The 56828-nt window shown below is 71.1% G+C and carries 50 protein-coding genes and 1 riboswitch (2 of these 51 cut by a window edge); of the genes, 30 read left to right on the top strand and 20 right to left on the bottom strand.

What is annotated here, in order from left to right:
- The 13 genes from ACZ41I_RS20125 to recQ form a co-directional block, all read left to right on the top strand.
- Nucleotides 1–650, top strand: partial view of an NADH-quinone oxidoreductase subunit C gene (locus ACZ41I_RS20125; protein WP_399774792.1) — the 3' portion only. Its footprint begins 142 nt before the window's first position; 650 of the gene's 792 nt are visible here — the last part of the coding sequence; its start codon lies off the left edge, out of view; the stop codon is at nucleotides 648–650.
- A complete protein-coding gene (locus ACZ41I_RS20120; RefSeq protein WP_399774794.1) occupies nucleotides 647–1972 on the top strand; it encodes an NADH-quinone oxidoreductase subunit D in 1326 nt (441 codons plus the stop codon). Before ACZ41I_RS20125 ends, ACZ41I_RS20120 begins: the two co-directional genes overlap by 4 nt.
- Nucleotides 1969–2835 carry an NADH-quinone oxidoreductase subunit NuoE gene (nuoE, locus tag ACZ41I_RS20115; protein ID WP_363214216.1) on the top strand — a complete coding sequence of 289 codons (867 nt, stop codon included), beginning with the start codon at nucleotides 1969–1971 and terminating at the stop codon, nucleotides 2833–2835. Before ACZ41I_RS20120 ends, nuoE begins: the two co-directional genes overlap by 4 nt.
- Entirely contained in the window at nucleotides 2832–4181 is a 1350-nt protein-coding gene (gene nuoF, locus ACZ41I_RS20110; protein WP_399774797.1) for an NADH-quinone oxidoreductase subunit NuoF, read from the top strand. The genes nuoE and nuoF overlap by 4 nt, the downstream gene beginning before the upstream one ends.
- Entirely contained in the window at nucleotides 4178–6682 is a 2505-nt protein-coding gene (locus ACZ41I_RS20105) for an NADH-quinone oxidoreductase subunit G (RefSeq protein WP_399774799.1), read from the top strand. Before nuoF ends, ACZ41I_RS20105 begins: the two co-directional genes overlap by 4 nt.
- Nucleotides 6679–8043, top strand: coding sequence for an NADH-quinone oxidoreductase subunit NuoH (gene nuoH, locus ACZ41I_RS20100; RefSeq protein ID WP_399774802.1), 1365 nt, complete (start codon nucleotides 6679–6681; stop codon nucleotides 8041–8043). Before ACZ41I_RS20105 ends, nuoH begins: the two co-directional genes overlap by 4 nt.
- Nucleotides 8036–8677: an NADH-quinone oxidoreductase subunit NuoI gene (gene nuoI, locus ACZ41I_RS20095; RefSeq protein WP_468514700.1), complete on the top strand. Its 642-nt coding sequence runs from the start codon at nucleotides 8036–8038 to the stop codon at nucleotides 8675–8677. The genes nuoH and nuoI overlap by 8 nt, the downstream gene beginning before the upstream one ends.
- Nucleotides 8674–9516 carry an NADH-quinone oxidoreductase subunit J gene (locus ACZ41I_RS20090; RefSeq protein WP_363214212.1) on the top strand — a complete coding sequence of 281 codons (843 nt, stop codon included), beginning with the start codon at nucleotides 8674–8676 and terminating at the stop codon, nucleotides 9514–9516. The genes nuoI and ACZ41I_RS20090 overlap by 4 nt, the downstream gene beginning before the upstream one ends.
- On the top strand, nucleotides 9513–9812 hold the full coding sequence (nuoK, locus tag ACZ41I_RS20085; RefSeq protein ID WP_023547474.1) for an NADH-quinone oxidoreductase subunit NuoK: 300 nt from the start codon (nucleotides 9513–9515) through the stop codon (nucleotides 9810–9812). Before ACZ41I_RS20090 ends, nuoK (ACZ41I_RS20085) begins: the two co-directional genes overlap by 4 nt.
- Before the next feature lie 15 nt (nucleotides 9813–9827).
- Entirely contained in the window at nucleotides 9828–11774 is a 1947-nt protein-coding gene (gene nuoL / locus ACZ41I_RS20080; RefSeq protein WP_468514699.1) for an NADH-quinone oxidoreductase subunit L, read from the top strand.
- A gap of 5 nt (nucleotides 11775–11779) precedes the next feature.
- A complete protein-coding gene (locus tag ACZ41I_RS20075; RefSeq protein ID WP_468514698.1) occupies nucleotides 11780–13351 on the top strand; it encodes an NADH-quinone oxidoreductase subunit M in 1572 nt (523 codons plus the stop codon).
- Complete coding sequence (gene nuoN, locus ACZ41I_RS20070) at nucleotides 13348–14997, top strand: NADH-quinone oxidoreductase subunit NuoN (RefSeq protein ID WP_363214209.1); 1650 nt, start codon at nucleotides 13348–13350, stop codon at nucleotides 14995–14997. Before ACZ41I_RS20075 ends, nuoN begins: the two co-directional genes overlap by 4 nt.
- 347 nt (nucleotides 14998–15344) lie before the next feature.
- Entirely contained in the window at nucleotides 15345–17327 is a 1983-nt protein-coding gene (gene recQ, locus ACZ41I_RS20065; RefSeq protein WP_468514697.1) for a DNA helicase RecQ, read from the top strand.
- A gap of 60 nt (nucleotides 17328–17387) precedes the next feature.
- Here the strand turns inward: recQ and ACZ41I_RS20060 are convergent, their stop codons facing one another.
- The 10 genes from ACZ41I_RS20060 to fahA form a co-directional block, all read right to left on the bottom strand.
- Nucleotides 17388–20153, bottom strand: a complete 2766-nt coding sequence (locus ACZ41I_RS20060; RefSeq protein ID WP_468514696.1) for a fumarate reductase/succinate dehydrogenase flavoprotein subunit — start codon at nucleotides 20151–20153, stop codon at nucleotides 17388–17390.
- 11 nt (nucleotides 20154–20164) lie between these two features.
- Nucleotides 20165–20953: an ABC transporter ATP-binding protein gene (locus tag ACZ41I_RS20055; protein WP_468514695.1), complete on the bottom strand. Its 789-nt coding sequence runs from the start codon at nucleotides 20951–20953 to the stop codon at nucleotides 20165–20167.
- Nucleotides 20937–21851 (bottom strand): ABC transporter permease, encoded by a 915-nt coding sequence (locus ACZ41I_RS20050; RefSeq protein ID WP_363214205.1) that lies wholly within the window; start codon nucleotides 21849–21851, stop codon nucleotides 20937–20939. The genes ACZ41I_RS20055 and ACZ41I_RS20050 overlap by 17 nt, the downstream gene beginning before the upstream one ends.
- Nucleotides 21848–23191, bottom strand: a complete 1344-nt coding sequence (locus ACZ41I_RS20045) for an ABC transporter substrate-binding protein (protein WP_468514694.1) — start codon at nucleotides 23189–23191, stop codon at nucleotides 21848–21850. The genes ACZ41I_RS20050 and ACZ41I_RS20045 overlap by 4 nt, the downstream gene beginning before the upstream one ends.
- A gap of 14 nt (nucleotides 23192–23205) precedes the next feature.
- On the bottom strand, nucleotides 23206–23433 hold the full coding sequence (locus tag ACZ41I_RS20040) for a 4Fe-4S dicluster domain-containing protein (protein WP_031166915.1): 228 nt from the start codon (nucleotides 23431–23433) through the stop codon (nucleotides 23206–23208).
- A 35-nt stretch (nucleotides 23434–23468) separates the two neighbouring features.
- Nucleotides 23469–24257 carry a GntR family transcriptional regulator gene (locus ACZ41I_RS20035; protein ID WP_468514693.1) on the bottom strand — a complete coding sequence of 263 codons (789 nt, stop codon included), beginning with the start codon at nucleotides 24255–24257 and terminating at the stop codon, nucleotides 23469–23471.
- A 133-nt stretch (nucleotides 24258–24390) separates the two neighbouring features.
- Nucleotides 24391–25329, bottom strand: coding sequence for a M56 family metallopeptidase (locus ACZ41I_RS20030; protein WP_363214202.1), 939 nt, complete (start codon nucleotides 25327–25329; stop codon nucleotides 24391–24393).
- Between the two features lie 278 nt (nucleotides 25330–25607).
- On the bottom strand, nucleotides 25608–25994 hold the full coding sequence (locus ACZ41I_RS20025) for a GntR family transcriptional regulator (RefSeq protein WP_399774826.1): 387 nt from the start codon (nucleotides 25992–25994) through the stop codon (nucleotides 25608–25610).
- A complete protein-coding gene (locus tag ACZ41I_RS20020) occupies nucleotides 25991–26764 on the bottom strand; it encodes a hypothetical protein (protein ID WP_468514692.1) in 774 nt (257 codons plus the stop codon). The genes ACZ41I_RS20025 and ACZ41I_RS20020 overlap by 4 nt, the downstream gene beginning before the upstream one ends.
- Before the next feature lie 108 nt (nucleotides 26765–26872).
- Nucleotides 26873–28090 carry a fumarylacetoacetase gene (fahA, locus tag ACZ41I_RS20015; protein ID WP_468514691.1) on the bottom strand — a complete coding sequence of 406 codons (1218 nt, stop codon included), beginning with the start codon at nucleotides 28088–28090 and terminating at the stop codon, nucleotides 26873–26875.
- A 305-nt stretch (nucleotides 28091–28395) separates the two neighbouring features.
- Here fahA and ACZ41I_RS20010 point away from each other — a divergent pair, with 305 nt between their 5' ends.
- The 3 genes from ACZ41I_RS20010 (at nucleotide 28396) to ACZ41I_RS20000 (ending at nucleotide 31876) form a co-directional block, all read left to right on the top strand.
- Entirely contained in the window at nucleotides 28396–29640 is a 1245-nt protein-coding gene (locus ACZ41I_RS20010; RefSeq protein ID WP_468514750.1) for a carboxylate--amine ligase, read from the top strand.
- Nucleotides 29641–29685: 45 nt separating this feature from the next.
- Complete coding sequence (locus ACZ41I_RS20005) at nucleotides 29686–30888, top strand: FAD-dependent oxidoreductase (protein ID WP_363214198.1); 1203 nt, start codon at nucleotides 29686–29688, stop codon at nucleotides 30886–30888.
- 175 nt (nucleotides 30889–31063) lie between these two features.
- Nucleotides 31064–31876, top strand: coding sequence for an HAD family hydrolase (locus tag ACZ41I_RS20000; RefSeq protein ID WP_468514690.1), 813 nt, complete (start codon nucleotides 31064–31066; stop codon nucleotides 31874–31876).
- A gap of 152 nt (nucleotides 31877–32028) precedes the next feature.
- On the opposite strand, the gene ACZ41I_RS19995 is transcribed toward ACZ41I_RS20000, so the two are convergent.
- Nucleotides 32029–32517, bottom strand: a complete 489-nt coding sequence (locus ACZ41I_RS19995) for a transglycosylase SLT domain-containing protein (RefSeq protein ID WP_363214196.1) — start codon at nucleotides 32515–32517, stop codon at nucleotides 32029–32031.
- Between the two features lie 3 nt (nucleotides 32518–32520).
- Nucleotides 32521–32696: riboswitch (cyclic di-AMP (ydaO/yuaA leader) on the bottom strand.
- A 576-nt stretch (nucleotides 32697–33272) separates the two neighbouring features.
- On the opposite strand from ACZ41I_RS19995, the gene ACZ41I_RS19990 reads away from it, so the two are divergent.
- From ACZ41I_RS19990 to ACZ41I_RS19975, 4 genes are all read left to right on the top strand, one after another.
- Nucleotides 33273–34283, top strand: coding sequence for a polyprenyl synthetase family protein (locus ACZ41I_RS19990; RefSeq protein ID WP_363214195.1), 1011 nt, complete (start codon nucleotides 33273–33275; stop codon nucleotides 34281–34283).
- 422 nt (nucleotides 34284–34705) lie between these two features.
- Nucleotides 34706–35911, top strand: a complete 1206-nt coding sequence (locus tag ACZ41I_RS19985; protein ID WP_468514689.1) for a LolA family protein — start codon at nucleotides 34706–34708, stop codon at nucleotides 35909–35911.
- 108 nt (nucleotides 35912–36019) lie between these two features.
- Nucleotides 36020–37036: an ABC transporter ATP-binding protein gene (locus ACZ41I_RS19980; protein WP_468514688.1), complete on the top strand. Its 1017-nt coding sequence runs from the start codon at nucleotides 36020–36022 to the stop codon at nucleotides 37034–37036.
- Entirely contained in the window at nucleotides 37023–37904 is an 882-nt protein-coding gene (locus ACZ41I_RS19975; RefSeq protein WP_468514687.1) for an ABC transporter permease, read from the top strand. The genes ACZ41I_RS19980 and ACZ41I_RS19975 overlap by 14 nt, the downstream gene beginning before the upstream one ends.
- A 4-nt stretch (nucleotides 37905–37908) precedes the next feature.
- Here ACZ41I_RS19975 and ACZ41I_RS19970 read toward each other — a convergent pair whose 3' ends face one another.
- Entirely contained in the window at nucleotides 37909–38502 is a 594-nt protein-coding gene (locus tag ACZ41I_RS19970; RefSeq protein WP_363214191.1) for a flavodoxin family protein, read from the bottom strand.
- Nucleotides 38503–38698: 196 nt separating this feature from the next.
- On the opposite strand from ACZ41I_RS19970, the gene ACZ41I_RS19965 reads away from it, so the two are divergent.
- Nucleotides 38699–40054 carry a tetratricopeptide repeat protein gene (locus tag ACZ41I_RS19965; RefSeq protein ID WP_468514686.1) on the top strand — a complete coding sequence of 452 codons (1356 nt, stop codon included), beginning with the start codon at nucleotides 38699–38701 and terminating at the stop codon, nucleotides 40052–40054.
- A 36-nt stretch (nucleotides 40055–40090) separates the two neighbouring features.
- On the opposite strand, the gene ACZ41I_RS19960 is transcribed toward ACZ41I_RS19965, so the two are convergent.
- The 3 genes from ACZ41I_RS19960 to ACZ41I_RS19950 form a co-directional block, all read right to left on the bottom strand.
- On the bottom strand, nucleotides 40091–40570 hold the full coding sequence (locus tag ACZ41I_RS19960; protein WP_363214189.1) for a VOC family protein: 480 nt from the start codon (nucleotides 40568–40570) through the stop codon (nucleotides 40091–40093).
- Nucleotides 40571–40663: 93 nt separating this feature from the next.
- Nucleotides 40664–41614 (bottom strand): EamA family transporter RarD, encoded by a 951-nt coding sequence (rarD, locus tag ACZ41I_RS19955; protein ID WP_399774849.1) that lies wholly within the window; start codon nucleotides 41612–41614, stop codon nucleotides 40664–40666.
- 111 nt (nucleotides 41615–41725) lie between these two features.
- Complete coding sequence (locus tag ACZ41I_RS19950; RefSeq protein WP_468514685.1) at nucleotides 41726–42580, bottom strand: SDR family oxidoreductase; 855 nt, start codon at nucleotides 42578–42580, stop codon at nucleotides 41726–41728.
- 100 nt (nucleotides 42581–42680) lie between these two features.
- Here ACZ41I_RS19950 and ACZ41I_RS19945 point away from each other — a divergent pair, with 100 nt between their 5' ends.
- On the top strand, nucleotides 42681–43085 hold the full coding sequence (locus ACZ41I_RS19945) for a winged helix-turn-helix transcriptional regulator (protein ID WP_363214186.1): 405 nt from the start codon (nucleotides 42681–42683) through the stop codon (nucleotides 43083–43085).
- 15 nt (nucleotides 43086–43100) lie between these two features.
- On the opposite strand, the gene ACZ41I_RS19940 is transcribed toward ACZ41I_RS19945, so the two are convergent.
- The 5 genes from ACZ41I_RS19940 to ACZ41I_RS19920 all read right to left on the bottom strand — a co-directional run bounded on the left by ACZ41I_RS19940 (nucleotide 43101) and on the right by ACZ41I_RS19920 (nucleotide 50286).
- The gene (locus tag ACZ41I_RS19940; protein ID WP_363214185.1) at nucleotides 43101–44162 is read right to left on the bottom strand and encodes a 2-oxoacid:ferredoxin oxidoreductase subunit beta; all 1062 of its coding nucleotides are present in this window, start codon (nucleotides 44160–44162) and stop codon (nucleotides 43101–43103) included.
- Entirely contained in the window at nucleotides 44155–46083 is a 1929-nt protein-coding gene (locus tag ACZ41I_RS19935; protein WP_399774858.1) for a 2-oxoacid:acceptor oxidoreductase subunit alpha, read from the bottom strand. The genes ACZ41I_RS19940 and ACZ41I_RS19935 overlap by 8 nt, the downstream gene beginning before the upstream one ends.
- A 285-nt stretch (nucleotides 46084–46368) precedes the next feature.
- Nucleotides 46369–47058: a LuxR C-terminal-related transcriptional regulator gene (locus ACZ41I_RS19930; RefSeq protein ID WP_468514684.1), complete on the bottom strand. Its 690-nt coding sequence runs from the start codon at nucleotides 47056–47058 to the stop codon at nucleotides 46369–46371.
- 375 nt (nucleotides 47059–47433) lie between these two features.
- Complete coding sequence (locus ACZ41I_RS19925) at nucleotides 47434–48771, bottom strand: sensor histidine kinase (protein WP_468324970.1); 1338 nt, start codon at nucleotides 48769–48771, stop codon at nucleotides 47434–47436.
- Between the two features lie 330 nt (nucleotides 48772–49101).
- Nucleotides 49102–50286: a sensor histidine kinase gene (locus ACZ41I_RS19920; RefSeq protein WP_468324967.1), complete on the bottom strand. Its 1185-nt coding sequence runs from the start codon at nucleotides 50284–50286 to the stop codon at nucleotides 49102–49104.
- 229 nt (nucleotides 50287–50515) lie between these two features.
- Between ACZ41I_RS19920 and ACZ41I_RS19915 the strand changes: the two genes are divergently transcribed.
- The 8 genes in view from ACZ41I_RS19915 to ACZ41I_RS19880 are tightly spaced (at most 2 nt apart) and all read left to right on the top strand, a layout consistent with a single transcriptional unit that may run on beyond the window.
- The gene (locus ACZ41I_RS19915; protein ID WP_363214405.1) at nucleotides 50516–50935 is read left to right on the top strand and encodes an NADH-quinone oxidoreductase subunit A; all 420 of its coding nucleotides are present in this window, start codon (nucleotides 50516–50518) and stop codon (nucleotides 50933–50935) included.
- Nucleotides 50926–51531, top strand: coding sequence for an NADH-quinone oxidoreductase subunit B (locus tag ACZ41I_RS19910; RefSeq protein WP_363214404.1), 606 nt, complete (start codon nucleotides 50926–50928; stop codon nucleotides 51529–51531). Before ACZ41I_RS19915 ends, ACZ41I_RS19910 begins: the two co-directional genes overlap by 10 nt.
- Nucleotides 51528–53120 carry an NADH-quinone oxidoreductase subunit C gene (locus tag ACZ41I_RS19905; protein ID WP_468514683.1) on the top strand — a complete coding sequence of 531 codons (1593 nt, stop codon included), beginning with the start codon at nucleotides 51528–51530 and terminating at the stop codon, nucleotides 53118–53120. Before ACZ41I_RS19910 ends, ACZ41I_RS19905 begins: the two co-directional genes overlap by 4 nt.
- Nucleotides 53117–54085, top strand: coding sequence for a complex I subunit 1/NuoH family protein (locus ACZ41I_RS19900; RefSeq protein ID WP_363214402.1), 969 nt, complete (start codon nucleotides 53117–53119; stop codon nucleotides 54083–54085). Before ACZ41I_RS19905 ends, ACZ41I_RS19900 begins: the two co-directional genes overlap by 4 nt.
- A 2-nt stretch (nucleotides 54086–54087) precedes the next feature.
- Nucleotides 54088–54639, top strand: coding sequence for a NuoI/complex I 23 kDa subunit family protein (locus ACZ41I_RS19895; RefSeq protein WP_363214401.1), 552 nt, complete (start codon nucleotides 54088–54090; stop codon nucleotides 54637–54639).
- Nucleotides 54636–55253 carry an NADH-quinone oxidoreductase subunit J family protein gene (locus ACZ41I_RS19890; protein WP_468324959.1) on the top strand — a complete coding sequence of 206 codons (618 nt, stop codon included), beginning with the start codon at nucleotides 54636–54638 and terminating at the stop codon, nucleotides 55251–55253. Before ACZ41I_RS19895 ends, ACZ41I_RS19890 begins: the two co-directional genes overlap by 4 nt.
- Nucleotides 55253–55627 (top strand): NADH-quinone oxidoreductase subunit NuoK, encoded by a 375-nt coding sequence (nuoK, locus tag ACZ41I_RS19885; protein ID WP_360093959.1) that lies wholly within the window; start codon nucleotides 55253–55255, stop codon nucleotides 55625–55627. The genes ACZ41I_RS19890 and nuoK (ACZ41I_RS19885) overlap by 1 nt, the downstream gene beginning before the upstream one ends.
- A protein-coding gene (locus ACZ41I_RS19880) for an NADH-quinone oxidoreductase subunit 5 family protein (RefSeq protein ID WP_468514682.1) crosses the window boundary here: on the top strand, nucleotides 55624–56828 show its 5' portion. It continues 790 nt past the right edge of the window; the window shows 1205 of its 1995 coding nt (coding positions 1–1205); its start codon is at nucleotides 55624–55626; its stop codon lies beyond the right edge, outside the window. The genes nuoK (ACZ41I_RS19885) and ACZ41I_RS19880 overlap by 4 nt, the downstream gene beginning before the upstream one ends.

The following is a 56828-nucleotide window of genomic DNA, read 5'->3' as shown; positions in this document are numbered from 1 at the left end:
TCCGCGTCCAGCGCGGCATGTTCGGCGCCAACAACGGCGGCGACACCTCCGGCTACGGCGGCCTGGTCCGCTCGGTCCGACTCCCGGGACCGGCGACCCGCCCCTACGGCGGCTGGTTCGACGAGGTCGCCGACGAACTGGAGGGCGCCCTGGAGGAACAGGGACTCCTCCCCGACAACGCCATCGAGAAGACGGTCGTCGACCGCGGCGAGCTCACCTTCCACATCGAACGCGAGCACCTGCTGCGCGTCGCCCGCACCCTGCGCGACGACCCGGCCCTGCGCTTCGAACTGTGCACCGGCGTCAGCGGCACCCACTACCCGCACGACAAGGGCCGCGAGCTGCACGCCGTCTACCACCTGCGCTCGATCACCCACAACCGGCTGATCCGCCTCGAAGTGAGCGCCCCCGACGCCGACCCGCACATCCCGTCGCTCGTCTCCGTCTACCCGACCAACGACTGGCACGAGCGCGAGACCTACGACTTCTTCGGGATCGTCTTCGACGGTCACCCGGCCCTGACCCGGATCATGATGCCCGACGACTGGCAGGGCCACCCGCAGCGCAAGGACTACCCCCTCGGCGGCATCCCCGTCGAGTACAAGGGCGCCCAGATCCCGGCTCCGGACCAGCGGAGGTCGTACTCGTGAGCAGCACCCAGTCAGCAGCCGCCCGGGAAACCACCGAGGGCACCGTCTACACGGTCACCGGTGGCGACTGGGACGAGGTCGTCCAGTCCGTGACCCGCGCCGACGACGAACGCATCGTCGTCAACATGGGTCCCCAGCACCCCTCCACCCATGGAGTGCTCCGTCTGATCCTGGAGATCGAGGGCGAGACGGTCACCGAGGCCCGCTGCGGCATCGGCTATCTGCACACCGGCATCGAGAAGAACCTCGAGTACCGCACGTGGACGCAGGGCACCACCTTCGTCACGCGCATGGACTATCTGACGTCGTTCTTCAACGAGACCGCCTACTGCCTCGCCGTGGAGAAGCTCCTCGGCATCGAGGACGACATCACCGAACGCGCCAAGATCATCCGGGTGCTCCTGATGGAGCTGAACCGGATGTCCTCCCACCTGGTGTGCATCGCCACCGGCGGCATGGAGCTCGGCGCCACCACGATCATGATCTACGGCTTCCGTGATCGTGAAATGATTCTCGATCTCTACGAGCTCATCACGGGCCTCCGGATGAACCACGCGTACATCCGGCCCGGCGGACTCGCCCAGGACCTGCCGCCCGGCGCGGTGGACCAGATCCGCGAGTTCGTGAAGAAGATGAAGAAGAACCTCCCGGAGTACGACAAGCTCGCCACCGGGAACCCCATCTTCAAGGCCCGCATGCAGGACATCGGCTACCTCGACCTGGCCGGCTGCATGGCCCTCGGTGCCACCGGCCCGATCCTGCGCTCCACCGGCCTGCCGCACGACCTGCGCAAGGCACAGCCGTACTGCGACTACGAGACGTACGACTTCGAGATCCCGACCGCCGACACCTGCGACGCCTACGGCCGCTTCCTGGTCCGGCTGGAGGAGATGCGCCAGTCGCTCGGCATCGTCGAACAGTGCCTGGACCGGCTCGCGCCCGGCCCGGTCATGGTCGCCGACAAGAAGATCGCCTGGCCCGCCCAGCTCGCCCTGGGACCGGACGGTCTCGGCAACTCCCTCGACCACATCAAGAAGATCATGGGCACCTCCATGGAGGCCCTGATCCACCACTTCAAGCTCGTCACCGAGGGCTTCCGCGTCCCGCCGGGACAGGCGTACGCGGCCGTCGAGTCCCCCAAGGGCGAACTCGGCGTGCACGCCGTCTCCGACGGCGGCACCCGCCCCTACCGGGTCCACTTCCGCGACCCGTCCTTCACCAACCTGCAGGCCATGGCGGCGATGTGCGAAGGCGGCCAGGTCGCCGACGTCATCGTCGCCGTCGCGTCCATCGACCCCGTGATGGGAGGCGTCGACCGGTGACCACCTCTTCTTCGGAGCGGGGCGTCAGCCTGGGCATGCCCGCACTGCCCGCGCCCGCGTACCCGGACGACGTCCGGGCCCGGCTGGAGGCGGACGCGCGCGAGGTCATCGCGCGCTACCCGGACTCCCGGTCCGCCCTGCTCCCGCTGCTCCACCTCGTGCAGTCGGAGGAGGGCCATGTCACGCGCACCGGAATGCAGTTCTGCGCGGACATGCTGGACCTGACCACGGCCGAGGTCACCGCCGTCGCCACCTTCTACACCATGTACCGGCGGCGGCCGTCCGGTGACTACCAGGTCGGCGTGTGCACCAACACGCTGTGCGCGGTGATGGGCGGAGACGCGATCTTCGAGACCCTCCAGGAGCACCTGGGTGTCGGCAACGGCGAGACCACCGACGACGGCAAGGTCACCCTGGAGCACATCGAGTGCAACGCGGCCTGCGACTTCGCCCCGGTCGTGATGGTCAACTGGGAGTTCTTCGACAACCAGACGCCGGGCAGCGCCAAGCGCCTGGTCGACGATCTGCGCGCGGGACGGCCCGTACAGCCCACGCGCGGGGCGCGGCTGTGCACCTTCAAGGAGACCGCGCGGATCCTGGCCGGCTTCCCCGACGAGCGGCCCGGGGCCGTCGAGGAGGGCGGCAGTGCGGGACCGGCGTCGCTGGTGGGCCTTCGCCTGGCAAGGGGAGAGACCGCACCCGCGCGCGTGGTCCATCCGCGCGGAGGTCCGCAGGAGGAACGGCAGGACAGGGTGCACGAGCCGTCGCCGGCCGAGCACCTCAGCTCCCATGACGCGCCGCAGGAGACATCGGCCTCCGACCCGGCTCACCCCGCAGGGCCTACTGCAGAGGAGGGGGAGTGATGACCGTGGCACCCGAACTGAAGGACTCGAGCCCCGAGAAGCTGCTCGCACCCGTGCTGTCGGCCTTCTGGGACGAGGACCGGTCCTGGACTCTGGACGTCTACCGGAGGCACGAGGGGTACGAGGGGCTCCGCAAGGCGCTCGCCATGTCACCGGACGACCTGATCGCGTACGTCAAGGAGTCCGGGCTGCGCGGCCGCGGCGGCGCGGGATTCCCGACCGGAATGAAGTGGCAGTTCATTCCGCAGGGTGATGGAAAACCGCACTATCTAGTTGTCAACGCCGACGAATCGGAGCCCGGGACCTGCAAGGACATCCCGCTCCTCTTCGCGAACCCGCACAGCCTCATCGAGGGCATTGTGATCGCGTGCTATGCCATCAGGTCGTCGCATGCCTTCATCTATCTGCGTGGTGAAGTCGTCCCCGTTCTGCGGCGGTTGCACGAGGCCGTGCGCGAGGCCTACGCGGCGGGCTACCTCGGCGAGAACATCCTGGGCAGCGGGCTCGACCTCCAGCTCACCGTGCACGCGGGCGCCGGCGCGTACATCTGTGGTGAGGAGACCGCACTGCTCGACTCGCTCGAAGGCCGCCGTGGTCAACCGCGGCTCCGTCCCCCTTTCCCTGCTGTCGAAGGGCTCTATGCCTGCCCGACTGTTGTGAACAACGTCGAATCGATCGCGTCGGTTCCCGCGATCCTGCACAACGGGAAAGACTGGTTCAGGTCGATGGGCAGTGAGAAGTCGCCGGGCTTCACGCTGTACTCGCTCAGCGGCCACGTCGCCAGCCCCGGCCAGTACGAGGCCCCGCTCGGCATCACGCTCCGCCAGCTCCTCGACATGAGCGGCGGCATGCGGCCCGGCCACCGGCTGAAGTTCTGGACGCCGGGCGGCTCCTCGACACCGATGTTCACCGACGAGCACCTCGACGTCCCCCTGGACTACGAGGGCGTCGGCGCCGCCGGCTCGATGCTCGGCACCAAGGCGCTGCAGTGCTTCGACGAGACGACCTGCGTGGTACGGGCGGTGACCCGCTGGACCGAGTTCTACGCCCACGAGTCCTGCGGCAAGTGCACACCGTGCCGCGAAGGGACGTACTGGCTGGTGCAGCTGCTGCGGGACATCGAGGCCGGCAAGGGCGTCATGTCCGACCTCGACAAGCTCGCCGACATCGCCGACAACATCAACGGCAAGTCCTTCTGCGCCCTCGGCGACGGCGCCGCTTCCCCGATCTTCTCCTCGCTGAAGTACTTCCGCGGGGAGTACGAGCAGCACATCACGGGCCGGGGCTGCCCCTTCGACCCGGCCAAGTCGACGGCCTGGGCGGACCGCCCGGAGGTGAACGCATGACCGTGACCACCAACGCTCCCGCGGGTGGCGGAGAGGCGGCGGTCCCGCCGGAAGACCTCGTCACGCTGACGATCGACGGCATCGAGATCAGCGTGCCCAAGGGCACCCTGGTCATCCGGGCCGCCGAACAGCTCGGCATCGAGATCCCCCGGTTCTGCGACCACCCCCTGCTCGACCCCGCCGGCGCCTGCCGTCAGTGCATCGTCGAGGTCGAGGGCCAGCGCAAACCCATGGCCTCCTGCACCATCACGTGCACCGACGGCATGGTGGTGAAGACCCAGCTCACCTCGCCGGTCGCCGAGAAGGCGCAGCACGGCGTGATGGAGCTGCTGCTCATCAACCACCCGCTGGACTGCCCGGTCTGCGACAAGGGCGGCGAGTGCCCGCTGCAGAACCAGGCGATGTCGCACGGCAACCCCGAGTCCCGCTTCGACGGCAAGAAGCGGACCTACGAAAAGCCCGTGCCGATCTCCACGCAGGTGCTGCTCGACCGCGAGCGGTGCGTGCTGTGCGCCCGCTGCACCCGGTTCTCCAACCAGATCGCGGGCGACCCGATGATCGAGCTGGTCGAGCGGGGCGCGCTGCAGCAGGTCGGCACCGGCGAGGGCGACCCGTTCGAGTCGTACTTCTCCGGCAACACCATCCAGATCTGCCCGGTCGGTGCCCTCACCTCGGCGGCCTATCGTTTCCGCTCCCGCCCCTTCGACCTCGTCTCCTCTCCGTCGGTCTGCGAGCACTGCTCCGGCGGCTGCGCCACCCGCACCGACCACCGGCGCGGCAAGGTCATGCGGCGGCTCGCCGCCAACGACCCCGAGGTCAACGAGGAGTGGATCTGCGACAAGGGACGCTTCGCGTTCCGGTACGCGCAGCTCAGGGACCGCCTCGACACGCCCCTGGTGCGCAACGCGGACGGCGTCCTGGAGCCGGCCTCCTGGCCGGAGGCGCTGGAGGCGGCCGCGCGCGGACTGAGTGCGGCACGTTCCCGTGCCGGTGTCCTCATCGGCGGCCGCCTGACCGTCGAGGACGCCTACGCCTACAGCAAGTTCGCGCGCGTGGCGCTCGACACGAACGACATCGACTTCCGCGCGCGCGTGCACAGCGGCGAGGAGGCCGACTTCCTGGCCTCCCGGGTGGCCGGACGCGGCCGCGACCTCGACGGTACGGGCGTCACGTACACCGCTCTGGAGAAGGCTCCGGCCGTGCTGCTGGTCGGCTTCGAGTCGGAGGAGGAGGCGCCCGGCGTCTTCCTGCGGCTGCGCAAGGCCTGGCGCAAGCACAGGCAGCGGGTGTTCGCGCTGGCCACGCACGCGACCCGGGGCCTGCAGAAGGCGGGCGGCACCCTGCTGCCGGCCGCGCCGGGCACCGAGACCGAGTGGCTGGACGCCCTCGCGAGCGGCGCCGGCCTGGAGGAGCCCGGCACACGGGCCGCTGAGGCCCTGCGCACCGACGGCGCGGTCATCGTCGTCGGCGAGCGGCTCGCGTCGGTCGCCGGCGGCCTCACCGCCGCCGTACGGGCCGCCACCGCGACCGGCGCCCAGCTGGTGTGGATTCCGCGCCGGGCCGGTGAGCGGGGCGCCATCGAGGTGGGTGCACTGCCGTCGCTGCTGCCGGGCGGCCGCCCGGCGACCGACCCGCGCGCGCGGGAGGAGGTCGCGGCCGTCTGGGGGCTCGCCGAACTCCCGCTGCGCTACGGCCGCGACACGCACCACATCGTCGAGGCCGCCGCCACCGGCGAACTCTCCGCACTCGTGGTCGCCGGGGTGGAGGTCGCCGACCTGCCCGACCCGGCACGCGCGCGTGAAGCACTCGAGAGTGTCGGCTTCCTGGTGTCGCTGGAACTGCGGCCCAGCGAGGTCACCGAGCACGCCGACGTCGTCCTGCCGGTCGCCGCGGTCGCCGAGAAGGCGGGCACCTTCCTCAACTGGGAAGGCAGGGTGCGTCTCTTCGAGGCGGCCCTCAAGCCGGAGCAGATGACCCGCCGCCTGGCACCGACCGACGCGCGCGTGCTGCAGATGCTGGCCGACGCCATGGACGTCCACCTGGGCCTGCCGGATCTGCGCACCACGCGCGCGGAGATCGACCGGCTCGGCTCCTGGGACGGCCCGCGCGCCGCCGAGCCCCAGGAGTCCGCGGGCACGCTGCCCCGCCCGGCCGTCGGCGAGGCCGTACTCGCCGGGCACCGGCTGCTGCTCGACCACGGCGTCCTCCAGGAGGGCGACGAGGCGCTCGCCGGTACCCGGCACGCCGCACGCGCGCGCGTGTCCGCCGCGACGGCTGCCGAGGCAGGCATCAAGGACGGTGACGTGCTCGCCGTCACCGGCCCCGCCGGCACCGTCGGACTCCCGCTGCAGATCACCGAGATGCCCGACCGGGTGGTCTGGCTGCCGCTGAACTCCGTCGGTGCGGGCGTCGCCTCCGGCACCGGGGCACAGCCCGGCTCACTCGTCCGTATCGGCCCGGCGGCACTCGCCGAACAGGCCCCCAAGGAGGTGGAGGCATGAGCCCGTACCTCGCAGCTGAAGACCTCTCGATGTTCGGCCGCGACCCGTGGTGGCTGGTCGTCGTCAAGGCCGTGTTCTGCTTCGCCTTCCTGATGGTGACCGTGCTGTTCTCCATCGTCTGGGAGCGCAAGGTCGTCGCCTGGATGCAGCTGCGCATCGGCCCCAACCGGCACGGCCCGTGGGGGATGCTCCAGTCGCTGGCCGACGGTGTGAAGCTGATGCTCAAGGAAGACATCATCGTCAAGCGCGCGGACAAGGTGGTCTACGTCCTCGCGCCGATCGTCGCGGCCATCCCGGCCTTCATGGCGATCGCGGTGATCCCCTTCGGGCCGGCCGGCAACGAGATCTCGATCTTCGGCCACCGCACCACGATGCAGCTGACCGACCTGCCGATCGCGATGCTCTACATCCTCGCGGTCGCCTCCGTCGGCATCTACGGCATCGTTCTTGCGGGTTGGAGTTCTGGATCCACCTATCCGCTCCTCGGTGGCCTGCGCTCCTGCGCGCAGATGATCTCCTACGAGATCGCCATGGGCGCCGCGTTCGCCTCGGTGTTCCTCTACTCGGGGTCGATGTCGACGTCCAGGATCGTGGAACAGCAGCACGACCGCTGGTACATCCTGCTGCTGCCGGTCTCCTTCATCCTGTACATCGTCACGATGGTCGGCGAGACCAACCGCGCCCCCTTCGACATGCCGGAGTCCGAGGGCGACCTGGTGGGCGGATTCAACACCGAGTACTCGTCGATCAAGTTCGCGATGTTCATGCTCGCCGAGTACGTGAACATGGTGACGGTCTCGGCCGTCTCGACCACCCTGTTCCTCGGCGGCTGGCGCGCCCCCTGGCCGCTCAGCTCCTTCTGGGCGGGCGCGAACCACGGCTGGTGGCCGTTGCTGTGGTTCGTCATCAAGGTCCAGCTGCTGCTGTTCTTCTTCATCTGGCTGCGCGGCACGCTCCCGCGGGTCCGCTACGACCAGCTGATGAAGCTCGGCTGGAAGGTTCTCATCCCGGTCTCCGTGACCTGGCTGATGCTGGTGGCGACCGTGCGGGCCCTGCGCAACGAGCACTACGACTTCGCCGACATCGCCCTTTATGTGGGCGGCGGAGTCCTCGCCCTGCTGCTGATCTCCTTCGTCGCCGACATGTTCCGCGAGAAGGCCAGGGCGGTCGGTCGGTCCGCCGCCGAGCAGCCCGGATTCGACCCTATGGCGGGCGGATTCCCCGTGCCGCCGCTGCCGGGACAGGAGCTGCCCCCGGTGCCGAGGCGCCGCCCGCACCGCGGACGGGAGCTGATTGTCAGTGGCGGGTCGGACACTGTCAGTGACGGATCTTCGGATGGAAAGGAGGCGTCCGATGGCTGAGGAGCCCAAGGAGACCAAGCCCGGTTTCCTGAACCCCGTGGCCGGCTTCGGCGTGACCTTCAAGGCCATGTTCAAGAAGCGGCTGACCGAGCAGTATCCGGAGCAGAAGAAGACCACGGCTCCGCGGTTCCACGGACGGCACCAGCTCAACCGCCATCCGGACGGCCTGGAGAAGTGCGTCGGCTGCGAGCTGTGCGCGTGGGCCTGCCCCGCCGACGCCATCTACGTGGAGGGCGCCGACAACACCGACGAGGAACGCTACTCGCCGGGCGAGCGGTACGGCCGCGTCTACCAGATCAACTACGCCCGCTGCATCCTGTGCGGGCTGTGCATCGAGGCGTGCCCCACGCGCGCGCTGACGATGACCAACGAGTTCGAACTGGCCGACTCCAGCCGCGCCAACCTCATCTACACCAAGGAACAGCTCCTCGCCGGCCTAGAGGAGGGCATGGTCGACACACCGCACGCGATCTTCCCGGGGACGGACGAACAGGACTACTACCGGGGCCTCGTCACGCACGCCGCGCCCGGCACGGTCCGCCAGGTCGCCCTTTCCAAGGGCGAGGTCCCGCAGGAGGCCGCGTCGACCTTCGGTGAGGAAGAGCCGGCCTCGGAGAAGGTGATCGGCCAATGATGACGCACCTCGCCGCCTACACCACCTCCACCGGTGAGGCCTTCCAGTTCTGGGTCCTCGGCACGGTCGCCGTGATCGGCGCCCTGTGCACCGTCTTCATGAAGAAGGCCGTGCACAGCGCGCTGTGCCTCGCCGGGACCATGATCGTCCTGGCGGTGTTCTACCTCGCCAACGGCGCCTATTTCCTGGGGATCGTGCAGATCGTCGTCTACACCGGCGCGATCATGATGCTGTTCCTGTTCGTGGTGATGCTCGTCGGCGTGACGGCAGCGGACTCGCTGAAGGAGACCATCAAGGGCCAGCGCTGGCTGGCCCTTCTGTGTGGGGTCGGCTTCGGCGTCCTGCTGCTCACCGGCATCGGGAACGCATCCCTGAAAGAGTTCGACGGCGCCGGCCAGGCCAATGCGAACGGCAATGTGGAGGGCCTCGCCTCCCTCATCTTCACCAAGTACGTCTTCGCCTTCGAAATCACCGGCGCCCTGCTGATCACGGCCGCCGTCGGCGCCATGGTGCTCACCCACCGCGAGCGCACCGAGCGCGCCAAGACCCAGCGCGAGCTGTCCGAACAGCGCGTCCGCGAGGGCACGCACCTGCCGCCGCTGCCCGCCCCGGGTGTCTACGCCCGGCACAACGCGGTCGACATCGCGGGCCTGCTCCCCGACGGCACCCCGTCCGAGCTGACCGTCAACAAGACGCTGCGCGAGCGCGGCCAGATCCGTGACGTGTCCGCGGAGGCGCTCAACGATCTGCGTGCACTGGAACAGCGCGCGGAGGAACGCCTGGAACGCACGGCGATCGAACCGGCGACGTTCAAGCGGCCCGAGGAGGCGTCGAAGTGAACCCGGTCAACTACCTCTACCTCGCCGCCCTGTTGTTCACGATCGGCGCGACCGGCGTACTGATCCGGCGCAACGCCATCGTGGTCTTCATGTGCATCGAGCTGATGCTGAACGCCTGCAACCTCGCGTTCGTCACCTTCTCCCGGATGCACGGCAACCTCGACGGCCAGATCATCGCCTTCTTCACGATGGTCGTCGCCGCCGCGGAGGTCGTGGTGGGCCTCGCGATCATCGTGTCGCTGTTCCGTACCCGCCACTCGGCCTCGGTCGACGACGCCAGCCTGATGAAGCTGTAAGGGGTCGGAAGAATCGTGGAGAACCTGATCGCGCTGCTCATCGCGGCGCCCCTGCTCGGAGCGGCCGTCCTCCTGGTCGGCGGCCGGCGGCTCGACGCCGTCGGCCACTGGATCGGCACGCTGCTCTCGTTCGTCTCCTTCGCCTTCGGTGTCGTCCTCTTCGCCGACCTGCTGGGCAAGGGGGCCGAACACCGCACGCTGACGCAGCACCTGTTCAGCTGGGTCCCGGTGGCCGGCTTCCAGGCGGACGTCACCTTCCGCCTGGACCAGCTGTCGATGACGTTCGTGCTGCTGATCACCGGCGTCGGCTCGCTGATCCACCTGTACTCGGTCGGGTACATGGAGCACGACGAGCGGCGCCGCCGCTTCTTCGGCTACCTGAACCTGTTCCTCGCGGCGATGCTGCTGCTCGTCCTCGCCGACAACTACCTGCTGCTGTACGTCGGCTGGGAGGGCGTCGGTCTCGCCTCGTATCTGCTGATCGGCTTCTGGCAGCACAAGCCCAGCGCCGCGACGGCCGCGAAAAAGGCCTTCCTGGTCAACCGCGTCGGCGACATGGGCCTGTCGATCGCGATCATGCTGATGTTCACCACCTTCGGCAGCTTCGCCTTCGGCCCGGTCCTCAGCCACGCGACCGAGGCCTCCGAGGGCAAGCTCACCGCGATCGGCCTCATGCTGCTCCTCGCCGCCTGCGGCAAGTCCGCCCAGGTGCCGCTGCAGTCCTGGCTCGGTGACGCCATGGAGGGCCCGACCCCGGTCTCCGCCCTGATCCACGCGGCGACGATGGTGACGGCGGGCGTGTACCTCATCGTCCGCTCCGGCGCCGTCTTCAACGCGGCGCCCGACGCTCAGCTCGCGGTCACCGTGGTCGGTGCGGTCACGCTCCTGTTCGGTGCGATCGTCGGTTGCGCGAAGGACGACATCAAGAAGGCACTGGCCGGCTCGACCATGTCGCAGATCGGCTACATGGTCCTCGCCGCGGGCCTCGGCCCCATCGGCTACGTCTTCGCGATCATGCACCTGGTGACGCACGGCTTCTTCAAGGCCGGGCTGTTCCTCGGCGCCGGCTCCGTCATGCACGGCATGAACGACGAGGTCGACATGCGCAAGTACGGCGGCCTGCGCAGGTACATGCCGGTCACCTTCGTCACCTTCGGCCTCGGCTACCTCGCCATCATCGGGTTCCCGGGCCTGTCCGGGTTCTTCTCCAAGGACAAGATCATCGAGGCGGCCTTCGCCAAGGGCGGCACCGAGGGCTGGATCCTCGGCGGTGCGGCCCTGCTGGGCGCGGCCATCACCGCTTTCTACATGACGCGTGTGATGCTGATGACCTTCTTCGGAGAGGAGCGTTGGAAGAACCAACCCACTCGCTCCCCGGAGGCACCGAGCGCCGAGCCCGTCGCCGAGCACCGCGGCGAGCACGCCGAGCCCCACCCGCACGAGTCCCCGAAGGTCATGACGATCCCGATGATCGTGCTGGCCGTCGGCTCCGTCCTGGGCGGTGGCTTCTTCAGCATCGGCGACCGCTTCCTGCACTGGCTCGAGCCGGTCACCGGACACAGCGAGGGCAACTCCCCGGTCGGCACCTGGACGGTCACCGGCGCGACCATGCTCTGCCTCGTCATCGGCGTCGGCATCGCCTGGGCCCAGTACGGCCGCAAGCCCGTCCCCGTCGTCGCCCCGCGCGGCTCCCTGCTCACCCGCGCGGCCCGCCGCGACCTGCTGCAGGACGACTTCAACCACGTCGTCCTGGTACGCGGCGGCGAACACCTCACACGCTCCCTGGTGTACGTCGATCACACCCTGGTCGACGGCGTCGTCAACGGCACGGCAGCCGGCTTCGGCGGCCTGTCCGGACGGCTCCGCCGGATCCAGAACGGCTTCGCCCGCTCCTACGCGGTCTCGATGTTCGGCGGTGCGGCACTTCTGGTCGCCGCGACCCTGCTGATGAGGGCGGTCTGATACCGATGTCCTTTCCTCTGCTGACAGCGACGGCGGCGCTCCCGGCCGTCGGGGCCGTCGCCACGGCCGCCGTACCGGCCGCGGGACGCACCGCCGCCAAGTGGCTGGCGCTGCTCGTCTCGCTCGCCACGCTGGCCCTGGCGATCACCGTCCTGGTCCGCTTCGACCCGGACGGCGCCCGCTACCAGCTCACCGAATCGCACGCCTGGATCAAGGACTTCGGGGTGCGGTACGAGCTGGGTGTCGACGGCATCGCGGTGGCGCTGGTCGCGCTGACCGCCCTGCTGATCCCGTTCATCATCCTCGCCGGCTGGAACGACGCCGACCCGCTGGAGACCGGCAGCCGCCGCTGGCGGCCCACCCAGGGTTTCTTCGCGCTGATCCTGGCCGTCGAGGCGATGGTGCTCATCTCCTTCGAGGCCACCGACGTCTTCGTCTTCTACATCTTCTTCGAAGCCATGCTCATCCCGATGTACTTCCTCATCGGCGGCTTCGGAGACCGCGCCCACGCACAGGGCGAGGCGGCGGCGTCGACACAGCGGTCGTACGCGGCGGTGAAATTCCTGCTCTACAACCTGGTCGGCGGTCTGATCATGCTGGCCGCGGTGATCGGCGTCTACGTAGTGGCCGGGAACTTCAGCCTCCAGGAGATCGCGCAGGCCCGCGCCAACGGTTCACTGCACATGGCGACGAGCACCGAACGCTGGCTGTTCCTGGGCTTCTTCTTCGCCTTCGCGGTGAAGGCGCCGCTGTGGCCGCTGCACACCTGGCTGCCCAACGCCATGCAGGAGGCCACCGCTCCGGTCGCCGTCCTCATCACCGCGGTCGTCGACAAGGTCGGCACCTTCGCGATGCTCCGCTTCTGCCTCCAGCTGTTCCCCCAGGCCAGCAAGTGGGCGACGCCCGTGATCCTCGTACTGGCCCTGATCAGCATCGTCTACGGCGCGCTGCTCGCCGTCGGCCAGCGGGACATCAAGCGCCTGGTGGCCTACGCGTCGATCTCGCACTTCGGCTTCATCATCATGGGCATCTTCGCGATGACCAGCCAGGGTCAGTCCGGCGCGACGCTCTACATGGTCAACCACGGCATCTCGACGGCCGCGCTGATGCTGGTGGCCGGCTTCCTGATCTCCCGGCGCGGGTCGCGGCTCATCGCCGACTACGGAGGTGTGCAGAAGGTGGCCCCGGTGCTCGCCGGCACCTTCCTGATCGGCGGCCTCGCCACGCTGTCCCTGCCCGGCCTCGCCCCGTTCGTGAGCGAGTTCCTGGTCCTGGTCGGCACCTTCACCCGCTACCCGGTGATCGGCATCATCGCCACCTTCGGCATCGTCCTCGCCGCGCTCTACACCCTCGTCCTGTACCAGCGGACGATGACGGGCCCGGTGAAACCCGAGGTATCGGCGATGCCCGACCTGCGCGCGCGTGAACTCGTGGTCGTCGCCCCGCTGATCATCCTGCTGATCTTCCTGGGCGTCTATCCGAAGCCCGTCACGGACATCGTCAATCCGGCGGTCAAGCAGACCATGTCAGACGTACACAAGAAGGACCCCAAGCCCGAGGTGGAGGCGGCCAAGTGAGCACAGCAGCCGTCCACAGCCTGTGGACAACCGCGGCCGATCCGATCTCGAAGATCCCGGCACCGAAGATCGAATACGGACAATTGTCGCCGACACTGATCGTCGTCGGCGCGGCGCTGGTCGGAGTGCTCATCGAGGCGCTCCTCCCGCGCAGGTCCCGCTACTACGCGCAGGTGTTCGTGTCCGTCGTCGCCCTGTGCGCCGCGTTCGCCGCGGTGGTCGGGCTGGCGGCCGACGGCTACGGCACGACCAAAGCCCACATCGCCGCGATGGGTGCCATCGCGGTCGACGGCCCGTCCCTGTTCCTGCAGGGCACGATCCTGCTGGCCGGCCTGGTCGGCCTGTTCACCTTCGCCGAGCGGCGCCTGGACCCGGCCGCGCACGGCAACCGCGTCGACTCCTTCGCCGCCCAGGCCGCCTCCGTACCGGGCAGCGACAGCGAGAAAGCCGCAGTGAAGGCCGGCTTCACCACCACCGAGGTCTTCCCGCTGCTGCTCTTCGCCATCGCCGGCATGCTGGTGTTCCCCTCGGCCAACGACCTGCTGACGCTGTTCGTGGCCCTGGAGGTCTTCTCCCTGCCGCTGTACCTGCTGTGCGCGCTGGCCCGCCGCAAGCGGCTGATGTCACAGGAAGCCGCAGTCAAGTACTTCCTGCTCGGTGCGTTCGCCTCCGCGTTCACGCTGTTCGGCATCGCCCTGCTCTACGGCTACGCCGGCTCCGTGTCGTACGCGGGCATCGCCCAGGTCGTCGACGGCACGGTCAGCAACGTCGACCCGGCACTCGCCAACACCATGGGCAACGACGTGCTGCTGCTGCTCGGCAGCGCCCTGATCGTGATGGGCCTGCTGTTCAAGGTGGGCGCGGTGCCGTTCCACATGTGGACGCCGGACGTCTACCAGGGCGCGCCGACGCCCGTGACCGGCTTCATGGCGGCGGCGACGAAGGTGGCCGCATTCGGAGCGCTGCTGCGCCTCCTGTACGTCGTTCTGCCGGGCATGCGCTGGGACTGGCGGCCGGTCATGTGGGCGGTGGCGATCGTCACCATGCTCGGCGGTGCGATCGTCGCGATCACGCAGACCGACATCAAGCGGCTGCTGGCGTACTCGTCCATCGCGCACGCCGGATTCATCCTCGCGGGTGTCATCGCCACCTCGAAGGACGGCGTCTCGTCGGTCCTCTTCTACCTGGCCGGCTACTCCTTCGTGACGATCGGCGCCTTCGCGGTGGTCACGCTGGTGCGTGACGCGGGCGGCGAAGCGACCCACCTGTCCAAGTGGGCCGGGCTCGGCCGCAGGTCGCCGCTGGTGGCGGCCGTGTTCGCGGTGTTCCTGCTGGCCTTCGCGGGTATCCCGCTGACCTCCGGCTTCGCGGGGAAGTTCGCCGTGTTCAAGGCGGCGGCGGACGGTGGTGCAGCACCGCTGGTCGTGATCGGTGTGATCTCCTCGGCGATCGCAGCGTTCTTCTACATCCGCGTGATCGTGCTGATGTTCTTCAGCGAACCAAAGCCGGAAGGCCCGACCGTGGCCGTGCCGTCCCCGCTGACCATGGCGGCGATCGCCGTGGGCGTCGCGGTCACGCTGGTACTCGGTGTGGCCCCGCAGTACTTCCTGGACCTGGCGAGCCAGGCAGGGGTGTTCGTGCGCTGAGTCCCTGCACCGGGCCCCGGTTCCCCAGGGAACCGGGGCCTTCGCACGCCGTCACCCCGGTGCTCCGGGGACGGGTTGCCCGCCCGTTCGACGGGGTCCGGATCGGCGGCACCGGCGGTCTGTGCGGCGGGCCTCCGCTTGTCCCGCCCGAGCAGCACGTCCCCACTGTGACCGCCGGGCCGTCCCGGACGCCCGATGAAAGGACCGGGCTGCTCCGTGCGAGGACGTGCACGGTGCCTGCTGATCTCCCCGGGCCTGTGGATAACTCCGAGGCTGTCGGTCCGGACCCCTATGGTGGAGGCAGCGGTCGAGAGACGACACACGGGGGACCGGCGGGGGACAGGACGATGGGCGTGACGGGCGGGATCAGCGAGATGCCACAGGTGACCGAGGGGCTGGGCGCGGCCGACAGCGAGGCGCTGGCCACGCTGCACCGGGTCTTCGGATACGAGGCCTTCCGGGGCGAGCAGAAAGCGATCATCGAACATGTGGTGGCGGGCGGCGACGCCGTCGTCCTCATGCCCACCGGCGGCGGCAAGTCGCTGTGCTACCAGATCCCGGCCCTGGTCAGACCCGGCACGGGCATCGTGATCTCCCCGCTGATCGCGCTCATGCAGGACCAGGTGGACGCCCTGCGCGCCCTCGGCGTGCGGGCCGGCTTCATCAACTCCACGCAGGACTTCGACGAGCGGCGCATGGTCGAGGCCGAGTTCCTGGCCGGCGAGCTGGACCTGCTGTACCTGGCACCCGAGCGGCTGCGTCTGGACGCCACGCGGGATCTCCTCTCACGCGGCAAGATCTCCGTCTTCGCGATCGACGAGGCGCACTGCGTCTCCCAGTGGGGCCACGACTTCCGCCCCGACTACCTCACCCTGTCCCTCCTCGGCGAGCGCTGGCCGGACGTCCCGCGGATCGCCCTCACCGCCACGGCCACCCGCGCCACTCACGAGGAGATCACCCAGCGGCTGAACCTGCCGACGGCCCGCCACTTCGTCGCCAGCTTCGACCGGCCCAACATCCAGTACCGGATCGTGCCCAAGGCCGACCCCAGGAAGCAGCTGCTCGCCTTCCTGCGGCAGGAGCACGCGGGCGACGCCGGCATCGTGTACTGCCTGTCGCGCAACTCGGTGGAGCGGACAGCGGAGTTCCTGACCGCCAACGGCATCGAGGCCGTGCCGTATCACGCGGGTCTGGAGGCGGGCACACGCGCCGCCCACCAGTCGCGGTTCCTGCGCGAGGACGGCCTGGTCGTGGTGGCGACCATCGCCTTCGGCATGGGCATCGACAAGCCGGACGTACGGTTCGTCGCCCACCTGGACCTGCCCAAGTCGATCGAGGGCTACTACCAGGAGACCGGCCGCGCCGGCCGCGACGGACTGCCGTCCACGGCCTGGATGGCGTACGGCCTGAACGACGTCATACAGCAGCGCAAGCTGATCCAGTCCGGCGAGGGCGACGAGGCGTTCCGCCGCCGGGCCGCCGCCCACCTCGACGCCATGCTCGCGCTGTGCGAGACGGCCCGGTGCCGCCGCGGTCAGCTGCTCGCCTACTTCGGCCAGGACCCCGACGCCGCGGGCTGCGGCAACTGCGACACCTGCCTCACCCCGCCCGAGACCTGGGACGGCACGATCGCCGCGCAGAAGGTGCTGTCGACGGTGGTCCGGCTGCAGCGGGAGCGCGGGCAGAAGTTCGGCGCCCTGCAGATCGTCGACATCCTGCTCGGCAAGCGCACCGGCAAAGTCATCCAGTTCGACCACGACCAGCTGTCCGTCTTCGGCATCGGCCAGGACCTCGCCGAGGCCGAGTGGCGTGGCGTCATCCGGCAGCTGCTGGCTCAGGGACTGCTCGCGGTCGAGGGGGAGTACGGCACTCTGGTGCTCACCGAGGCGAGCGGCTCGGTGCTGCGGCGTGAGCGGGAGGTGCCGCTGCGCAAGGAACCGAAGAAGCCGGCCGCCTCCCGGTCGCGATCCGCAGGTGCCTCCGGAGGCGACCGCAAGGACAGGACAGCCGCGGCGGAACTGCCCGACGAACTGCTGCCCGCCTTCGAGGCGCTGCGTGCCTGGCGCGCCGAACAGGCCCGCGAGCAGGGCGTGCCGGCGTACGTCATCTTCCACGACGCGACTCTGCGGGAGATCGTCAGCCGGCGGCCCGGGTCGGTGCGCGAGCTGGGCACGGTGAGCGGTGTCGGCGAGAAGAAGCTGGCGACGTACGGGGAGGGCGTGCTGGCCGTGCTGGCCTCCCTGGACGGGTCGGCCCCGGCCGCCGGCGACGCACAGGACGCCGACTGGCCGGAGCCGGACGAGGAGCCGGAGCCGGACGCCTGGATCTAGCGCATCACCGGTCGGCGCCGGTACAGGAGCCGCGGGGCGGAGAGTCGCTGGGTACGGGAGTCACAGCCCCCGCGCCGCGTAGGCCCTGACGTCCGCGTCCGAGTCGCTGGTGGCCGTGGCGAGGGCAGCTCGTGCCTCCGCCGTGGCCTGGTGCCGGGTCAGGGCCAGCACGGCCGCCTTGCGCACATCGGCGTTCGGGTCGCCCAGAGCCTTGGCCAGGGCGGGGACGGCGGTCTCGGCGGACGCGACCGACAGCGCGGTGGCGGCGCCGGAGCGGACCTGCCAGGCCGGGTCCGACAGGGCGGCCACGGCTCGGGTGGCGAGCGGGGCCGGGCAGCCGGTGCCGGCCAGCGCGGCGAACGCGGCACCGCGCACCAGAGGATCGATGTCCCCGGTGAGCCGGTCCAGGGCGGCGGTGAGCAACTCCCGGTCGGCAGCGGTGAGGGACGCCGGGCCGACGGCGGCCAGGGCCTTGGCCACGGTGACCCGGACCTCCCGGGAGGGATCGTCCGCGGCACCCGCCAGCGGTCGTACCGCGTCGACGGAGACGAGCGCCCGTACGGCCTCGGTGCGTACGGCGATGTCGGGGTCGGCCAGCGCCGCCGCGAACACCCCGGCGTCGCCGAGTCGCAGAGCGCGCAGCACATCGAGGGCGGCGGCACGGACGACGGGGTCGGCTGCGGCGAGGGCGCCGGTGAGGGCGGAGCCCAGAGCCGGTTCGGGCGGCAGGGTCTCGACCAGCTCGCGCAGTGAGGCCGCGGCGGTCGCGCGGACCTCGGCGTCGGAGTCGGCTAGGGCACCGGCCAGGGCCTGCCCGGTGCCGGGGGGCACGGTCTCGGTGAGGACCGAGACGGCCGTACGCCGGACGGCGGGGTCATTGTCCGCCAAGTACGGCTCGACGAGGTCGAGTTCCGGCTCCGCCTCGGCCAGCTCCAGCAGCTGCAGGAGCCGGGGCGAGGCGGTGCCCGGCGTGCCGGGCCGGTCGGCGGAGGCGGTGGCACGCGCGGACGTCGGTCCAGCGGCGACCGGCGCCACCTCGCGCGGCCCGGCCGTGGCCACCTGCTCGGCATGGACCTCGCCCAACCGCCGGGAGGGACCGCCGGCTGGCGAGAACTCCTCGACGGGAACGAGATAAGGAGCCACGGGACGGGCCGTGAACTCCATTGCACCAGAGGGGGACTTGTGCAGATCGAGATGGTGGAACCAGGAGACGTCGTCACGGCCGGGGTGGTCGAGACGGTCGTGGTACAGGCCCCAGCGGGACTCCGTGCGGGCGAGCGAGGCGCGGGCGGCCATCTCGGCGCAGTCACGGATGAAGGTGACCTCCGCGCAGCGCATCAGCTCGTGCGGGGTGCGGGCGCCCATGGCGGAGATGTCGGCGCGCATCCGCTCGAAGGCCTCGAGAGCGAGGGAGAGACGCGCACCGGACTTCGGCGGGGCCACGTAATCGTTCACGAATCGGCGCAGCTTGTACTCGACCTGGGTCTGCGGCGGGCCGTCCGGGTTGCGCAGCGGGCGGTAGATCAGCTCGTGTGCCTCACGGACCTGGTCCGCGGGAAGCTCGCCCTGGTAGGCGGTGTACTGGGCGGCGTCCGCGCCTGCGAGGTCGCCGAAGACGAAGGCGCCGATCATGTAGTTGTGCGGGACGCAGGCGAGGTCGCCGGCGGCGTACAGGCGGGGGACGGTCGTACGCGCGTGGTCGTCGACGCGGACGCCGGAGGCGGAGTGGCCGCCGCACAGGCCGATCTCGGAGATGTGCATCTCGACGTCGTGGGTGCGGTAGTCGTGCCCGCGGCCGGCGTGGAAAGTGCCGCGGGTGGGCCGCTCGGTGGAGTGCAGGATCGACTCCAGCGCGGAGACAGACTCCTCGGGGAGATGGCTGAGTTTGAGGTAGACCGGGCCGCGGTCGCTGGCGACCTCGGCGGCGAACTCGGCCATCATCTGCCCCGACCAGTAGTCGGAGTCGACGAAGCGCTCGCCGTGCCGGTTGACCTGGTAGCCGCCGAAGGGGTTGGCGACGTAGGCGCAGGCCGGGCCGTTGTAGTCCTTGATCAGCGGGTTGATCTGGAAGCACTCGATACCGGTCAGCTCGGCGCCCGCGTGGTAGGCCATGGCGTACCCGTCACCGGCGTTGGTGGGGTTCTCGTAGGTGCCGTACAGGTAACCGGAGGCGGGCAGACCGAGCCGGCCGCAGGCGCCGGTGGCGAGGATGACCGCACCCGCGCGAACGGTGACGAAGGCGCCGGTACGGGTGTGGAAGCCGACGGCGCCCACGGCCCGCCCCTCGGCGGTGAGGATCCGGACCGGCATCACCCGGTTCTCGATCCGGATCCGCTCCCGCATCTCGCGCCGCCGCAGCTGCCGGTAGAGGACCTTTTTGACGTCCTTGCCCTCTGGCATCGGCAGTACGTACGAGCCGGAGCGATGCACCTGGCGCACCGCGTACTCACCGTGCTCGTCCTTCTCGAACTTGACGCCGTACGACTCCAGCCGCTGGACCATCGCGAAGCCGCGGGTGGCAGTCTGGCGGACGGTGGACTGGTCGACGATGCCGTCATTGGCGCGGGTGATCTCGGCGACGTAGTCGTCGGGCTCGGCGCGACCGGGGATGACGGCGTTGTTGACGCCGTCCATGCCCATGGCGAGCGCGCCGGAGTGGCGGACGTGGGCCTTCTCCAGCAGCAGCACGTTCGCACCGCGCTCGGCGGCGGTCAGGGCGGCCATGGTGCCGGCGGTGCCGCCGCCGATCACGAGGACGTCGCAGGCCAGCTCCTCGGCGTCGGCGACGGCGGGAATCTCCAGGGAAGTGGACGCGGGGGTGGTCACCGGGGTGCCTTTCACGAGCCGAGCGAGGTGAGGATGTCGCGGCGCAGGGCCACACGGGCCGGGTCGTCGACGGCCCCACGGTCACGCGGCCCGGGTACGTCGCGTACGGCGGCCACCCGGCCGGAGCCGAGCAGGGCCACACGGTCGCCGAGGAAGAGGGCCTCGTCCACGTCGTGCGTGACGAAGACGACGGTCGCGCCCGTGCCGCGCAGCACCTCCACCAGCAGGTCCTGCATGCCGGAGCGGGTCTGCGCGTCGAGGGCTCCGAAAGGCTCGTCCATCAGGACGGCGCGGGGGCTGTCGGCCAGCGCGCGGGCCAACTGGGCGCGCTGGCGCTGCCCGCCGGAGACCCGGTGCGGCAACTGCCCGGCCTGCGCACTGAGTCCGACACGGGCGAGCCAGGACTCGGCCCGGGAACGGCGTGCGGAGCGCGGTACACCGCTGATGGCGAGCGGCAGTTCGACATTCCCGCGCAAGGTGCGCCAGGGCAGCAGCGCGTCCTCCTGGAAGACCAGCGCACGGTCGGCCGAGGGCCCCGCCAGCGGGACGCCGTCCACCTCGGCGGCGCCGCCCAGGGGAGGCAGCAGCCCGGCGAGGGTGCGCAGCAGCGTGGACTTGCCGCAGCCGGAAGGGCCCACGACGGTCAGGATCTCGCCGGGAGAGACGTCCAGGTCGACGTCGTGCAGCACCGGCGCGTCCGGGCGGCCGAGCACGGCGGAACGGAAGGTGAGCCGGGTGCCGCGCACGGCCTTCGAGGACGGCGCGACGGGCGCGGTGACGGTCTCAGACGAGGTGCTCATCACGGGCCTCCTCGGTATCCTTCTGGCCCTCCTGCTCGCGCTGGGCCTGGTGCTCGGGATCGCCGTCGGCGCGCACGGGGGCGGCGACGGGCCGGGGCACGCGGGTGCGGCCACCGGGGACGTACGAGGTGCGGGGCAGCCAGCGGGTCAGACGCCGGCCGAGGAGTTCCACGGCCGTGGAGGTGACCCAGCCGAGGACACCGATCGTGACCATGCCGACGAAGACCCCCGGATAGTTCACCACCGTGTAGTCCTGCCAGGTGCGGTAGCCGACGCCGTACTGGCCGGAGATCATCTCGGCGGAGATCACGCAGATCCACGACACGCCGATGCCGACCGAGAGCCCGCCGAAAATGCCGGGCAGTGCGCCCGGCAGTACCACCGAACCGAGGATCCGCAGCCGGCTGCCGCCCATGGTGCGCACCGCCTCCTCCCAGACGGGGGTGAGCGCGCGGACCGCGTGCCGGGTGGAGACCAGCACCGGGAAGAAGGCTGCGGTGCAGGTGATGAAGACGATGCCCTGCTCATTGGAGGGGAAGAGGAGGATCGCGACGGGGACGAGGGCGATCGCCGGTATCGGGCGGATCACCTCCAGGACCGGACCGAGCAGATCCTCGGCGAGGTGCGAGCGGGCCACGAGCACGCCCGTTGCCACGCCCAGGACGGCCGCCAGCGCGAAGCCGGTGAGGATCCGGGTGAGGCTGTCGGTGAGGTCGGTCCAGTAGTCGCCGCCGGAAAGCCGGCCGGCGAAGGCGCGGGCCACGTCGGTGACCGTCGGGAACTGCGAGAACCGCAGCCACAGGGTCACGTCGAGGCTGGTCAGCAACTGCCACAGGCCGAGGAAAGCAGCCAGGGAGGCCGTCCGCAGCGCATACCTGGCCAAGGGCCGCCGGGTCATGAGGCCCGCTCCAGTGCGTCGCGGTACGACACCGTACGGGCGCCGCCGTGAGCGGTGACATAGTCCTGTGCGGTCGCCCCGGTGACGAACGGCAGCAACTGGTCGCCATCGGCCACCCACACCGCCTTGTCGGCGAACCAGAGGGTGCCGGTGGTGGCGTCGGGTACGTAGGAGGCGCGGATGCCGGCCTGGTGACCGGCCACGTAGGCCAGCAGCTCCTTCGGGGACTTGAAGGAGACGGCCTTCTCGCTGCCCTTGGGCCACACCTCGCTCGCGGCCGGCGGGGGTGCGGCGGCCAGGCGCTTGGCGTAGGTGGAGCCGAGGGCCTTCTTGACGTACTGGTCGTCGACGAAGGAGTCCACGTCGATGTCACCGGTCAGTTTGGCGGCCTTCAGCACGGACACGTCCTGCTTGAGCGCGGAAACGAGCTGCGGCTTGACGGCCGGGTCGAAGGTGGCGATGCCGTGGGCACCGTTGTAGAGATAGACCACTTCGGCGGGCAGGCTGGTGGCCTCGGCGACCTTCTCGGAAGCGGCGACGGGGTGGGCGTTGAGGTAGTCCGTCGCCTCCGCCTGGGCCTTGAGGAAGGCTTCCAGGACAGCCGGACGCTGCTGGGCGAAGTCCTTGCGGGCGGTGACGCCGTGGAAAGTGGGCAGGTTCAGCTGGGCGCCGTCGTACAGGGCCTTGGCCCGGCCCTGGTAGGCGAGCAGGCCCGGCCAGGCGACGAACTGCGACAGGGCGTCCACGCTGCCGGAGGAGAGCGCAGAGGCGCCGACGGCAGGCTGTTGGTTGAGTTTGGAGATCCCCTTGTCCGGGTCGATGCCGGCGCGTTGCAGGGCCCGTACGAGAGTGCCGTCCGCGGCGGAACCGACGCTGGTGGAGACCTTCTTGCCCTTCAGGTCCTTCAGAGAGGCGAGTGTCGAGCCGGGCGCGGTGACCACGGTGTTGAGGCCGCCGCGCAGGTTGTAGCCGGTCACCGAGACCAGGTGGGTGGGCCGGCCGAGTTGTTTGCCGCGGGCCGCGTTGAGCAGCAGCGGGAAGTCGCCCATCGAGCCGATGTCGATCTTGCCGGCGGTCATCTGGGCGGTGATCGGGGCGCCGGTGGCGTAGTCCTGCCAGTCGACCTTGTAGGTGTGGCCGTCGTGCAGGGAGTTGAGCTGCTTCTCGAAGTAGCCGAGGGAGCGCAGCAGCGTGCCCGCGGTGACGGTGTTGATGGTCTTGGACTGGTAGCCGACCGTCACGGTGACCGTGGAGCCGCTGCCCGCTTCGGCGCTGCCGCCGCAGGCGGACAGGGGCAGGAGGAGTGCGGCGGCGGATACGGCGACTGTGGTTCGTTTCATGGTGGTTGTACCTCTCACCGCAGCAGATAGGGCATGTTGACCGTGACGGCTCCGGTGGGGCAGCGGGCCGCGCACGGGCCGCAGTACCAGCACTCGTCGACGTGCATGTAGGCCTTGCCGTTGGTCTCGTCGATGGCCAGGGAGTCCAGCGGGCACATGTCCACGCAGAGGGTGCAGCCGTCGATGCACTTCGACTCGTCGATGGTCACGGGCACGTCGGCCCGCTGGGGCGCCAAGGGCATGGCTGTCTCCAGGAAACGTGCAGGCAGGGGGCGTGTTACGACCGGTGGAGCAGGCCGCTCATGGTGATCCGGTCGCCGCGGAAGCGAATGAACTCCAGGTCGACGGGGCGGCCGTCGGCGAGGTGTGTGAGGCGTTCCAGCATCAGTACGGCGGCGCCGCGCGGGGCCTGGAGTACGGCGGCGGAGTGAGTGTCCGCGTTCACCGCCTCCAGGGTGATCTCGGCGTGGCCGAGGCGCTGGCCGGTGATGGCTTCCAGGAGGCGGAAGACATCGGTGTTCTCCAGGTCGGCACCGAGCAGGGCGGTGCCGATGTCGAGCGGGATGTAGGTGAGGTCGAGGGAGAGCGGGAGGCCGTTCAGGCGGCGCAGGCGTTCGATGTAGAGGACGTCGGCGCCGGCGGGGATGCGGAGGCGGTCGGCCACCGGTGCGGGTGCGGGGGCGGGGCCCATCGTGCGGACCTCGTTAGTGACGCGGCCGTGTTCGCGGAGGGTTTCCGCGAGGCCCATCAGGCGGTCGAGCCCGTGCGGGTACTTCTGGGCGACGACCACGGTGCCGACCCCGGGCAGCCGCTCCACCAGGCCTTCGGCCCGGAGGAGGTCCAGAGCCTGACGGACGGTGTTGCGGGAGGCGCGGTAGTCGGCGGCGAGGGTCGACTCGTGGGGGAGGGGGCCGTTCCGGAAGGCGCCGGTGAGGATCTGGTGGCGCAGCAGGTCGGCCAGCTGCCGGGCCCGGTCCGCACGCAGCCGTCGACGCGCGCGGTGGGCGGCGACGGTGGTCGCTGCGCCCTGACCTGCGTGGTCTCGGGGACGTTCGGTGGGTGGCATGGCCGAAACCATACCGACCCGGTAGGGAATAGGGTGTTGCTGCAGTGTTGCGCCAGGTGAGGGGGCGTTGGATACGGCGCTGAGCTGCGCGTTTCCCGCTGGGAGCGGGAAGATCTGCCACCCGGCGGTCCGGTCAGGACAGTGCCGTCAGCCCCGGCGCGAACGTGATCAGGAGCGGCAGCAACGGCACCAGCGCGGCCACCGTCGTCGTCAGCGCCCGGTGCCGGCGCAGCAGCCGTGGCGGCGGCTCCAGCAGGCGGTCCACGCGCTCGCCGAGGAGGCGCCGGCTGGAGTCGCAGGACAGGACGCCCCGGTGCTGGTTCAGCTCGATCAGCGCGAGGGCCGTCGTGAGGTGTCCGCAGCGCCGGGACGCCGTGTCGTCGGCGGCCAGCTCGACCAGGCGGTGCGTCTGGTCGCAGAAGTGCGCGAAGAGCGGCACGCGCGGGAAGCCCGTGGCGAGCGCGGTGGACAGGTGCAGCAGCCAGTCGTGGTGGGCACGCGCGTGCCCGCGCTCATGGGTGAGGACGGCGTCCAGCTGGTGGTCGGTGAGGCGCTGCAGCGCTCCCGTCGTGACGACCAGTTGCGGTGGGTGTCCCGGCATCCACCAGGCGTCCGGGTATTCGTCCTCCAGCACCAGCATCGGGCCGCGCGCCGCCGGCAGGCCGGCCGGCAGATCGGGGGCGCGCTCCTGGAGCTGCGCGCGGGCCTGGCCGCGGCTGCGGCGGGCCTCGACGAGTTCCCGGCCCAGCATCGCCGTCGTCCAGGCGGCTCCGCAGGCCAGCAGCACGGTGAGGGCGGCGGCCCACACCGGCGCGGCGGAGAGGTCGTAGGCGGCGGTGACGGAGGGCGGCGCGGGGGCGAAGACACGGTCGCGGACGGTGTGGAAGACGGCCGCCGTGCCCAGCACCAGTGCCGCCAGGCAGCACAGCAGGACGGTGGCGACCAGGCACTGCCACACCCACAACGCGACCACCGGTTCCCGCTCGGGCCAGGCCGCACGGGTCAGCGCGCGTGGCGCCGGCAGGGCGGCCGTCAGGGCGACGACGCTCAGCAGGAGCAGGCAGACGGTCATGCCGGGGCTCCGGTTCCTGGTCGGAGAGTTGTGCGGGTGTCGGTGGTGCGGGTGACGCGCCGAGGGCGCGTCGCGTGTGGTGCGTGTCCGCCCAGTATGACGGTGAGAGGCGGCGAGAGTCAGGTCTCGGCGGTGATCGGTCCCGCGGTTGCGGACGCCCGCACTTCTTCCCGTCGGGCGTGCCCGCTTTTCCTGCCGCCGGGGTGCCCGGTTTCCTTCCGTCGGGCGCGCCCGGTTTCCTTTCCGTCCGGCGTGCCCGGCCGTCGGGTGCGGAAGCGCTACGTCTCTCGCTCCTGGAACGCGCGGCGTACCGCCTCCAGGACCTCGTCCTCTGTGAAGCCCAAGGCTGCCGCCCAGGCGACGAAGTCCCGCGTACCGTCGGTGAGTGCCGCCGTCTCGTGGCGGCGGGCGCCCGGGGGAGGCGGCGCCACCCGCGTCCCCGCGCCGCGCCGGGTCCGGATCAGGGACGCCGCCTCCAGTTCGCGGTAGGCGCGGGCGACGGTGCCCGCTGCGAGGCCGAGGTCCGCGGCCAGTTGCCGTACCGTCGGCAGCCGCTCTCCCTCGGCCAGCCGTCCGCTGCTGATCAGGGCGGCGAGCTGGGCGCGGATCTGCTCGTAGGGCGGTACGGGGCTGGTCGTGTCGACCCGGACGGCGGTGCCGCTCACCGGCGTGTCCCCGCCCGGCGGCGCCACCCCGCCCGCGGCGAGCAGACGGTGAAGACCATCCACGGCGCGGTCGCCAGCGAGATCAGCGTGAGCGGCAGCAGGACCGCGTCGGCCGCGGTGCCCGCGGCGCCGTCGCACGTCATGCTCGAAAGGGCGCCCGAGGCCGTTGAGGCCGCGCCCAGCAGCGAGGTGGAGACGACGATCCCCCAGGCGGCCACGATCGCCAGCGAGCGGTCGCGGCGGGACTGTTCGTCGCCGGGCCGGGTGGCGATCCGCCGCAGCGCCCAGCCGCACGCCCCCGTGGCGACGGCGAGGGAGGCCAGCATCGGCAGGCCGTAGTAAAGACCGGGCCAGGGGCCGTGTGTCTCGGTCATGCCCCGGCAGGCCAGGGTGAGTTCACGGCCGGCCCGGCCCAGATCGTCCGGCGAGGCCACCGCGCCCGCCGTCGCCAGCAGTGCCACCAGGGCGATCGCGAGGACGGCCAGCAGCCGGGTCATCCGCGGCGGTACGTAGTCGCGGGCGCGGCGTGGTGCGAGCCCGGCGGTGCGGACGGCTCCCCGGGCCGGCGCGGTCAGCGCGTCGCCCACCAGGACGCCGGCGACCGCGCACAGACCGAACGCCGGGATGGCGTACAGCACGCCGTCGCCGTGGTCGAGTGTGGACAGCCAGACGGCCGCCAGGGCGCCCGTGGCCAGTCCCGTCCAGCGGGCGTAGCGGTCGACCGGCGCCCGGGAAGCGGCCGCCGGCGTCGTCGTGTCGAGATCGGTCATGGAAGTCCCCCGTGAACAGCACCACTTGTACTCACCGCTTGTATCAAGCGGTGAGTACAAGATGCTCGTCCGGCGGACTTGTGTCAACTTCTTGCTACAAGAGCCTGCTCATCCCGCCACGACCCGGCCGCTGACCTCACCCAGGCCGACATGGCGCCCGTCCGCCCCGGGGGCCCATGCCGACAGGGTGACCACGTCGCCGTCCTCCAGGAAGGCCCGCTTGCCGTCGGGCAGTTCGAGGGGGTCGCGGCCGTTCCAGGTCAGCTCCAGCAGTGAGCCGCGCTGACGCTCCTCGGGGCCGCTCACCGTGCCCGAGCCGTACAGGTCGCCGGTGCGCAGCGAGGCACCGTTCACCGTCATGTGGGCGAGTTGCTGGGCGGCGGTCCAGTACATGGTCGAAAAAGGCGGCTCGGAGACCACATGGCCGTTGATCGCGACGGAGATCCGCAGGTCGTAACCGCCCGGCTCGATGCCGGGTGCCGAGTCGTCCAGGTACGGCAGCAGCGCGTGCGTGCGCTGCGGAGGCGCCACGCGCGCGTGCTCCAGCGCTTCCAGCGGGGTGATCCACGCCGACACCGAGGTCGCGAAGGACTTGCCGAGGAAGGGGCCGAGGGGGACGTACTCCCAGGCCTGGATGTCGCGCGCGGACCAGTCGTTCAGCAGGCACAGCCCGAAGACGTGGTCGCGGAAGTCGGCCAGCGCGACCGGACTGCCCATCGCGGACGGCACGCCCACGACGAAGCCGACCTCCGCCTCGATGTCCAGCCGGATCGACGGCCCGAAGACGGGTGCCGGGTCGGCCGGGGCCTTGCGCTGCCCGGAGGGCCGGACGACGTCCGTGCCGGAGACGACGACCGTGCCGGAACGGCCGTGGTAACCGATCGGCAGATGCTTCCAGTTGGGGGTGAGGGAGTCCTCGGCGTCCGGGCGGAAGATCTGGCCGACGTTGCGGGCGTGGTTCTCCGAGGCGTAGAAGTCGACGTAGTCCGCCACCTCGAAGGGCAGGTGCAGGGTCACCTCGGACAGGGGGTGGAACAGCGGCTCGACGGCCTCGCGGTGCGCGGGGTCCGTGACCCAGGCGGTGACGGCGCGCCGTACCTCCGACCAGGTGGGGCGGCCGGCGGCCAGCAGCGCGTTGAGAGTGGGGCGCGCGAGCAGCGCGTGGTGGGGCGAGCGGAGGGCGGCGGCAGCGGCGCCCGCGTCGAGGACGTGGTCCCCGAGCCGGACGCCGACCCTCCGCTCCGTGCTGCCGGAGGGCGAGAACACGCCATAGGGAAGGTTGTGCGGGCCGAAGGGGTCGCCCTCGGGGACGTCGAAGGGGGGCATGGGGTGCTGCCTCACTCTCATCCGGGCCGTGCGCGGCGATCGTTCCATGTGGTCGCGCCACACGTTACGGCTGTGATGCGTGTCTTGGGCAGAGCCCCCTGCGGCACCCGGGACGGTGTCCGAAAGGTGCGAGTCGAAGAAGCTTCGAAAGGTTGCTCGCATCCTGTCTAAAGAGTTCGCAATGTCCGGAAAAGCCTTGTCGGAGGCGGCAATTCCGGCTTAGCGTCCTTTGGGGACACGGACGGGGTGGGTCCGTTCCATTGGGGGGACGCGTGGGGGGACCCGTGGCCGGAGACACCGTCGGTGTGCCGTTCGAGGCGGACCGGGACGTACCAGGACTGATCGTCAAGTTCGGCGACTATCCGCTGCACCACGGCGGCGTGGGGGCGATCCGCAGTCTGGGCCGGCTCGGCGTGCCCATGTATGCCATCACCGAGGACGCGTACACGCCCGCGGCCTCCTCGCGTTATCTGAAGAAGGCCTTCGTGTGGCCGACGACCGGTGCGGAGGACCCGGGCCGCCTGGTCGAGGGCCTGCTGCGCATCGGCCGCCGTATCGGCCGCCCCACCGTCCTCGTCCCGACGGACGAGGAAGCCGCCGTACTGATCGCCGAGCACCAGGACGAGCTGGCCGGTTCTTTTCTCTTCTCGCGGGTCGACCCCGCCCTGCCGCGCCGGCTCGCCAGCAAGCAGGGCCTGCACGAACTGTGCGCGGAGCACGGCGTCGCGAGTCCCGCGTCGGCGTTCCCCGAGTCGTACGAGGACGTCGTCGCCTTCGCCGACACGGCCCGCTTCCCGGTGGTGGCCAAGAACCGGGAGGCGTTCGTCCGGCGCACCCGGCCCGCCGTCAACGGCACCACGCGGATCGCCACCCGCGAGGGCCTGCTCGCGCTCGCCCGCGACTGGGGCACGCGGCCGGGTGTGATCCTCCAGGAGTACCTGCCGCGCGAGGAGGCCGAGGACTGGATCGTGCACGCCTGCTTCGACCAGGACTCCAGCCCTCTCGCCCTGTTCACCGGCGTCAAGGTCCGCTCGTGGCCGCCGCACGCCGGCATGACGGCGAACGCGTACGTCGTCGACAATCCGGAACTCGCCGACCTCGCCGCACGTTTCATCAAGCAGATCGGCTTCAGCGGCATCATCGACCTCGACCTGCGCTTCGACCGGCGCGACGGACAGTACAAGCTCCTCGACTTCAACCCCCGCATGGGCGCCCAGTTCCGGCTCTTCGAGAACGAGTCGGGTGTGGACGTCGTACGCGCCATGCATCTGAACCTGACCGGCCGCCCCGTTCCGGAGGGGGAACAGCGCGCCGGCCACCGCTACATCGTGGAGAACATCGACCTCCCCGCCCTCCTCGCCTACCGCCGCAGCGGCTATACGACGCCGCACGCGCCGGCGAGGGCGAGCGGGACGGAGCTGGCCTGGCTCGCGGGTGACGACCCGCTGCCGTTCCTCACGATGCTCGCCCGCTTCGTGCGCCCGGGCGCGAAGCACCTCTATCAGCTGTGGCGGACCAACCGCCGCGGCAGCAGCACCACCACGAAGTAGGCAAGGCCACCAAGCGTGGCGCACCGTGTCCTGGGGAGGGACTTCGTGACACGACCGGTTGCAGTCATCGGGGCCGGGCCGTTCGGCCTGTCCACTGCCGCCCATCTGAGGGCGCGCGGCATCCCCGTCCGCGTCTTCGGCGACCCCATGGTCAGCTGGCGCGACCACATGCCCGAGGGCATGCTCCTGAAGTCGACGCCCGCCGCCTCCAACCTCGACTGCCCGCAGCCCGGCCACACACTCGCCGACTACTGCGACGCGGCCGGGATCCGCCGTCTGGTGACCGACGAGGACATCATCCCGGTGGAGACGTTCATCGCCTACGGCGAGTGGTTCCAGCAGAAGCTGGTCCCCGGCCTGGAGCGGGTGCGGGTCGTCTCCGTGGACCGCGACAAGAGCGGCGGCTTCGAACTGAAGCTGGACTCGGGCGAGATGTTCACCGCGCGCGCCGTCGTCGTCGCCACCGGCCTGTCGGGCCTGGCGCACCTCCCGGCGGAGCTCGCGGGAGCCGCGGCCGACGGACCGGCGCCCACGGGCCCGGTCTCGCACAGCTCCCAGCACCACGACCTGGGCCGCTTCGCCGGCAAGGAGCTGATCGTGATCGGCGCCGGCCAGTCCGCGCTGGAGACGGCCGCGCTCGCCGCCGAGGCGGGGGCACGCGTGCGTGTCGTCGCGCGCGGCCGCGGCCGGGTCGCCTTCGGCGCCCCGCCCTGGGACCAGCCGAAGCTGCGCCCCGAGTCCCCCTTCGGCCGGGCCTGGTCGCTGTGGGCGCTCAGCTACTACCCGCACCCCTACCGCTATCTGCCCGAGGCCACCCGTCACCTCCTGGTCCGCCGGGTCCTCGGACCGCTCGGCGCCTGGTGGCTGCGTGAGCGCTTCCAGAGCGCCGTGCTGGTCCAGGACGTCGAGCGGGTCGTGGGCGCCGAGGCGCCGGACGGCAGCCCCGTCCTCACCGTCCGCACCCACGGCGGCCGTACCGAGCGGCTCACCGCCGACCATGTCATCGCCGCCACCGGCTACCGCGTCGACATCGCAGCGATGGACTTCCTCGGCCACGAACTGCGCACCCGGCTCGCCGTGAGCCGCGGCACGCCCAAGCTCGGCCCCGGTTACGTCTCCTCCGTCCCCGGGCTGTATTTCACGGGACTGCCGGCGGCGTCGTCGTACGGCCCGGTGATGCGCTTCGTCTGCGGTACGGAGTTCGCCTCTCCGCGCCTGACGAAACACCTGGCGGCGGCCCACGGCTGAAGCCTCCGGGAAATCCGGCCCGGGTCCGTCACATCTCCCGCCCGCGAACCACCGTGTTCGATCGCAGCCACACCGCCATCGGGGGGCCGGCACACACCAGTTGGGGCTGGGCAGTACGTAAGTGCGCAGGACCACAAGGTGAGTCGGCGGGGTGAGGTATCCGTATTCTCTGATCATGGCAGCCTCCCCCGCGTACGCTCTGATCGCCACCGACCTGGACGGAACGCTGCTGCGCGGCGACGACACGGTCTCCGACCGGTCGCTCGCCGCGCTCGCGCGGGTGGCGCGGGCCGGTGTCCGGCATCTGGTGGTGACGGGCCGCCCGGCCCCGCGGGTACGGCCCCTGCTCGAGCAGCTCGGCTGCACGGGGCTCGCGGTGTGCGGACAGGGCGCGCAGGTCTACGACGCCGCGTCCGGTCGTCTGCTGTGGTCGGTCCGGCTGGACCGGGAGCTGGCCGAGACCGCGCTCGGCAAGATCGAGGCCGAGGTGGGGCAGGTCTACGCGGCCGTCGACCAGGACGGCGTCGACGGGCTCACGCTCATCGAGCCGGGCTATCTGATGCCGCACCCGACCCTGCCCGCGGTACGGGTCGGCCGGCGCGACGACCTGTGGTGCGAGCCCATCAGCAAGGTGCTGTTGCGCCATGCCGAGCTGTCCGACGACGAGTTGGCGTCGGTCGCGCGCGCGGTGGTCGGCTCGCTGGCGACGGTCACCATGTCGGGGCCGGGAACCGTGGAGCTGCAGCCGTCCGGGGTGACCAAGGCGACCGGCCTCGCGCTGGCCGCCGAGCGGCTCGGGATCGCCGCGGAGGAGGCCCTGGCGTTCGGCGACATGCCCAACGACATCCCGATGTTCGACTGGGCCGGACACGGGGTCGCCATGGCCAACGCGCACCCCGAACTCAAGGCGGTGGCCGACGAGATCACCCTGTCGAACGAGGACGACGGCATCGCCGTCGTCCTCGAAAGACTGTTTCCGACCGGCTGACCGGCACCGACCGACTGGCCGGCCCTTCAGTACGCGGCCGTCCGGCGCAGGCCCGGAGGATGCACGGCGGCCGCCCGGCACGCCCCCGTCGGTCAGGTGCGGGGGCGTGCCGGGCGGCCGGTGTCCGTCCCGCCTGCCGGCCGGCGGAGCTGTCAGTACGCGCCGAAGACGTTGTCGATCGACCCGTACCGCTTGGCCGCGTAGTTGCAGGCGGCGGTGATGTTCGCGACCGGGTCGTAGATGTTGAAGGAGGTTCCGGCCACGTGGTACGCGTTGAACGTCGGGTCGATGACCTGGAGCAGGCCCTTGGACGGGATGCCCTTGGCGGCGTTGGAGTCCCAGAGGTTGATGGCGTTGGGGTTGCCCGAGGACTCACGCATGATGTTGCGGTAGATGCCGTTGTAGCTGCCCGGGATGCCCTTCTGGGCCATGATCGCGAGGGACTCGCGGATCCAGCCGTCAAGGGTGTTCGGGTAACCGGCGGGGGTGGTGGAGACCGTGGTGGCGGCCGGGGTCGCGGCGGAGGCGCTGGTCGCCCCGATGAGCGGCAGGGCGAGGACGGCGGCACCGGTACCGGCGGCGGCGAGGGCGCGGACGATGCGGTTGTTCCGGGTACGGCGGTGCTGAGCGGCAGCAGGCATGGGGAAGTTCCTCTCCGGCGCCTGCGAGGTGAGCTGTCGGGTTCGGGCGGGGAGGTGCCCGACCGTGCCCGGGAAGGCACGGCTTCACCCCTAGCCGTTCCGGTGCGACGTGTGCCGTCCGGCCCGGCGACTTACCTGGGTCCCCCGCTCCTGCCATACGGATGAGTCCGTGGATGGTTATGCGGGCGGTGGCAGGATTCGGCGTCCGCCCGACGGCCCGGAACGTATGCGAGAGCACATGTCGGAAACAAGTACCGGATTCACACAACGTCCTATTTGACCTTGATCTATGCCCTATGAGGCGCTTGATCCTTTGCGGTTGCCAACCCTCAACTCGCCAGCGGGCCAAGGGGAGAAGGCGAGGTCGACGGGGATGGGGTGCCGACGGGTGCTCGTGACCCAACTCACGAAATAGCAAAAGGCTTCAAGTCGGACATGGGGGATTCAGGTGGGTCGACTGGATGGCGGAACCCGCGACCTGGCGCCCGTCGTTGTCCCGGGAGAGGAAGGTGCAGGCGTTACTCCGCTCGCCTCTCGTCTCGCGACAAAGCGGACAGATTCCCGTTAAGTCGATAAATATACGTTCATATCGCTTGATCAAAAGCATCCCGGACATGACCCGATACCTCCCAGGCTGGACCGGTGGGCGCTATCGGTGATCGAAAGAGGACCGGATACGCTGACTTGAGTGATGGCAGCGACCTATCGACAAACCGTGTAATCGCCAGCAGACACCAGCAGACAGGAGACCCCTCGTGACCGTCGTCGGGCCGTTCGGGCTGAGCGTGCGGGACCAGGCTCTGGAAGCCGATGTCCAGGCCGGATTGACGGCTGTCGAGGAAGGCTTGCTCGAGGCCACCAAGAGCGAGGTCCCGTTCATCACGGAGGCCGCGCAGCACCTCGTACGGGCCGGCGGGAAGCGGTTCCGGCCGCTGCTCGTGATGCTCGCGGCCCAGTTCGGCGACCCCTACGCGCCGGGCATCGTGCCGTCGGCCGTGGTCGTGGAGCTGACCCACCTCGCCACGCTGTACCACGACGACGTCATGGACGAGGCGGCCGTACGGCGTGGCGTGGACAGCGCCAACACCCGCTGGGGCAACTCGGTGGCGGTCCTCACCGGCGACTTCCTCTTCGCCCGGGCCTCCCAGATCCTCGCCGACCTCGGCCCCGAGGCCGTCCGGGTGCAGGCCCTCGCGTTCGAGCGGCTGGTCACGGGCCAGATCCTGGAGACCGCCGGCCCCGCGGACGGCCGTGACCCGGTCGAGCACTACCTGGACGTGCTCGGCGGCAAGACCGGCTCGCTGGTGGCGGTGTCGTGCCGGTTCGGCGCGATGATGTCCGGCGCCGACGAGACGGTCGTCGACGTGCTCACCCAGTACGGCGAGCGGCTCGGCGTCGCCTTCCAGCTCGCCGACGACGTCCTGGACATCGCCTCCGACTCGCACGAGTCCGGCAAGACCCCCGGCACCGACCTGCGCGAGGGCATTCCTACGCTGCCCGTGCTGCGGCTGCGCGAGCGGGCGGCCCGGCTGGGGCTGCCCGAGGACATCGCGCTGTGCCGCCTGCTGGACTCCGACCTCAGCGACGACGCCCGGCACGCCGAGGCGCTGGCCGCGCTGCGCGCCCACCCCGCGCTGGAGCAGGCCCGCCGGGACACCGTCCGGTACGCGGAGGAGGCCCGCGCCGCGCTGGCGCCCCTACGGGAGTGCGACGCCAAGGCGGCGCTGATGGAGCTGTGCGACGCGGTGGTGCACCGCGCCGGCTGACCCGGCCGTCCGCGCGGGCCACGCCTCACGGCGGCGACCGGCCGTACGACCTCTGCGCGGCCCCTACGGCCCAGCGGTCCGGCCTGCTGGGATGACCCGGACTCCGCGGATGCCCGACCCCCGGCGGACGCCCGTCCCCCGGTCGCGCGGATACCCGCCCGGCGCCGGCTGCGCCGATGCCCATGCCCCCGTACGGCCCCCTCCGTTCCGGTGAGACCCCTACGGGTCGGGGGAGCCGCTGCCCCTACGTGTCATACCGCAGGCGTACACGGAGTTGGCTCCGAGGTCTGACGCTTCCTCATGGCCGATTTGGTGAGATGGACACCACGGACATCACCACTCCTCACCGATTCGGGTGAGAATGGCGGCTCTGGTGGACCAGCGTGAGGACAGCCGCCGCCGACGACGGAGGTAAGGCACACATGGCACCGTACGAAACCGACGACGCAGTGGACGTCGCGCAGGAGGAAACTCCGCGCGCCGGACGCCGCAAGGCCGCCCGCTACGCGGTCCCGGTCGCGGTGGTGGGGGTGGCGGCGGCCACGATCGGGCTGGTCCCGGCGCTCGCCGCCTCCGGTGACCCCGACCTGCCCAGGATCACCGCACAACAGCTCATCGAGAAGATCGCCAAGTCGGACGTGCAGCAGCTGTCCGGCACCGTGCGGATCAGCACCGACCTCGGCCTGCCCAGCCTGGGCGGCCTGAAGAGCAGCCTGGCCTCGGGGGCGGCCAAGGGCTCCGGCGACGGCTCCTCCGCCGACCCGCAGTCCAAGCTCACCTCGCTGGTCTCCGGCACGCACACGCTGCGCGTCGCCGCGGACGGCCCGCAGAAGCAGAAACTGTCGCTGCTGGAGAGCGGCTCGGAGTACAGCCTCATCCACAACGGCAAGGACGTGTGGGGCTACGACAGCAAGAGCAACGAGGTCCACCACGGCACCTCGGCCGACTCCGGCAAGGACCACAGGGCCGAGCCCCCGGCCACACCCAAGGACTTCGCCGACGAGGCGCTGAAGTCGGTGGACGACACCACGTCCGTCACCGTCGACGGCACCGAGCAGGTCGCCGGCCGCGACGCCTACAAGTTGCTGATCAAGCCCCGGCAGTCCGGCACCACGGTCGGCGCGATCAGCATCGCGGTCGACGCGAAGACGGGCATGCCGCTGAAGTTCACGCTGACCCCGAAGAGCGGCGGCGCCGCGGTCCTCGACGCGGGCTTCACCCAGGTCTCCTTCGCGAGGCCGGACGCCTCCGCCTTCGCCTTCACCCCGCCCAGGGGCGCGAAGGTGACGGAGGAGAAGCAGGAGAAGAAGGGGCCTGAGGCGCGGCAGCACGCGCCGAGGCCGGGCGAGTTCGGCCAGGGCCTGGGCGGCACCGCCGTCCTCGGCAAGGGCTGGACGTCCGTCGCCACCTTCGACACCGGCGCCAAGGGCGGCCTGCCGACCGGCTCCAAGGCCGGTGACCTCGGCGGCTTCCTCGGCTCGCTCGGGGACAAGGTCTCCGGCAAGTTCGGCAAGGGCACCGTCTTCTCCACCCGGCTGGTCAACGCCCTGATCACCGACGACGGCAAGGTCTACGCCGGCATGGTGACCAAGGACGCCCTGGTGAAGGCGGCGGACACGGGAAAGTAGCCCGTTTCGGGCACCACGAGCCGTGACTGCACGTTGACCCTTTCGGGGTCTCCGGGGGCTTGGGGGGCTTGGGGCCTTTCGGGGGCAGGACGAATCGAGGGGGAGCCGATGGACGAACCGTCCGCGAAGGAGCGGGAGGCGGGGGAAGCCGGGGAATCGGGGGACGCGCAGCGGCGTGCCCCGGCCCGGGCGGAGGCGGGCGTCATCGTCACCCGCGGCCTCACCAAGCGCTACCGCGGCGGACAGCTCGCCGTCGACAGCCTCGACCTGACCGTCCCGGCGGGCAGCGTCTTCGGCTTCCTCGGCCCCAATGGCTCCGGCAAGACCTCCACCATCCGCATGCTGATGGGCCTGATCGAGCCGACGGCGGGCACGGCCCGCGTGCTGGGCCGCCCGATGCCCCGGGCGGCCCGTGCCGTTCTCCCGCAGGTCGGCGCGCTCATCGAGGGCCCCGCCCTGTACGGCTTCCTCTCCGGCCGGGACAACCTGCTGCGCTACGACGCCGCCGTCCCGACCGCCGACCCCCGCACCCGGCGCGCCCGCGTCGCCGCCGCTCTGGACCGGGTGGGCCTCACGGCGGCCGCGGGCAAGAAGGCGAAGGCGTACTCGCTCGGCATGAAACAGCGCCTCGGCCTGGCTGCCGCGCTGCTCCAGCCGCGCCGGCTGCTCGTCCTGGACGAGCCCACCAACGGCCTGGATCCGCAGGGCATGCGCGAGATCCGCACCTTGATCCGGGAGCTGGCCGCCGACGGCACGACCGTCTTCCTCTCCTCCCACCTCCTCGACGAGATCGAGCAGGTCTGCACCCATGCGGCGGTCATGGCGCGGGGCCGGCTCGTCACCCAGGGCGCGGTGGCCGACCTGGCTGCCGGGGTGCGGGGCCGGCTGGTGGTGACCACCCCGGATCCGGCCGAGGCGGCCCGGGTGCTGAAGGAGCAGGGTGTCGGGGACGTCATCGCCGACGGCGACCGGGTCGGCGGTGAACCACCGGCACGGGACCTCGCCGAGGTGAACGCGGCCCTGGTCGCGGCGGGGGTGCGGGTCCGGGGCTTCACACTCGAACGGGCCTCGCTGGAGGACGCGTTCGTGGCGCTGACGGGGGAGGGCTTCGATGTCGCGGGCTGAGACGGTCCCGGTGACCGCCGCCCGGCGGCCGAGTCCGCTGTGGACGCTCGGGCTGCTGCGCAGCGAGCTGGTCACGACCCTCCGGCGCTGGCGCACCCTCGCCCTGCTCGGCGTGCTGACCGCGGTGCCGGTGCTGGTCGGGATCGCGGTGAAGATCCAGACGCGTGGCGGCGGGACGGCGGACCACAGTGGCCAGGGCCCGGCGTTCCTCACCCAGATCACCAACAACGGCCTGTTCCTTGTGTTCACGGCGCTGGCCGCGACGCTGCCGTTCTTCCTGCCGATGGCCGTCGGGGTCGTCGCGGGCGACGCGATAGCCGGCGAGGCGGGGGCGGGCACCCTGCGGTATCTGCTGGTCGCCCCGGCCGGCCGAACGCGGCTGCTGCTCACCAAGTACACGACCGTGATGGCCTTCTGTCTGCTGGCCACCCTGGTCGTCGCCGTCTCCGCTCTGATCGTCGGCGCGCTGCTCTTCCCGCTGGGCGACCTGACGACCATCTCCGGCACCCGGATCAGCTTCGCCGAGGGCCTGGGCCGGGCGCTGCTGATAGCCCTGGCGGTCGCCGCCTCACTGATCGGGGTGGCGGCGCTGGGTCTGTTCGTTTCGACGCTGACGGGCAGCGGCGTCGCGGCGATGGCGACCACCGTCGGCCTGCTCATCAGCGTCCAGATCCTCGACCAGATACCTCAGCTGCACGCGCTGCAGCCGTACTTCTTCTCGCACTACTGGCTGTCCTTCGCCGATCTGATGCGCGAGCCCGTCTACTGGGACGACCTGGAGAAGAACCTCGGCCTGCAGGCGCTGTACGCGGCGGTGTTCGGCTCGGCGGCCTGGGCGCGGTTCACGACGAAGGACATCAGCGCGTAGGGCCCTAGCCGGCGGCCTTCTCGTACGGGAAGCGGGCGAGGGGTGCGTTCTGGGCGAAGAAGGTCTTCGCGCGGGCCAGCGCCTCGGTGTCCCTCAGTACGTCGCCGGGCGCGCTGCCGTTGCCGAGCAGCACCCCGCCGAACCGCATCCCCATGTAGGCGGCGGAGTTGCTGAGTGTGCCGACGTAGGGGTCGGCGACGGACGGTTCGTCGTGCGCCAGCGCCGCGATGCCCCAGAGGGTGCGGCCGGCCAGGGTGGCCCTGAAGTCGAGGCCCGGGGTGCGCAGCCAGCCGGACCAGTGGTCCAGGTAGCGCTTGGTGAGACCGGACACGGAGTACCAGTACAGCGGCGAGGCGATCACGATGTCCGTGGCCGCGAGGGTGGCGTCCAGCAGCAGGCCGGTGGGGCTGTCCGACGGCGGCCGTACGTGGTCGCTGTCGTGCCGCAGGTCCGTGAAGTCGGGGAGCGGGTGCTCGGCCAGGTGGATCCAGCGCTGTTCGACGTCACCGGGCAACTGCTCGGCGGCCCTGCGGGCCAGCAGCTCGGTGTTGCCCCCGGCGCGGGAGCTGCCCAGGACGAAGAGGAAGCGGCGGGTCATGGGTCCCCCAGGTGAGTGCTGCCGTACGGAAGATTGAAGCACATGCATTTTATGCATACGCAAGCAGTTTGGTCCAGGGTGCGGCTGGTGCGAGGCTGTGACGCTGCGGTGACGTGGAATGCGAGGGAAACCGACACACTGGTCGGCAGGGACGCGTACGACCGGATCGCGACGCCGGGGGAGTGAGGGAAAACCGATGGCCCGACTCAGCTTCGAGAAGAAGCGGGTACAGCAGCCCGTGGTGCATCCGGCGGTGGTGGCCGTGCGGGTGTTCGGCCCGGGTAACGCGTCGGTGGGCGGGGCGTCGGTGGTGGCGGCGCCGGGCGAGGAGATCCAGCAGGCCGTGCTCAACCACCTCCAGCGGCTGGCCATCAGCCTCGGCGCCCCGATACGCGCCACCATCCACGACGACCGCGCGGGCTGTGTGGTTCCCCTGGAGGTCTCGGCGGACGGTTCCAGCCGGGTCACCGGACGGGCGGTGCGGGTGGCTGCGCAGAGCGGGACGAGCGGGTCGGGCGGGCCGCGCCCGGCGGACGGGGCGTCACCGGCGGCCGTGCCTGCGCAGGGTGGGCCGGGCTCGGCCGACGTGGCGTCACCGGCGGGCGCGGCCGTGGTGGAGGGCGCGCGGGACGTGCCCCGCGCGGCGCAGCCGGAGCCCGTGCCGGCCGGCACGGTGCAGGCGCCGACGGGACAGTTCGGCCCCGCGCCGGTCATGCCCGTCAGGAAGGCGCCGTTGCCCGTCGCCGACGCCCCCCGGCCCGAGCCCATGACCTACGTCCCCGCGGCATACGCCCCCATGGCCCCGGCCCCCTCCGCTCCCGCGGCTCCGGTCTCCACGGCTTCCGCCCCCGCGGCCCCGGCTTCGGCGCCTGCGGCTCCGGTCTCCATGGATTCCACCCCTGCAACCCCGGCTTCCGCCCCCGCAACCCCGGCCTCCACGGTCTCCGCCCCCGCGGCCCTGGCCTCCATGGCCTCTGCCCTCACCGCCTCCGTCTGCGACTCCGCGCCGACCCACACCCCCGCCCGGGGCTTCGACGCCGTCGCCGAGGAGGTGCTCGGGGACCGGCCCGTGACCGAGACCGCGGAGGGGGCCGAGTTGCTCACCGAGCCGATGACGCGGATCAATGAGGCCGTGCGGGACGGCCGTATCGAGGCGGCGGCGGAACTCGCCGACCGTACGGTCGCCGAGGCGTCCGCCGTGCTGGGACCCCGCCATGCGGAGGTGCTGCATCTGCGGGAACTGTCCGCGTACATCGCCTACTTGGCGGGCGATCCGGTCCGTGCCTGCCGGCTGTCCCTGGACCTCGCCCGGTTGCGCCGGCAGGCGCGGGACGCGGAGGCCGCCTACGGCAACGTGCAGAGCGCGGCGACCGCCTGGCGTGCGGTGCGCGACCCGGAGGAGGGGCTGCGGCTGGGCCGGGAGCTGATCGACCTGTGGGCGGAGCTCGGCACCGAGCCGGGCCCCGCCGCCGACGACCCGCGCCCGCTGGAGTCCGCCCGCGCCCGCATGGTGCGCCTCACCGACCGGGCGGCCCGCGCCGCGCAGGGCTGACAACCGGCCCTGCCGGGGCCGGTCCCGGGGGCGGCCCTACTGCACGCAGAACTCGTTGCCCTCCGGGTCCGTCATCAGTACCCACTCGCCGCCGGGTTCCTTCACCTCGCGCAGTACCTGGGCGCCCAGCGCCCGCAGCCGTGCCACCTCGTCCGCGCGCTGCCCGGCACCGGCGTGCAGGTCGAGGTGGAGCCGGTTCTTGACGGTCTTCGGCTCCGGGACGCGCTGGAACAGCAGTCGCCGCCCGAGTCCCGTGCCGGTCTCCGGGTCGTACGGGTCGTCGGGGTGCCGTACGGCGATCAGATCACGGAAGGCGGGGCGGCCGTGGTACTCGACGGTGGCCTCCCCGGGCAACGCACCGAGGGACAGCAGCCGTTCGACGAGGGCGCTGTTGTCCTCGGCCGTGTAGTGCAGCGCGGCGGCCCAGAAGTCGGCCTGGGTGTGCGGGTCGGCCGCGTCGATGACGAGCTTCCAGTGCAGCGGGGCGGGGGCCTCGACGGGCGCATGAGTCGACATGCTCACCACTTATAGCGGGGAGCACTGACATCAGCGGCGTTCACGGGAGCGGAGTCCCCCGGTTCACGCAACCATGGGAGCGCAGCCCCCGGTTCACGCATCCACGGGCGCGGAGTCCGGAGTGTTCACCCGCGGTACCCCGAGCGGCTCCCTCGGCCGGCGTGCGGAGCGCAGCGCATCGCCCGTGAGCAGGAAAAGGGCCAGCCAGACCAGGGCGAATCCGGCCCAGCGCTCGGGCGGCATGGCCTCGTGGAAGTAGAGGATGCCGCACAGGAACTGGAAGACGGGCGCCAGGTACTGCAGCAGGCCCAGTGTGGACAGGGGCACGCGGATCGCCGCCGCGCCGAAGCAGACCAGCGGCAGCGCGGTGACGACACCGGTGGAGGCGAGCAGGGCGGCGTGTCCGGCGCCGTCGTTCAGGAAGCTCGCGTCGCCGTGCGCGCCGAGCCACAGCAGATAGCCGAGCGCGGGCAGGAACTGGATCGCGGTCTCGGCGGCCAGCGACTCCAGACCGCCGAGGGCGACCTTCTTCTTGACCAGGCCGTAGGTGGCGAAGGAGAACGCGAGGACGAGCGAGATCCACGGCGGGTGGCCGTAGCCGACGGTCAGGACGACGACGGCGGCGAGGCCGGTCGCGACCGCGGCCCACTGCACGGGCCGCAGCCGCTCCTTCAGCAGCAGCACGCCCATCGCGATGGTCACCAGGGGGTTGATGAAGTACCCGAGGGAGGACTCGACCACATGGCCGGAGTTCACGGACCAGATGTAGACGCCCCAGTTCACGGTGATGACGGCGGCGGCCACGGCGATGAGCCCGAGCCGGCGGGGCTGGCGCAGCAGCTCTCCGGCCCACGCCCAGCGCCGGACGAAGAGCAGGGCGACGGCGACGACGACGAGGGACCACACCATGCGGTGGGCGAGGATCTCCACCGCCCCGGCGGGCTTCAGCAGGGGCCAGAACAGGGGCACCAGGCCCCACAGGCCGTAGGCGGCGAAGCCGTTCAGCAGGCCTATCCGGTGCTCACCCTTGGACTTCCCGGCCACAGCCCCTCCCTCTCACATCAGGCATGCGAGAACGAAGGTAGCGCCGAACACCCCCGGCTGTCATGGCCGTATCGCCATACGGTCATGACAGCCCGGGTGCTGCCGGATCGCTCAGCCCTTGAGCGCGGCGGTGATCGCCTCCGACAGCGGGGTGGTGGAACGGCCGATCAGCCGCGACAGATCCCCGGAGGAGACCACCAGCTCGCCCTTCTCGATCGAGGCGTCCACGCCGGCCAGGACCGCGGCCAGCGGGCCGGGCAGCCCGGCGCCGGTGAGGATGCCGGCGAGGGCCTCGACGGAGACCGGGGTGTAGGCGATCTCCTTGCCGGTCTGCCGGCTCAACCGGGCGGCGTACTCGGCGAAGCTCCACGCCTCGTCGCCGCCCAGCTCGTACGTCGTGTTCTCGTGGCCCTCGCCGGTCAGCACCGCGACCGCGGCGGCCGCGTAGTCGGCGCGGGCGGCCGAGGAGACGCGGCCCTCGCCGGCGGCCTGGACGACCGCGCCGTGCTCCAGTACCGGGGCCAGGTTCTCGGTGTAGTTCTCGTGGTACCAGCCGTTGCGCAGCAGGGTGTACGGCAGGCCCGAGGCGAGCAGCGCCTGTTCGGTGGCCCGGTGGTCGTCCGCCAGGGCCGCAGTGAGGGTGCCCGGAGCGCTGGTGTACGCGAGCAGCGCCACGCCGGCCGCCTTCGCGGCGTCGATGACGACCTGGTGCTGCCGCACCCGTCCCTTGTCGAACTCGTTGCCGGAGATCAGCAGGACCTTGTCGCCGGCGGCGAACAGGCCGTCGAAGGTCTCGGGGGCGTTGTAGTCGGCGACGGCCAGTTTCACCCCGCGGGCCGCATGGTCGGCGGCCTTCGTCTCGTCGCGGACGACGGCGGTGATCTGCTGGGCCGGAACCTTCTCCAGCAGCTGCTCCACGACGTGCCGGCCGAGGTGTCCGGTGGCTCCGGTGATGACGATGCTCATGGTGGGGAACTCCTTGGGGGTGCCGTGTTCTGGGTATGGCACTCACCTTAGGAGGGGCGCTAACTCATGGAAAGTACCCACTTTGAAGTAAGGTACGTGCATGGCGGTAAGTGAGTGGAAGGGTGACGGCGAGGCCATGTGCCCCCATCGCCTGGTCCTGGAGCATGTGACCAGCCGCTGGGGAGTGCTGGTGCTGATCCAGCTCCTCGACCGCCCGTATCGGTTCAGCGAACTGCGGCGGGCCATCAGCGGCCTCGGCGGGCGTGGCGTCAGCGAGAAGATGCTCACGCAGACCCTCCAGACCCTGGAGCGCGACGGCCTCGTCCACCGGGACGCCAAGCCCGTCATCCCGCCGCGCGTCGACTACTCCCTGACCGGGCTGGGCCGCGAGGCGGCGGAGCAGGTGCGGGCGCTGGCGCAGTGGACCCAGCACCGCATGGACGACGTGCTCAGCGCCCGCCGGGCATACGACGAGGCCCGGGAAGAGCGCTCCCGGGCCTCGTGACAGCGAACAGCAGGGTCAGCCGACGACCGTCCAGGTGTCCCCGCCGGCCAGCAGCGCGGCCAGGTCGCCCTTGCCCTTCTGCTCGATGGCGGTGTCCAGCTGGTCGGCCATCGCCGTGTCGTAGACGGACCGTTCGACCGAGCGGAAGACACCGATCGGGGTGTGGTGCAGGGTGTCGGGGTCGGCGAGCCGGGACAGGGCGAAGGCGGTGGTCGGGGACGCGGCGTGCGCGTCGTGGACCAGGACGTCCGCCTCGTTGTCCGCCGTCACGGTGACGACCTCCAGGTCACCGGTGGCCCGGTTGCGTACGACGCCGCGTGCGCCGTCGGACCCGAAGCGGATCGGCTGCCCGTGCTCCAGACGGATCAACGTCTCCTCGGCCTGCTGCTTGTCCTTGAGGGCGTCGAAGGCGCCGTCGTTGAAGATGTTGCAGTTCTGGTAGATCTCGATGAGGGCCGTGCCGGGGTGGTCGGCCGCCGCGCGCAGCACCTCCGTCAGGTGCTTGCGGTCGGAGTCGATGGTGCGGGCGACGAAGGACGCCTCCGCGCCGAGCGCCAGCGAGACCGGGTTGAACGGCGCGTCCAGCGAGCCCATCGGCGTCGACTTGGTGATCTTGCCGAGTTCGGAGGTCGGCGAGTACTGGCCCTTGGTCAGGCCGTAGATCCGGTTGTTGAACAGCAGGATCTTCAGGTTCACATTGCGGCGCAGGGCGTGGATCAGGTGGTTGCCGCCGATGGACAGCGCGTCGCCGTCACCGGTGACCACCCACACCGACAGGTCCCGCCTGCTGGTGGCCAGGCCGGTGGCGATCGCCGGGGCGCGGCCGTGGATGGAGTGCATCCCATAGGTGTTCATGTAGTACGGGAAACGGGAGGAGCAGCCGATGCCGGAGACGAAGACGATGTTCTCTCTGGCCAGCCCCAGCTCCGGCATGAAGCCCTGCACGGCGGCGAGGATCGCGTAGTCACCACAGCCGGGGCACCAGCGCACCTCCTGGTCCGACTTGAAGTCCTTCATCGACTGCTTGGCCTCGGCCTTGGGGACCAGCTGCAGCAGTCCGTTGCCGGCGTCAGTCATCGATGGCCTCCTTCAGAGCCGTGGCGAGCTGTTCCGCCTTGAACGGCATGCCGTTGACCTGGTTGTAGGAGTGGGCGTCGACCAGGTACTTCGCCCGGATCAGGGTGGCGAGCTGCCCGAGGTTCATCTCGGGGACCACCACCTTGTCGTACTGCTGGAGCACCTTTCCGAGATTGCGCGGGAAGGGGTTGAGGTGGCGCAGGTGTGCCTGCGCGATCGACTCGCCGCCCGCGCGCAGCCGTCGTACCGCCGCCGTGATCGGCCCGTAGGTGGAGCCCCAGCCCAGGACCAGGGTCTTGGCGCCGTGCGGGTCGTCGACCTCGATGTCCGGCACCTCGATGCCGTCGACCTTGGCCTGCCGGGTGCGGACCATGAAGTCGTGGTTGGCCGGGTCGTAGGAGATGTTGCCCGTGCCGTCCTGCTTCTCGATGCCGCCGATGCGGTGCTCCAGACCCGGGGTGCCCGGGATCGCCCACGGCCGGGCGAGGGTCTCGGGGTCCCGCTTGTACGGCCAGAAGACCTCGGTGCCGTCCTGAAGGGTGTGGTTGGGGCCGGAGGCGAACTGCACCCGCAGGTCGGGCAGCTCGTCCAGGTCCGGGATCCGCCACGGCTCGGAGCCGTTGGCCAGGTATCCGTCGGACAGCAGCATCACCGGTGTGCGGTACGTCAGTGCGATCCGGGCCGCCTCCAGAGCGGCGTCGAAGCAGTCCGCCGGGGTCTGCGGCGCGACGATCGGCACCGGCGCCTCGCCGTTGCGGCCGAACATCGCCTGCAGCAGGTCCGCCTGCTCGGTCTTGGTCGGCAGCCCCGTGGACGGGCCGCCGCGCTGGATGTCGACGACCAGCAGCGGCAGTTCCAGCGAGACCGCGAGGCCGATCGTCTCGCTCTTCAGCGCGACACCGGGACCGGACGTCGTCGTGACCGCGAGCGAGCCGCCGAAGGCCGCGCCCAGCGCCGCACCGATGCCCGCGATCTCGTCCTCGGCCTGGAAGGTGCGGACGCCGAAGTTCTTGTGCTTGCTCAGCTCGTGCAGGATGTCCGAGGCCGGGGTGATCGGGTACGAGCCGAGGAACAGCGGCAGATCCGCCTGCTGCGAGGCCGTGACCAGGCCGTAGGCCAGGGCGAGGTTGCCGGAGATGTTGCGGTAGGTGCCGACCGGGAAGGCCTTGGCGGCCGGGGCGACCTCGTAGGAGACGGCGAAGTCCTCCGTCGTCTCGCCGAAGTTCCAGCCCGCGCGGAACGCGGCGATGTTCGCCTCGGCGATGTCCGGCTTCTTGGCGAACTTCGACTTCAGGAACTTCTCGGTGCCCTCGGTGGGCCGGTGGTACATCCACGACAGCAGACCCAGCGCGAACATGTTCTTGCTGCGCTCGGCCTCCTTGCGGGAGAGGGAGAACTCCTTGAGCGCCTCCACCGTGAGGGTGGTCAGCGGCACCGGGTGGAGGTTGTAGCCGTCCAGGGAGCCGTCCTGGAGCGGGTCGGTGTCGTAGCCGACCTTCTGCAGGGCGCGCTTGGTGAACTCGTCCGTGTTGACGATGATCTCGGCGCCGCGCGGCAGATCGCCGACGTTCGCCTTCAGAGCGGCGGGGTTCATCGCCACCAGCACGTTCGGCGCGTCCCCGGGGGTGAGGATGTCGTGGTCGGCGAAGTGCAACTGGAAGCTGGAGACACCGGGCAGGGTGCCGGCGGGGGCGCGGATCTCGGCGGGGAAGTTGGGGAGGGTGGAGAGGTCGTTGCCGAAGGATGCGGTCTCCGAGGTGAACCGGTCACCGGTGAGCTGCATGCCGTCACCCGAGTCCCCCGCGAACCGGATGATCACCCGGTCCAGGCGCCGCACGTCCTTGGCGCCGCCCGGTTTGCGCTGCTCTCCCACGACGGTTCCGTCGGTGTGCTCCGCTGGGCTGCTGACCTGGCTGGTCACTGAACTGGACCTCCTTCGAGGCGGCTGTCCGTCGGGTGGTCGTCCCACGGACCATCCCAGGATCAACCCTACGTCGGTTAGGGTCGCCTTCCCGAGGCCATCCGAGGATTGGACGGCGTTTCGAGACGGCCTGTTCGCGCTGCTTCTCACTCTCCCGCATGATGACCCGCGCCGCCGGAACTCCGATCAAGAAGTTCCCGAGCGTCCCTCGGTTGTCTCCTGAGTCCTCCCTGTCCGGGTACCCGCCCGGGAAGCGCTCAGGAGCCTCTTCCGAGGTCCCGGTGATCAGGAGTTCAGGTACGTCAGGACGGCCAGCACGCGGCGGTGGTCCCCGTCGCTCGGGGCGAGGCCGAGCTTCAGGAAGATGTTGCTGACGTGCTTCTCCACGGCCCCGTCGCTGACCACCAGCTGCCTTGCGATCGCCGAGTTCGTCCGTCCTTCGGCCATCAGCCCGAGCACCTCGCGCTCGCGCGGGGTCAGCCCCGCCAGCACGTCCTGCTTGCGGCTGCGGCCGAGCAGCTGCGCCACCACCTCCGGGTCCAGCGCCGTACCGCCCCCGGCCACCCGCACCACCGCGTCCACGAACTCGCGCACCTCGGCGACCCGGTCCTTGAGCAGATAGCCCACCCCCCGGCTGGAACCGGCCAGCAGCTCGGTGGCGTAACGCTCCTCCACGTACTGCGACAGCACCAGCACCCCGAGCCCCGGATGCGCCTTCCGCAGCTGTACGGCCGCCCGTACACCTTCGTCGGTGTGCGTCGGCGGCATCCGCACGTCCGCCACGACCACGTCGGGCAGCATGCCCTGGGCCTCCAGGTCGGCGACGGTCTTCACCAGCGCCTCCGCGTCCCCGACGCCGGCCACGACATCGTGCCCGCGGTCGGTCAGCAGCCGGGTCAGGCCCTCCCTGAGCAGCACTGAATCCTCGGCGATGACCACCCGCACGCTGTTCTCCACGATCTCCCGGCCCCCCATGCCCGTGCCCGCTCCTCTACGACGCCGTCCGTACGGAGGTCCAGCATTCCAGCATTCGGCCGGCGCCGCCCGCCGCACCTGCACAACCGCGCCCTCCGGGGGTGGGGAGGGCGTCCCGGCGCGGGGGGTTCTGGACTCTTTTGCATGCGTTGATCTTTTGCATGCGTTCTGCTGATCGGGTGCGGGAGGGGGCCGGTGCCGGGCCGGTCGGCCGGCGACTGCGGTGGGCCGGCAGACCGGCACCACCCTTCCCGGTGGGCCCCGCCTTCAGCAGACGGCGGCGGCCCGTGAACGCATCGTGTGCCGTTCCGGGGCTACGACGGCGTAACGGGCCGGGCCCGCTCCGGCGCCGTCGTCCGCATCGGCCCCTGAGGGTCAGGCACGCCAGGGCAGTTCCGCGATCACCCGGGTGGGGCCGCCGGCCGGGGAGTCGACCACGAGGACGCCGTCCACCGCGTCCAGCCGTCCGGCGAGACCGGCCAGGCCCGAGCCGCGGGAGACGTCCGCGCCGCCCACCCCGTCATCGGTCACCTGCAGCATCAGCCGGTCCTCCGCGCGCCACACGTCCACCGACGCGGACCGGGCCCGGCTGTGCTTGCTGATGTTCTGCAGCAGTTCGGAGACCGTGAAGTAGGCGATGCCCTCGATGGCCGGCGCCGGGCGGGCCGGCAGATCGACCTCGACCCGTACCGGCACCGTGCAGCGGGAGGCGACCGAGGACAGCGCGGCGTCCAGACCACGGTCGGTCAGCACGGCCGGATGAATGCCGCGGGCGAGATCGCGCAGCTCCTGCAGCGCCGTCTTCACCTCGCCGTGCGCGTCGTCCACCATCCGCGCCGCCGCCTGCGGATCCTCCCGGAGCTTCTCCTTCGCCAGCCCCAGATCCATGGCCAGGTTGACCAGCCGGGCCTGCGCCCCGTCGTGCAGGTCCCGCTCGATGCGCCGCAGATCGGCGGCGGCCGTGTCGACCACGACCCCGCGGTCCGACTCCAGCTCCACCACCCGCGCCGACAGCGGCGACGGCCCGAGCAGCCCCTGGACCAGCAGCCCGTCCACCGCCGTCAGGGCTCGTACGATCCACGGCGTGGCCAGCGTGAACAGCAGGCCGACCAGCGCGGTCACGGTGATCTCGAACGGGTTGTCGAGATAGACGCTGTGGTGTTCGTCGCCGTACAGCTGCAGCCCGCCCTGGCCGCCGTACATCGGGAAGACCCAGAACCACAGCGGGTAGGTGAGCAGGGACCAGCCGGTCGTCCACAGGCTCACCGCCACCGAGAACGAGAACACCGCCCAGGGGAACTGCACCAGCGTGTACAGCAGGTTCCGCCAGGAGGTGCCGCTCTTGAGCACCGCGCCCATCCAGGCCAGCGCGCCCGGCCTGCGCAATCGCAGCGGCTCCGGCTCGGCCACGTCCAGCTGCAGCAGTCCGCGCGCCCGCGCCCGCTCCAGCGCGCCGAAGCCGCGGCAGCCGGCGAGCGCCGCCGCGAGCACCGGGATGCCGAGGAAGGTCACCAGCAGGCCCGCGCCGAGCGATGCCATGGTGACCGTCCACGTGAACAGCACGATGGACAGGGGCAGGCTCAGCAGGACGTAACCGAACTCGCGCCAGCTGCGCGCCTCGAACGGCGCCCGTAGCGCGGCGGGCAGCCGGTAGCCGCTTCCGGCGGGGTGCCCGTCCTCCCGCCCGTAGCCGTGTCCGTACTCCGTGGCCATCGATTCCGTCCTGTTCTCGTCGCCCTGCGGCGGTTCAGCCGTGTCTCCAGAGTCGTGCGCCGCGGGGCACCGGGCCATGGAGTCCGTCGGCGTCTTGGGCCGGGGGTTTTCCCCACCCCTGCCTCCGGCGGTCGGCCGTTCGTCCCGCGCCGTCGGCTTCTCGGTTCCGTCGGCCCGTCGTGGGGGATGCGCCGTAGGGGTTCTGGCGTCGGCCGGCTGCGGGCCGTCGTGGCCGGCCGCCCCCGGGGCAGTCGCCGCACCCGCATGGGGCCCGTAGCTGCCGCACCCGCATGGGGCCGTAGTCGCCGCACCCGTGTGCGGCGCGGTCCGCTACTCCGTCCGGTCCCGCCACGGCAGCTCTGCCGTGACCACCGTCGGGCCGCCGGCCGGGGAGTCGAGGACGAACAGGCCGTCCACCGCGCCCAGCCGCTCCGCGAGGCCCCGCATCCCGGTGCCGCCCTCCAGCCGGGCGCCGCCACGGCCGTCGTCGCGGACCTGGATGAGCAGCCGCTCCTCCGCCCGCCACACGTCCACCGACGCGGACCGGGCCCGGCTGTGCTTGCTGATGTTCTGCAGCAGTTCGGAGACGGTGAAGTAGGCGATGCCCTCGATGGCAGGCGCCGGACGGTCCGGCAGGTCCACGGTCACCTTCACCGGCACCGTGCAGCGCGTGGCGACCGAGGACAGGGCCGCGTCCAGACCCCGGTCCGTGAGCACGGCCGGATGGATGCCGCGGGCGAGGTCGCGCAGCTCCTGGAGGGCCAGCTTCACCTCGCCGTGCGCCTCCTCCACCATCGCCGCCGCCGAGTCGGGATCCTCCAGCAGTTTCTCCTTGGCCAGACCGAGCCCCATGGCCAGGTTGACCAGCCGGGCCTGCGCCCCGTCGTGCAGGTCCCGCTCGATGCGCCGCAGATCGGCGGCGGCCGTGTCGACCACGACCCCGCGGTCCGACTCCAGCTCGGCGATACGGCGTTCCAGCTCGTCCGACGGCGACAGCAGTCCGCGGACCATGAAGCGGTCCGCGTTCGCCAGTCCCCGCGCCAGGTACGGCAGCACCGGCCACAGCACGAACAGCGAGGTCAGCACGGTGCAGAAGGTGAGGATCCCCCACGGCAGCCGGATGGCGTCGTAGAGCAGCGTCCGCCAGCCCACCGGGTCCTTCAGCGCCATCCACAGCCGCTGCATCCACCCGCCGCCCCGGGCCAGCGGCAGCGGAGTCGGCTCCTCCACCCGCACCCCGAGCAGCCACCGGGCGCGGGACCGCTCCAGCTTCCCCAGCTGCCGGGCGCCCAGCAGACTGAGCGCCAGCAGCGGAAGACCGATCACGGTGAGCGTCAGGGACCCGCCGACGGACAGCACGGTGATCGCGTAGACGAAGCCGAACACCGTCACCGGGAGGTTCAGCAGGAGATGGAGGATCTCCTTCCACGTGTGCGTGTCGTACGCCGGCCGGACCGGCGGCAGCCGGTCGGTGCCGTCGGCCGCCCGGCCGGTGGCGGAGCTGGTAGCGGTCATACCGGTCAGCCTGCCGTGCGCTGGGCCCTGCGCGCCATGCGGTACGCCGCCCTCCGCCGCCGGGGGAAAACCCCACCCCCGGGCACATCACCTGTCTCAGCCCGTGACGGGCTGCTTACCCGCTCTTTAACAGGGCCTAGACTCCCGTGCGTACAGATCGTCGAATCACGTGGCACCACAGAGTGCACGATTTCACCAGGGTCACGAAGTCAGGGAGCGAGGTCGGACGGTGCGGGAGACGTTGGGGGACTCGACGGTCGCCGCGGCGAACGTCATCGCGGCCGGCTACTTCCGGTCGTACTCGGCGGTCGGGCTGCTCGCGCTCGTCGGCGTGCTGTTCGTCGCGGTCGCCTTCGGCGCCGGCCGCCTGCTGCGCCCGGTCGTGCCGACCCCGGAGAAACTCCTGACCTACGAGTGCGGCGTCGACCCCGTCGGTGAGGGCTGGGCCCACACCCAGGTCCGGTACTACGTGTACGCCTTCCTGTACGTGATCTTCGCGGTCGACTCGATCTTCCTGTTCCCCTGGGCCACGGTCTTCGCCGCCCCCGGCTACGGCGCGACGACCCTGGTGGAGATGTTCATCTTCCTCGGCTTCCTCGCCGTGGGCCTGGTGTACGCATACAAGAAGGGCGTCCTGACATGGACGTGACCCCGGATCCCGTCTACCTGCCCGAGCCCAGGAGGCTCGGCGCTCTGGCCCGCCTGGCTCCCGAGCCGATGAAGGTGGTCCTCAACTGGGGCCGCCGCTACTCTCTCTGGGTCTTCAACTTCGGCCTCGCCTGCTGCGCGATCGAGTTCATCGCCGCGTCGATGGCCCGCCACGACTTCATCCGTCTCGGCGTGATCCCGTTCGCACCGGGGCCCCGCCAGGCCGACCTGATGGTCGTGTCGGGCACGGTCACGGACAAGATGGCCCCGGCCGTGAAGCGCCTGTACGAGCAGATGCCCGAGCCGAAGTACGTCATCTCCTTCGGCGCCTGCTCCAACTGCGGCGGCCCCTACTGGGACTCGTACTCGGTGACGAAGGGCGTCGACCAGATCATCCCGGTGGACGTGTATGTCCCCGGCTGCCCGCCGCGCCCCGAGGCGCTGCTCCAGGGCATTCTCAAACTCCAGGAGAAGATCGCCCGCGAGTCGCTGGGGGAGCGGTACGGCACCGGGGCCGCCCGGCCGTCCGCGGCCGCCCTGACCAGCGACCTGGTGCAGCCCCCGGCGCCCGCCGCCGCAGAGGGGGACGCCCGATGAACACGGTCGGCTGGCTGCCCGCCCCGGTCGAGGACCTCTTCGGCGCCGAGGCGGTGGCCGAGGAGTCGTACGAGGTCCTGACGGTGGACGTTCCGCCGTCCTCCTGGCTCACCGCTCTGGAGACGGCCCGTACGACCCTGTCCTGCACCTACTTCGACTGGCTGAGCGCGGTCGACGAACCGGGCGCGGGTTTCCGCGTCTCGGCCCACGTGGTCGCGCTCGGGCCGGTCCGCCGTCTCCTCGTCCGTACGACCGTCCCGCACGAGGCGCCGACGCTGCCCTCCGCCGTCGGTGTCTACGCGGGCGCCGCCTGGCACGAGCGCGAGACCCACGAGATGTTCGGCGTCCGCTTCGAGGGCCATCCCTTCCTGGAACACCTCCTCCTCCCCGAGAACTTCGAGGGCCACCCGCTCCGCAAGGACTTCGTCCTCGCCGCCCGCGTCGCCAAGGCGTGGCCCGGCGCGAAGGAACCGGGCGAATCCGAACACGGCGGCCCGAAGCGCCGCCAGATGCTGCCCCCCGGCGTGCCGGACCCCAACGAATGGGGCCCGCTGAAGGGCCAGCTCCCGCCCGCTCCGGCCCGCCCGGCCCGTGCGGCTGCGGGGCGCGCGGCGGGCGAGCGTCCGGCCCGCGCGGCGGGAGACCGCCCGGTACGACGCACCCGCACGGCGGCGGAGGGCTCGGCGAGCCAGGGAGAGACTGGTGCTGGTGCTGGTGCTGGTGCTGGTGCTGGTGCTGGTGCTGGTGCTGGCGCCGGTGTCGCCGGTGCCGGTGCTGGTGCCGGGCAGCGCCGGATGCGGAGTGCGAGCCAAGGCTCGGCGAGCCAGACCCGCGCCTCGGCCCCGGCGGACGCCGCCGAGCAGCAGCAGGCCGCGGCCGAGGGTGACGCGCCCCGGGCTTCGACTGCGGAAGGCCCGGCGGCCGAGGCGTCCGTGGCCCACGAGCCCGGCCCGGCGCCGACCCGCCCGCGCCGCGCCCGCAGCGCCTCGGAGGGCTCGACCTCCCAGCGGACCGGGACACCGGAGCCGACGGCACCGCCGGTTTCGGGTGAGTCGGCGGGCCCGGTTCCGGGTGAGCCGGCCCGTCCTGTTTCGGGTGAGCCGGCGGCAGCGGCTTCTGCCGAACCGACGGCTCCGCCTTCGGACAGGCCGACCGCACCGGACGGCGCGGCTCGCCCCGCCCGCCGGAGCACGGCCCCGCGCAGCGCGGACGCCCCTTGGCACCACGCCCGGCCGGCCTTCGACGAGCCGACGGAGCCCGAGCGGATGTCCGGGGAGACCGAGAGGGCTCCCACCGAAGCCGAGGGGGCCCCTGCGGAGTCCGAAGGGACGCTCGCGGAGCCGGAGCCGACACCTGCTGAATCGGAGCCGGAGCCGGAGCCGGAGCCGATGCCGGTGGAGCCGGAGCCGGCCCCTGCGGAACCCGGCGCGGGCCGGCGCCGGCCCGAACAGGCCGCCAAGGGGGAGCCCGCCACCCGCGACGACCGTGGCACCCCCGACAACCACGGCACGTCTGACAACCGCAACCCCGCCAGCCCCGACAGTCCCCCCACCCCCGACGACCCCCACCCCACAGGAGGCCCGCAGTGAACGGCGTGCTGGACGTCGCCCTGCGACTCCTCGTCGTGTTCGTCGTCTTCCTCACCTTCCCGCTGATCGTCGGCCAGACCGAGCACAAGGTGATGGCCCACATGCAGGGCCGGCTCGGCCCGATGTACGCGGGCGGCTTCCACGGCTGGGCCCAGCTCATCGCCGACGGCGTGAAGTTCGCGCAGAAGGAGGACGTGGTCCCGGCCGGCGCCGACCGCCGCGTCTTCCAACTCGCCCCCGCCGTGGCCCTGCTGCCGTACCTCCTCGTCCTGCTCGCCATCCCGATCGGCCCGAGCGAGGGCGCGGTCGGCCAGATCCTCGACGCGGGCGTGTTCTTCGTGCTCGCGGTGATGGGCGTCGGCGTGCTCGGCTCGCTCATGGCCGGCTGGGCCAGCGCGAACAAGTTCTCCCTGCTCGGCGGCCTGCGCACAGCCGCCCAGCTGCTCGCCTACGAACTCCCGATGCTGCTCGCCGCGGCCTCGGTCGCCATGGCGGCGGGCACGGTCTCCCTGCCCGGCATCCTGCACGCGTTCCACTGGTGGTGGGTGCCCTGGCAGATCGTCGGCGCGGTCGTCTTCTTCGTCGCCGGCCTCGCCGAACTGCAGCGACCGCCCTTCGACATGCCCGTCGCCGACTCCGAGATCATCTTCGGCGCCTACACCGAGTACACCGGACTGCGGTTCGCACTCTTCCTCCTCGCCGAATACGCCGGGATCGTCGTCCTGTGCGGTCTGACCACCGTCCTGTTCCTGGGCGGCTGGCACGGCCCCTGGGGCCACGACGGCCTGGGCTGGCTGTGGACCCTGCTGAAGACCGCGATCCTCGCCTTCCTCGTCATCTGGCTCCGCGTGACCTACCCGCGGCTGCGCGAGGACCAGCTCCAGAAACTCTCCTGGACCCTCCTCGTCCCCCTCTCCCTCGCCCAGATCGCCCTCACCGGCATCGTCAAGGTGGTGATCAGCTAACCATGGCCCCCATTCCTGGCAGTGGCCTCGCCAAGGGCCTGGCCGTCACCCTCCGCACGATGACGAAGAAGACCGTCACCGAGCAGTACCCGGACGCCCTGCCCGAACTGCCGCCCCGCACCCGCGGTGTGATCGGCCTGTTCGAGGAGAACTGCACGGTCTGCATGCTCTGCGCCCGCGAGTGCCCGGACTGGTGCATCTACATCGACTCCCACAAGGAGACGGTCCCGCCGGCCGCCCCCGGTGGGCGCGAGCGCAGCCGCAACGTCCTCGACCGGTTCGCCATCGACTTCTCCCTGTGCATGTACTGCGGTATCTGCATCGAGGTCTGTCCTTTCGACGCCCTGTTCTGGTCCCCGGAGTTCGAGTACGCCGAGACCGACATCCGCGACCTCACCCACGAACGGGACAAGCTCCGCGAGTGGATGTGGACCGTCCCGGCCCCACCCGCCCTCGATGCCGCGGCGGAGGAGCCGAAGGAGATCGCCGCCGCCCGCAGGACCGCCGAGAAACTGGCGGCCGCGCAGGCCGAGCCGGAGGAGGGCGACTCATGAGCCTCGCCGCAGCCACGGTCGCCGCTTCCGGCACACCGGGCTTTCTGTCCCCGACCGGCGTCGAGATCGCCTTCGTCCTCGTCGGCCTGGTCACCTTCGGCGCCGCGCTGGTCACCGTCACCACCCGCCAGCTGGTGCACGCCGCCCTGTGGCTGGTGGTCGCCCTCGGCGGCCTCGCCGTGGAGTACCTGCTGCTCACGGCCGAGTTCATCGCCTGGGTACAGGTCCTGATCTACGTCGGTTCCGTCGTCGTCCTCCTGCTGTTCGGGCTGATGCTCACCAAGGCCCCCATCGGCCGCTCCCCTGACGCCGACTCCGGCAACCGCTGGGCCGCCCTGACCGTCGCGGTCGCCGCCGCCGTCGCCCTGGTGTGGGTGGTCGTCGACGCCTTCCGCACCACCTGGATCGACCTGGACGGCCCGGCCGCCGGCACCACCCGGATCACCGGCGAGAGCCTGTTCCGCACCTGGGTACTGCCCTTCGAGGCCCTGTCCGTGCTGCTCCTCGCGGCCCTGGTCGGCGCGATCGTCCTGTCCCGCAAGGCGACGGCGGACGCGAACGCCACCCCCGCGGCCACCGGGGACACCACCGCCGAGAAGGAAGGCGCCCGCTGATGCACCTCGCCTACCCGGCCGTACTCTCCGCCCTCCTGTTCTGCACCGGGCTGTACGGCGTCCTCGCCCGCCGCAACGCGATCCTGGTCCTGATGTCGGTCGAGCTGATGCTCAACGCCGTCAACCTCAACCTGGTCGCCTTCGACGTCTGGCTCAGCCGGGCCGCGAAGGAGACCCTGCACTCCGGCCAGGCGCTGACCCTGTTCACCATCGCCATCGCCGCCGCCGAGATCGGCATCGGCCTGGCGATCGTGCTCGCCGTCTACCGCAACCGCGGCACCTCCGACATCGACAAGCTCCGCGACACCGCAGAGGGCCCCGGCACCGAGGGACCGGGCTCCTCGGCGGCCGAGAAGGCTGAGGCCACCGCGTGACCACGACCACCCTCGCCGTCCTCGTCCCCCTCCTGCCGTTCCTCGGCGCCGCGGCCGGACTGCTGCTCGGCCGCACCGCGCCCGGGTTCGTCCGCCCGCTCGCCGTACTGCCGCCGCTGGCCTCGCTCGTGCTGGCCGCGCTGGTCGCCGTGCGTCAGGGCGGCGAGGCGGCCATCGACGCCCACACCGAGCTGACGCCCACCGGTTCGGTCCCCGTCGAGCTGGCGCTGCACATCGACGGCTTCGCCGCGCTCGTCGCGATCCTGGTGGCGTTCGTCGCGGCCTGCGTGCAGATCTACTCGACCGGCTATCTGCGCGACGACCCGCGCTACCCCTCGTACGCCGCCCTCGTCTCCCTGTTCACCTCCGCGATGCTCCTGGTCGTCTACTCCGGCGACCTGATCGTGCTGCTGGTCGGCTGGGAAGTCATGGGCATCTGCTCCTACTTCCTGGTCGGCCACTACTGGGAGACCCCGGAGGCCCGCGCCGCCTCCCTGAAGGCCTTCCTGGTCACCAAGCTCGGCGACGTGCCGTTCCTCATCGGCCTGTTCGCGCTCGCCACCGACGCCGGCTCCTTCCGCATCACCCGCGTCCTCGGCGCCGTCGCAACCGGCAACCTGCACCACCCGACCCTCATCGCCCTGCTGCTCCTCGCGGGCGTCGCGGGCAAGTCGGCGCAGTTCCCGCTGCACACCTGGCTCCCGGACGCGATGGCGGGCCCGACACCCGTCTCGGCGCTCATCCACGCCGCGACGATGGTCGCCGCCGGTGTCTACTTCATCGCCCGTCTCCTTCCCGTCTTCGAGGCCTCCCGGGCCGCGATGGTGGTCCTCGCCGTGATGTCCGCCGTCACGATGGTCGGCTCCGCTCTTGCCGCGATCGCCCAGGACGACATCAAGCGGGTCCTCGCCTACTCGACGGTCGGCCAGCTCGGCTACATGACCGGCTCCCTCGCCGTCGGCGACCGCGATGCCGCCGTCTTCCACCTCCTGTCCCACGGCGCCTTCAAGGCGCTGCTGTTCCTCGCAGCCGGCGTGATCATCCACGCCGCCGGAACCAACTCGCTGGCCGCCATGTCCCGCATGCACGGCCTGCGCAACCGCGTACCGGACGCCTACTGGACGATGACCGTGGCGCTCCTCGCGCTCGCCGCGATCCCGCCGTTCAGCGGCTTCTTCTCCAAGGAGTCCGTCCTCGGCGC

This window comes from Streptomyces sp. NPDC030799, from assembly GCF_055572255.1.
The sequence above is the reverse complement of the archived record's forward strand: the minus strand, read 5'-3'. Positions and strand labels throughout refer to the sequence as shown.

Coding starts and splice junctions, on each gene's coding strand:
- ACZ41I_RS20105 (WP_399774799.1), top strand. CDS start 4,178: ATGACCGTGACCACCAACGCTCCCGCGGGTGGCGGAGAGGCGGCGGTC.
- nuoH (WP_399774802.1), top strand. CDS start 6,679: ATGAGCCCGTACCTCGCAGCTGAAGACCTCTCGATGTTCGGCCGCGAC.
- nuoI (WP_468514700.1), top strand. CDS start 8,036: ATGGCTGAGGAGCCCAAGGAGACCAAGCCCGGTTTCCTGAACCCCGTG.
- ACZ41I_RS20090 (WP_363214212.1), top strand. CDS start 8,674: ATGATGACGCACCTCGCCGCCTACACCACCTCCACCGGTGAGGCCTTC.
- ACZ41I_RS20075 (WP_468514698.1), top strand. CDS start 11,780: ATGTCCTTTCCTCTGCTGACAGCGACGGCGGCGCTCCCGGCCGTCGGG.
- recQ (WP_468514697.1), top strand. CDS start 15,345: ATGGGCGTGACGGGCGGGATCAGCGAGATGCCACAGGTGACCGAGGGG.
- ACZ41I_RS20055 (WP_468514695.1), bottom strand. CDS start 20,953: ATGAGCACCTCGTCTGAGACCGTCACCGCGCCCGTCGCGCCGTCCTCG.
- ACZ41I_RS20050 (WP_363214205.1), bottom strand. CDS start 21,851: ATGACCCGGCGGCCCTTGGCCAGGTATGCGCTGCGGACGGCCTCCCTG.
- ACZ41I_RS20045 (WP_468514694.1), bottom strand. CDS start 23,191: ATGAAACGAACCACAGTCGCCGTATCCGCCGCCGCACTCCTCCTGCCC.
- ACZ41I_RS20040 (WP_031166915.1), bottom strand. CDS start 23,433: ATGCCCTTGGCGCCCCAGCGGGCCGACGTGCCCGTGACCATCGACGAG.
- ACZ41I_RS20035 (WP_468514693.1), bottom strand. CDS start 24,257: ATGCCACCCACCGAACGTCCCCGAGACCACGCAGGTCAGGGCGCAGCG.
- ACZ41I_RS20030 (WP_363214202.1), bottom strand. CDS start 25,329: ATGACCGTCTGCCTGCTCCTGCTGAGCGTCGTCGCCCTGACGGCCGCC.
- ACZ41I_RS20020 (WP_468514692.1), bottom strand. CDS start 26,764: ATGACCGATCTCGACACGACGACGCCGGCGGCCGCTTCCCGGGCGCCG.
- fahA (WP_468514691.1), bottom strand. CDS start 28,090: ATGCCCCCCTTCGACGTCCCCGAGGGCGACCCCTTCGGCCCGCACAAC.
- ACZ41I_RS20000 (WP_468514690.1), top strand. CDS start 31,064: ATGGCAGCCTCCCCCGCGTACGCTCTGATCGCCACCGACCTGGACGGA.
- ACZ41I_RS19995 (WP_363214196.1), bottom strand. CDS start 32,517: ATGCCTGCTGCCGCTCAGCACCGCCGTACCCGGAACAACCGCATCGTC.
- ACZ41I_RS19985 (WP_468514689.1), top strand. CDS start 34,706: ATGGCACCGTACGAAACCGACGACGCAGTGGACGTCGCGCAGGAGGAA.
- ACZ41I_RS19980 (WP_468514688.1), top strand. CDS start 36,020: ATGGACGAACCGTCCGCGAAGGAGCGGGAGGCGGGGGAAGCCGGGGAA.
- ACZ41I_RS19975 (WP_468514687.1), top strand. CDS start 37,023: ATGTCGCGGGCTGAGACGGTCCCGGTGACCGCCGCCCGGCGGCCGAGT.
- ACZ41I_RS19970 (WP_363214191.1), bottom strand. CDS start 38,502: ATGACCCGCCGCTTCCTCTTCGTCCTGGGCAGCTCCCGCGCCGGGGGC.
- ACZ41I_RS19965 (WP_468514686.1), top strand. CDS start 38,699: ATGGCCCGACTCAGCTTCGAGAAGAAGCGGGTACAGCAGCCCGTGGTG.
- ACZ41I_RS19960 (WP_363214189.1), bottom strand. CDS start 40,570: ATGTCGACTCATGCGCCCGTCGAGGCCCCCGCCCCGCTGCACTGGAAG.
- ACZ41I_RS19950 (WP_468514685.1), bottom strand. CDS start 42,580: ATGAGCATCGTCATCACCGGAGCCACCGGACACCTCGGCCGGCACGTC.
- ACZ41I_RS19945 (WP_363214186.1), top strand. CDS start 42,681: ATGGCGGTAAGTGAGTGGAAGGGTGACGGCGAGGCCATGTGCCCCCAT.
- ACZ41I_RS19940 (WP_363214185.1), bottom strand. CDS start 44,162: ATGACTGACGCCGGCAACGGACTGCTGCAGCTGGTCCCCAAGGCCGAG.
- ACZ41I_RS19930 (WP_468514684.1), bottom strand. CDS start 47,058: ATGGGGGGCCGGGAGATCGTGGAGAACAGCGTGCGGGTGGTCATCGCC.
- ACZ41I_RS19925 (WP_468324970.1), bottom strand. CDS start 48,771: ATGGCCACGGAGTACGGACACGGCTACGGGCGGGAGGACGGGCACCCC.
- ACZ41I_RS19920 (WP_468324967.1), bottom strand. CDS start 50,286: ATGACCGCTACCAGCTCCGCCACCGGCCGGGCGGCCGACGGCACCGAC.
- ACZ41I_RS19910 (WP_363214404.1), top strand. CDS start 50,926: ATGGACGTGACCCCGGATCCCGTCTACCTGCCCGAGCCCAGGAGGCTC.
- ACZ41I_RS19905 (WP_468514683.1), top strand. CDS start 51,528: ATGAACACGGTCGGCTGGCTGCCCGCCCCGGTCGAGGACCTCTTCGGC.
- ACZ41I_RS19895 (WP_363214401.1), top strand. CDS start 54,088: ATGGCCCCCATTCCTGGCAGTGGCCTCGCCAAGGGCCTGGCCGTCACC.
- ACZ41I_RS19890 (WP_468324959.1), top strand. CDS start 54,636: ATGAGCCTCGCCGCAGCCACGGTCGCCGCTTCCGGCACACCGGGCTTT.
- nuoK (WP_360093959.1), top strand. CDS start 55,253: ATGCACCTCGCCTACCCGGCCGTACTCTCCGCCCTCCTGTTCTGCACC.